The organism is Gallibacterium sp. ZY190522 (assembly GCF_054166015.1).
Genome location: NZ_CM135118.1, coordinates 115,344 through 173,014 on the forward strand (window position 1 = coordinate 115,344; position 57,671 = coordinate 173,014).

Annotated in this window: 53 protein-coding genes (2 of these 53 cut by a window edge); 32 read left to right on the top strand and 21 right to left on the bottom strand. The window is 39.4% G+C overall.

Going from position 1 to position 57,671, the window contains the following annotated elements; translation table 11 throughout:
* The 7 genes from lapB to ACXPAV_RS00560 form a co-directional block, all read right to left on the bottom strand.
* Window positions 1-1,145, bottom strand: the 5' portion of a protein-coding gene (lapB, locus tag ACXPAV_RS00530) for a lipopolysaccharide assembly protein LapB (protein ID WP_065230818.1). 28 nt of this gene lie to the left of the window's left edge; the window shows 1,145 of its 1,173 coding nt (coding positions 1-1,145); it begins with the start codon at window positions 1,143-1,145; its stop codon lies beyond the left edge, outside the window.
* A complete protein-coding gene (locus ACXPAV_RS00535; RefSeq protein ID WP_013745544.1) occupies window positions 1,145-1,441 on the bottom strand; it encodes a LapA family protein in 297 nt (98 codons plus the stop codon). Before ACXPAV_RS00535 ends, lapB begins: the two co-directional genes overlap by 1 nt.
* 109 nt (window positions 1,442-1,550) lie before the next feature.
* Window positions 1,551-2,198: a membrane protein YczE gene (yczE, locus tag ACXPAV_RS00540; protein ID WP_458003695.1), complete on the bottom strand. Its 648-nt coding sequence runs from the start codon at window positions 2,196-2,198 to the stop codon at window positions 1,551-1,553.
* Window positions 2,199-2,282: 84 nt separating this feature from the next.
* Window positions 2,283-2,594 (bottom strand): integration host factor subunit beta, encoded by a 312-nt coding sequence (locus ACXPAV_RS00545; protein WP_158305803.1) that lies wholly within the window; start codon window positions 2,592-2,594, stop codon window positions 2,283-2,285.
* Window positions 2,595-2,649: 55 nt separating this feature from the next.
* Complete coding sequence (gene rpsA / locus ACXPAV_RS00550) at window positions 2,650-4,299, bottom strand: 30S ribosomal protein S1 (protein ID WP_065230816.1); 1,650 nt, start codon at window positions 4,297-4,299, stop codon at window positions 2,650-2,652.
* Window positions 4,300-4,400: 101 nt separating this feature from the next.
* Window positions 4,401-5,081 (bottom strand): (d)CMP kinase, encoded by a 681-nt coding sequence (gene cmk, locus ACXPAV_RS00555; protein WP_065233243.1) that lies wholly within the window; start codon window positions 5,079-5,081, stop codon window positions 4,401-4,403.
* Window positions 5,082-5,179: 98 nt separating this feature from the next.
* Complete coding sequence (locus ACXPAV_RS00560) at window positions 5,180-6,508, bottom strand: cation:proton antiporter (protein ID WP_458003696.1); 1,329 nt, start codon at window positions 6,506-6,508, stop codon at window positions 5,180-5,182.
* A gap of 105 nt (window positions 6,509-6,613) precedes the next feature.
* Here ACXPAV_RS00560 and ACXPAV_RS00565 point away from each other — a divergent pair, with 105 nt between their 5' ends.
* Window positions 6,614-7,489 carry an endonuclease/exonuclease/phosphatase family protein gene (locus tag ACXPAV_RS00565; protein ID WP_039147250.1) on the top strand — a complete coding sequence of 292 codons (876 nt, stop codon included), beginning with the start codon at window positions 6,614-6,616 and terminating at the stop codon, window positions 7,487-7,489.
* Here the strand turns inward: ACXPAV_RS00565 and ACXPAV_RS00570 are convergent.
* The 3 genes from ACXPAV_RS00570 to ACXPAV_RS00580 are packed head-to-tail and all read right to left on the bottom strand — an operon-like array spanning window position 7,486 to window position 9,656.
* Window positions 7,486-8,166 carry a M15 family metallopeptidase gene (locus ACXPAV_RS00570; RefSeq protein ID WP_458004371.1) on the bottom strand — a complete coding sequence of 227 codons (681 nt, stop codon included), beginning with the start codon at window positions 8,164-8,166 and terminating at the stop codon, window positions 7,486-7,488. The two genes, ACXPAV_RS00565 and ACXPAV_RS00570, sit on opposite strands and share 4 nt — an antisense overlap.
* Window positions 8,167-8,172: 6 nt before the next feature.
* A complete protein-coding gene (gene dapE, locus ACXPAV_RS00575; protein ID WP_039138287.1) occupies window positions 8,173-9,306 on the bottom strand; it encodes a succinyl-diaminopimelate desuccinylase in 1,134 nt (377 codons plus the stop codon).
* Window positions 9,303-9,656: an ArsC family reductase gene (locus tag ACXPAV_RS00580; protein ID WP_094933377.1), complete on the bottom strand. Its 354-nt coding sequence runs from the start codon at window positions 9,654-9,656 to the stop codon at window positions 9,303-9,305. Before ACXPAV_RS00580 ends, dapE begins: the two co-directional genes overlap by 4 nt.
* A 106-nt stretch (window positions 9,657-9,762) precedes the next feature.
* Between ACXPAV_RS00580 and ACXPAV_RS00585 the strand changes: the two genes are divergently transcribed.
* Complete coding sequence (locus tag ACXPAV_RS00585) at window positions 9,763-10,161, top strand: NUDIX hydrolase (RefSeq protein WP_285096457.1); 399 nt, start codon at window positions 9,763-9,765, stop codon at window positions 10,159-10,161.
* 83 nt (window positions 10,162-10,244) lie between these two features.
* Here ACXPAV_RS00585 and ribA read toward each other — a convergent pair whose 3' ends face one another.
* Window positions 10,245-10,868 carry a GTP cyclohydrolase II gene (gene ribA, locus ACXPAV_RS00590; RefSeq protein ID WP_013745530.1) on the bottom strand — a complete coding sequence of 208 codons (624 nt, stop codon included), beginning with the start codon at window positions 10,866-10,868 and terminating at the stop codon, window positions 10,245-10,247.
* Window positions 10,869-11,076: 208 nt separating this feature from the next.
* Here ribA and nagK point away from each other — a divergent pair, with 208 nt between their 5' ends.
* Genes nagK through yfaE form a run of 5 tightly spaced genes read left to right on the top strand, consistent with a single transcriptional unit; the run spans window position 11,077 to window position 15,091 of the window.
* Window positions 11,077-11,994 (top strand): N-acetylglucosamine kinase, encoded by a 918-nt coding sequence (gene nagK / locus ACXPAV_RS00595; protein ID WP_039080876.1) that lies wholly within the window; start codon window positions 11,077-11,079, stop codon window positions 11,992-11,994.
* Between the two features lie 23 nt (window positions 11,995-12,017).
* On the top strand, window positions 12,018-12,665 hold the full coding sequence (locus ACXPAV_RS00600; protein WP_013745528.1) for a hypothetical protein: 648 nt from the start codon (window positions 12,018-12,020) through the stop codon (window positions 12,663-12,665).
* A 13-nt stretch (window positions 12,666-12,678) separates the two neighbouring features.
* A complete protein-coding gene (locus ACXPAV_RS00605) occupies window positions 12,679-14,094 on the top strand; it encodes a nicotinate phosphoribosyltransferase (RefSeq protein ID WP_458003697.1) in 1,416 nt (471 codons plus the stop codon).
* 11 nt (window positions 14,095-14,105) lie between these two features.
* Window positions 14,106-14,837, top strand: a complete 732-nt coding sequence (locus ACXPAV_RS00610; protein WP_458003698.1) for a kinase — start codon at window positions 14,106-14,108, stop codon at window positions 14,835-14,837.
* Entirely contained in the window at window positions 14,834-15,091 is a 258-nt protein-coding gene (yfaE, locus tag ACXPAV_RS00615; protein ID WP_013745525.1) for a class I ribonucleotide reductase maintenance protein YfaE, read from the top strand. Before ACXPAV_RS00610 ends, yfaE begins: the two co-directional genes overlap by 4 nt.
* A 136-nt stretch (window positions 15,092-15,227) precedes the next feature.
* Here yfaE and ACXPAV_RS00620 read toward each other — a convergent pair whose 3' ends face one another.
* Window positions 15,228-17,366: a YadA-like family protein gene (locus ACXPAV_RS00620; protein ID WP_458003699.1), complete on the bottom strand. Its 2,139-nt coding sequence runs from the start codon at window positions 17,364-17,366 to the stop codon at window positions 15,228-15,230.
* Between the two features lie 247 nt (window positions 17,367-17,613).
* Here ACXPAV_RS00620 and ACXPAV_RS00625 point away from each other — a divergent pair, with 247 nt between their 5' ends.
* Together ACXPAV_RS00625 and glmS are read left to right on the top strand one after the other, a co-directional pair.
* A complete protein-coding gene (locus tag ACXPAV_RS00625; RefSeq protein WP_039164432.1) occupies window positions 17,614-18,387 on the top strand; it encodes a DeoR/GlpR family DNA-binding transcription regulator in 774 nt (257 codons plus the stop codon).
* A 22-nt stretch (window positions 18,388-18,409) separates the two neighbouring features.
* Window positions 18,410-20,242 (top strand): glutamine--fructose-6-phosphate transaminase (isomerizing), encoded by a 1,833-nt coding sequence (gene glmS / locus ACXPAV_RS00630; protein ID WP_458003700.1) that lies wholly within the window; start codon window positions 18,410-18,412, stop codon window positions 20,240-20,242.
* 85 nt (window positions 20,243-20,327) lie between these two features.
* On the opposite strand, the gene dapB is transcribed toward glmS, so the two are convergent.
* From dapB to ACXPAV_RS00650, 4 genes are read right to left on the bottom strand one after another with little or no spacing between them, the layout of a single operon-like run.
* The gene (gene dapB / locus ACXPAV_RS00635; protein WP_039090633.1) at window positions 20,328-21,140 is read right to left on the bottom strand and encodes a 4-hydroxy-tetrahydrodipicolinate reductase; all 813 of its coding nucleotides are present in this window, start codon (window positions 21,138-21,140) and stop codon (window positions 20,328-20,330) included.
* Between the two features lie 11 nt (window positions 21,141-21,151).
* Window positions 21,152-22,243 (bottom strand): 23S rRNA (cytidine(2498)-2'-O)-methyltransferase RlmM, encoded by a 1,092-nt coding sequence (rlmM, locus tag ACXPAV_RS00640; protein ID WP_458003701.1) that lies wholly within the window; start codon window positions 22,241-22,243, stop codon window positions 21,152-21,154.
* 27 nt (window positions 22,244-22,270) lie between these two features.
* Complete coding sequence (locus ACXPAV_RS00645) at window positions 22,271-22,666, bottom strand: DUF423 domain-containing protein (protein WP_013745519.1); 396 nt, start codon at window positions 22,664-22,666, stop codon at window positions 22,271-22,273.
* Complete coding sequence (locus tag ACXPAV_RS00650) at window positions 22,666-23,553, bottom strand: transcriptional regulator GcvA (protein WP_458003702.1); 888 nt, start codon at window positions 23,551-23,553, stop codon at window positions 22,666-22,668. The genes ACXPAV_RS00645 and ACXPAV_RS00650 overlap by 1 nt, the downstream gene beginning before the upstream one ends.
* A gap of 538 nt (window positions 23,554-24,091) precedes the next feature.
* Between ACXPAV_RS00650 and argG the strand changes: the two genes are divergently transcribed.
* The 15 genes from argG to artM all read left to right on the top strand — a co-directional run bounded on the left by argG (window position 24,092) and on the right by artM (window position 41,985).
* On the top strand, window positions 24,092-25,423 hold the full coding sequence (argG, locus tag ACXPAV_RS00655) for an argininosuccinate synthase (RefSeq protein ID WP_039134568.1): 1,332 nt from the start codon (window positions 24,092-24,094) through the stop codon (window positions 25,421-25,423).
* Window positions 25,424-25,568: 145 nt separating this feature from the next.
* The gene (dnaB, locus tag ACXPAV_RS00660) at window positions 25,569-27,017 is read left to right on the top strand and encodes a replicative DNA helicase (RefSeq protein WP_458003703.1); all 1,449 of its coding nucleotides are present in this window, start codon (window positions 25,569-25,571) and stop codon (window positions 27,015-27,017) included.
* A gap of 12 nt (window positions 27,018-27,029) precedes the next feature.
* On the top strand, window positions 27,030-28,103 hold the full coding sequence (gene alr, locus ACXPAV_RS00665; RefSeq protein ID WP_458003704.1) for an alanine racemase: 1,074 nt from the start codon (window positions 27,030-27,032) through the stop codon (window positions 28,101-28,103).
* 23 nt (window positions 28,104-28,126) lie between these two features.
* Entirely contained in the window at window positions 28,127-29,773 is a 1,647-nt protein-coding gene (gene pgi / locus ACXPAV_RS00670) for a glucose-6-phosphate isomerase (protein ID WP_039157229.1), read from the top strand.
* Window positions 29,774-29,901: 128 nt separating this feature from the next.
* Window positions 29,902-31,518, top strand: coding sequence for a phosphoethanolamine transferase (locus tag ACXPAV_RS00675; protein ID WP_458003705.1), 1,617 nt, complete (start codon window positions 29,902-29,904; stop codon window positions 31,516-31,518).
* A 127-nt stretch (window positions 31,519-31,645) separates the two neighbouring features.
* Window positions 31,646-32,044: a Z-ring associated ZapG family protein gene (locus tag ACXPAV_RS00680; protein WP_039171809.1), complete on the top strand. Its 399-nt coding sequence runs from the start codon at window positions 31,646-31,648 to the stop codon at window positions 32,042-32,044.
* A gap of 142 nt (window positions 32,045-32,186) precedes the next feature.
* Entirely contained in the window at window positions 32,187-33,788 is a 1,602-nt protein-coding gene (purH, locus tag ACXPAV_RS00685) for a bifunctional phosphoribosylaminoimidazolecarboxamide formyltransferase/IMP cyclohydrolase (protein ID WP_458004372.1), read from the top strand.
* A 14-nt stretch (window positions 33,789-33,802) separates the two neighbouring features.
* Window positions 33,803-35,089, top strand: a complete 1,287-nt coding sequence (gene purD / locus ACXPAV_RS00690; protein WP_458003706.1) for a phosphoribosylamine--glycine ligase — start codon at window positions 33,803-33,805, stop codon at window positions 35,087-35,089.
* A gap of 170 nt (window positions 35,090-35,259) precedes the next feature.
* A complete protein-coding gene (glyA, locus tag ACXPAV_RS00695; protein ID WP_458003707.1) occupies window positions 35,260-36,522 on the top strand; it encodes a serine hydroxymethyltransferase in 1,263 nt (420 codons plus the stop codon).
* 207 nt (window positions 36,523-36,729) lie between these two features.
* On the top strand, window positions 36,730-37,869 hold the full coding sequence (locus tag ACXPAV_RS00700) for a hypothetical protein (RefSeq protein ID WP_458003708.1): 1,140 nt from the start codon (window positions 36,730-36,732) through the stop codon (window positions 37,867-37,869).
* The gene (locus ACXPAV_RS00705) at window positions 37,859-39,082 is read left to right on the top strand and encodes an ATP-grasp domain-containing protein (RefSeq protein WP_458003709.1); all 1,224 of its coding nucleotides are present in this window, start codon (window positions 37,859-37,861) and stop codon (window positions 39,080-39,082) included. The genes ACXPAV_RS00700 and ACXPAV_RS00705 overlap by 11 nt, the downstream gene beginning before the upstream one ends.
* Before the next feature lie 73 nt (window positions 39,083-39,155).
* Window positions 39,156-39,884 carry an arginine ABC transporter ATP-binding protein ArtP gene (artP, locus tag ACXPAV_RS00710; protein ID WP_039134742.1) on the top strand — a complete coding sequence of 243 codons (729 nt, stop codon included), beginning with the start codon at window positions 39,156-39,158 and terminating at the stop codon, window positions 39,882-39,884.
* Window positions 39,885-39,905: 21 nt separating this feature from the next.
* Complete coding sequence (locus ACXPAV_RS00715; protein ID WP_458003710.1) at window positions 39,906-40,628, top strand: arginine ABC transporter substrate-binding protein; 723 nt, start codon at window positions 39,906-39,908, stop codon at window positions 40,626-40,628.
* 5 nt (window positions 40,629-40,633) lie between these two features.
* Window positions 40,634-41,305: an arginine ABC transporter permease ArtQ gene (gene artQ, locus ACXPAV_RS00720; RefSeq protein ID WP_039171825.1), complete on the top strand. Its 672-nt coding sequence runs from the start codon at window positions 40,634-40,636 to the stop codon at window positions 41,303-41,305.
* A complete protein-coding gene (gene artM, locus ACXPAV_RS00725) occupies window positions 41,305-41,985 on the top strand; it encodes an arginine ABC transporter permease ArtM (RefSeq protein WP_039171828.1) in 681 nt (226 codons plus the stop codon). Before artQ ends, artM begins: the two co-directional genes overlap by 1 nt.
* Window positions 41,986-42,033: 48 nt before the next feature.
* Here the strand turns inward: artM and ruvX are convergent, their stop codons facing one another.
* Genes ruvX through rsmE form a run of 3 tightly spaced genes read right to left on the bottom strand, consistent with a single transcriptional unit; the run spans window position 42,034 to window position 43,785 of the window.
* A complete protein-coding gene (ruvX, locus tag ACXPAV_RS00730) occupies window positions 42,034-42,474 on the bottom strand; it encodes a Holliday junction resolvase RuvX (protein ID WP_458003711.1) in 441 nt (146 codons plus the stop codon).
* Window positions 42,474-43,034: a YqgE/AlgH family protein gene (locus tag ACXPAV_RS00735; protein WP_458003712.1), complete on the bottom strand. Its 561-nt coding sequence runs from the start codon at window positions 43,032-43,034 to the stop codon at window positions 42,474-42,476. Before ACXPAV_RS00735 ends, ruvX begins: the two co-directional genes overlap by 1 nt.
* A gap of 19 nt (window positions 43,035-43,053) precedes the next feature.
* Entirely contained in the window at window positions 43,054-43,785 is a 732-nt protein-coding gene (rsmE, locus tag ACXPAV_RS00740) for a 16S rRNA (uracil(1498)-N(3))-methyltransferase (RefSeq protein WP_458003713.1), read from the bottom strand.
* Between the two features lie 159 nt (window positions 43,786-43,944).
* Here rsmE and tpiA point away from each other — a divergent pair, with 159 nt between their 5' ends.
* Together tpiA and gshAB are read left to right on the top strand one after the other, a co-directional pair.
* Window positions 43,945-44,712: a triose-phosphate isomerase gene (tpiA, locus tag ACXPAV_RS00745; RefSeq protein ID WP_458003714.1), complete on the top strand. Its 768-nt coding sequence runs from the start codon at window positions 43,945-43,947 to the stop codon at window positions 44,710-44,712.
* Between the two features lie 193 nt (window positions 44,713-44,905).
* Complete coding sequence (gene gshAB / locus ACXPAV_RS00750) at window positions 44,906-47,179, top strand: bifunctional glutamate--cysteine ligase GshA/glutathione synthetase GshB (protein WP_458003715.1); 2,274 nt, start codon at window positions 44,906-44,908, stop codon at window positions 47,177-47,179.
* Window positions 47,180-47,386: 207 nt separating this feature from the next.
* Here gshAB and ACXPAV_RS00755 read toward each other — a convergent pair whose 3' ends face one another.
* Window positions 47,387-47,986, bottom strand: coding sequence for a protein-methionine-sulfoxide reductase heme-binding subunit MsrQ (locus tag ACXPAV_RS00755; RefSeq protein WP_458003716.1), 600 nt, complete (start codon window positions 47,984-47,986; stop codon window positions 47,387-47,389).
* A 1-nt stretch (window position 47,987) separates the two neighbouring features.
* Complete coding sequence (gene msrP / locus ACXPAV_RS00760) at window positions 47,988-48,941, bottom strand: protein-methionine-sulfoxide reductase catalytic subunit MsrP (protein ID WP_039083184.1); 954 nt, start codon at window positions 48,939-48,941, stop codon at window positions 47,988-47,990.
* 186 nt (window positions 48,942-49,127) lie between these two features.
* Between msrP and ACXPAV_RS00765 the strand changes: the two genes are divergently transcribed.
* The 6 genes from ACXPAV_RS00765 to leuC all read left to right on the top strand — a co-directional run.
* Complete coding sequence (locus tag ACXPAV_RS00765; protein WP_458003717.1) at window positions 49,128-50,216, top strand: PhoH family protein; 1,089 nt, start codon at window positions 49,128-49,130, stop codon at window positions 50,214-50,216.
* A complete protein-coding gene (gene ybeY / locus ACXPAV_RS00770; protein WP_245176416.1) occupies window positions 50,206-50,682 on the top strand; it encodes an rRNA maturation RNase YbeY in 477 nt (158 codons plus the stop codon). The genes ACXPAV_RS00765 and ybeY overlap by 11 nt, the downstream gene beginning before the upstream one ends.
* The gene (locus ACXPAV_RS00775) at window positions 50,683-52,635 is read left to right on the top strand and encodes a GNAT family N-acetyltransferase (protein WP_458003718.1); all 1,953 of its coding nucleotides are present in this window, start codon (window positions 50,683-50,685) and stop codon (window positions 52,633-52,635) included.
* A gap of 377 nt (window positions 52,636-53,012) precedes the next feature.
* Window positions 53,013-54,566, top strand: a complete 1,554-nt coding sequence (gene leuA, locus ACXPAV_RS00780; protein ID WP_039171842.1) for a 2-isopropylmalate synthase — start codon at window positions 53,013-53,015, stop codon at window positions 54,564-54,566.
* 11 nt (window positions 54,567-54,577) lie between these two features.
* Window positions 54,578-55,654 (top strand): 3-isopropylmalate dehydrogenase, encoded by a 1,077-nt coding sequence (gene leuB / locus ACXPAV_RS00785; RefSeq protein WP_458003719.1) that lies wholly within the window; start codon window positions 54,578-54,580, stop codon window positions 55,652-55,654.
* A 627-nt stretch (window positions 55,655-56,281) separates the two neighbouring features.
* On the top strand, window positions 56,282-57,671 hold the 5' portion of the coding sequence (gene leuC, locus ACXPAV_RS00790) for a 3-isopropylmalate dehydratase large subunit (RefSeq protein WP_458003720.1). Its footprint extends 23 nt past the window's final position; only the first 1,390 of its 1,413 coding nucleotides appear in the window; the start codon lies at window positions 56,282-56,284; its stop codon lies beyond the right edge, outside the window.

The following is a 57,671-nucleotide window of genomic DNA, read 5'->3' on the forward strand; positions in this document are numbered from 1 at the left end:
CATCGCCGACAGGATGGACATTGCCAAATCAGTTTATGGCTCTGAAAACCGCAATGATTACAGCGATATTCAAAGCTTTTTTTCAAACGTTCGTCAACGATATTATAGAGTAGTTTTAGACTCTCTTTGCCGTTTCCTTCATCAAGCTCATTAATTTGATATTGAATGAATCGATGAAATATTCGCATTGTCGGACGTTTCTCAAGCTGACGATAGAGATGATTTTTTGCAACTTCAGCACCTGATTTCCGTTCAATATAATCTGTTAAGGCAATAACTACGGAGCTATTAGCTTTATGCTGTTGTAATTTGATAAGAAACAGTTCCAAATCGTGGCTATTCGGCAAATGTTGATAATATTCGATAAGTGGTGGTAAGGCTTCACTGATGTAGGCAAGATTTTGCTCGGTAATTTGTTGTAATGTCTTGATGGCTTTGGGGTAATTGCCTTGTTTTGCATATTGTTCGGAAAGAATAAGCGTTGCTCTAACGCAAGTTGGTGAAACGATTAAAGCTTTTGTAAGAGCATCTATAATCTGTTGTTGCTGATTGGATTCTAAGGCAAATTCGCAATAGTAATGTGCCAATGCGATATTTTCACTGTGCTGCGTCAATTTACGATAACGCTCTCCCACCTCGATAGCTTTATCCCACTCTTTAGTACGTTGATAAATATTTGCCAGTTCGTGTAAGGCATTTTCTGCGTAGTCTGGCTCTTCACTTAATTTCTGGTAGAGTTTTTCGGCTCTATCCAAGAACCCTACAAACATAAAATCTTTGGCTAATTGCTGGCGAGTGAGCAATTTTTGTTCATAACTGTAATTAGGATTGTTATCGATATTTTGGTGGATACGTAATGCACGATCCACCTCTCCTCGAGAACGAAACAAATTACCTAAAGTCAATTCCGCTTCAAATTGGGAGTCGTTGTCAATAGCGTTTTCCGACTCCTGCTTTTCTAGCATTTTTAAGAAAAGATCAACCGCTTTTTCTTGTTGGTTAGATAAAAGAAAATTTACCCCGGTCATATAATCACGGGATAATTTATTGCTGATCTCCTCCTGATCTTTTTTAGCGCTACGATGTCCCATATACCAGCCATAGGCAGCGGCGATAGGTAACAGCAAAAAAAGCAGTTCCAGCATTATGCGTTTTTATCTCTTGCGGTCATTAATTCATTGATTTGTTGTAGCTGCTTTTTAGTTTGGCGTGTTAATGCCATATTTTTTACTTTAAGCTTGATGTAAAAAATCCCGGTTACTAACCAACCGAGTAAGAAGCCGAAGCCGAATAAAAGTGCAACTAAGCTAGAGAGTTGGATATCGCTTTTTGCGACAATATAGTTTACCGAAATAACTTGATCGTTATTGGCACCGACAGTAATGCCGACGATGATTAATGCAATAACAATAACTAAAGTTAGAATGTATTTTAATTTCACATTGCCCCCTAGTAGAAAATGAAATGATGCCCATTATGCCAAAAATAGAGCAACTATAATAGCAAAATTCCGAATCGAAAAGGAAAAATGGCGGAGACTTAGCTGTTATTTATTGGGTATTAAATTTTTTGATAATAAATCCGAGCGTGGTTTGTAATACCCACCCGATAGATAAGGCAAAAACCAATGTGCCTAGACCGACAACACCTCCCAATAGCCAGCCGACAAAACAGACACTACCTTCGATTAAGGTTCTGATCGTCCCGATTTTGAAACCTGTCGTTTGATAAAGACCGACCATTAAACCGTCACGAGGGCCTGCGCCCATATGGCAGGTAAGATAGAATGCGGAGGTAATGCCACCGATAATAACGCCGATGAGCATAAATAGAAATTGTCCGATAAAGGTTTGAGGTGCAGGAATAAAAGTAACGGTTAGGCCAAGAGAAAGTGCGATTAAAGTGATATTAAGCAATGTACCTAAACCGGGCTTTTGCCGGAAAGGTATCCAAGTCAACATTACAATGATGCTGATGATAAAACTAATAATGCCTATATTGTTCCCTGTTTTAATAGAAAGACCTTGTGCTAATACAGTCCAAGGTGTAGAACCGAGTTGAGATAAAACTAAAAAACCATCTCCAATACCAAAAGTTAGTAGTGAAATAACTAATACAGCAAGGGCAGAAGGAGTTGGTTTCCAGAGCGAATGTGATGACCAAGGTGGTCTAGTCAAACTATGTTTAGGGCAGCTCATAAAATGATAATAGGAGAAAAGTAACGTTGCTAATAAAACGAGAATAGATCAGCAACGTTAAATTGGTATGATCATATTAGTTAATTAAATGTTATCAACACGTTCACGCAATTCTTTCCCTGCTTTGAAATGCGGAACTGATTTTGCTTCAAGACTGACTTGTGTACCGGTTTTTGGGTTTCGACCAGTACGAGGTTGACGATAGCGTAATGCAAAACTACCGAAACGGCGGATTTCAATACGATCACCCTTTTCTAAGGTAAGAGAGAGATGTTCAATAATTTCTTTAACAGAAAATTCAATATGTTTAATCGACATAGTAGGATGACGATTTATCAACTTTTCAATCAATTCTGATTTTGTCATATGAGTATCCTTCTGTTTTAGGTAGAAAATCCGATATGCCGAAACATATCGGATTTATTGCAATTAAGCAAAACGATAAGGAAGATTATTCACCTTTTGCTGCTTTGAATGCTTCAGCCATTGCGTTAGGAATAACAACTTCTTCTTGTTTGTTATTTACGCTTGCTAATGCTGCAGCTTCTTCAGCTTCATCTTTTGCACGGATTGATAAGTGAACAATACGAGCTTTACGATCTACACCGGTGTATTTTGCTTCAATAACATCGCCAACATTTACTTCACCGTTAAGATCAGCGGTACGGATGTAGCCTTCAACACCATTATCCAGCTCAACTTTAGCACCTTTAGCATCAACATCAACAACTTTAGCACTTACTACACTGCCTTTTTTATTGATAGAAACGAAGTTATTGAATGGATCTTCTTCAAGTTGTTTGATACCTAAAGAGATACGCTCTTTAGCTGCATCAACTTGTAATACGATAGCTTCAACTTCATCTCCTTTCTTGTAGTTACGAACAGCTTCTTCTCCAGGAACATTCCAAGAAATATCTGATAAGTGAACTAAACCGTCAATACCGCCTTCTAAACCAATGAAGATACCGAAGTCAGTGATTGATTTGATTTTACCTGATACTTTGTCACCTTTGTTGTGAGTATCTGCAAATTGTTGCCATGGATTTGGTTTGCATTGTTTTAAACCTAAAGAAATACGACGACGTTCTTCATCGATTTCTAATACCATAACTTCAACTTCATCACCTACGCTAACTACTTTAGATGGATGGATATTTTTATTGGTCCAATCCATTTCTGAAACGTGAACAAGACCTTCGATACCGTCTAAAATTTCAACGAAGCAACCATAGTCGGTTAAGTTGGTTACTTTACCTGTTAATTTGCTGTTTACTGGATAATTTTCAGCGATAGCAGCCCAAGGATCTTGACCTAATTGTTTTAAGCCTAGTGAAACACGAGTGCGATCACGGTCAAATTTCAATACTTTAACAGTAACTTCATCACCGACATTTACGATTTCGCCTGGATGTTTAACACGTTTCCAAGCCATATCAGTGATGTGTAATAAACCATCAACACCACCTAAATCAACGAATGCACCGTAGTCAGTTAAATTCTTAACAATACCTTTAACTTCGGCACCTTCTTGTAAGGCTTCAAGTAATTGATCACGTTCTTGGCTGTTTTCAGATTCGATAACTGCACGACGAGAAACAACAACATTGTTACGTTTTTGGTCTAGTTTGATAACTTTAAATTCTAATTCTTTACCTTCTAAGTGAAGAGTATCGCGTACAGGGCGAGTATCCACTAATGAACCAGGTAAGAATGCACGAACACCATTCAACTCAACAGTGAAACCACCTTTCACTTTACCGTTAATTAAACCAACAACAGTTTCTTGATCTTCGTATGCTTTTTCTAAGGAAATCCAAGATTCGTGACGAACTGCTTTTTCACGAGAAAGTTTGGTTTCGCCGAAACCATCTTCAACAGCGTCTAACGCAACTTGAACTTGATCACCAACTTGAACAGTGATTTCACCTTGTGCATTTTGGAATTCTTCAGCAGGGATTGCAGCTTCAGATTTCAAACCTGCATCAACGAAAACGAAACCTTTGTTGATAGCAACAACAGTACCAGTAACGATTGAACCTTGACGAGTTTCAAGTTCTTTTAGTGATTCTTCAAATAGTTGAGCAAAAGATTCTGACATATAAATTAATCTTCAATAAGTTAATAACGACCGCTTAAATTCCTTATTAAACGGGGCTGATAATAAACGTCTATTCTTCCTTGAATAAACACAATATGATTCTATCCCAAATAAGGGCAACGCTGATGAATATGTTGCAATGCCAACGTGAAAACGTCATTAATAGAAAGGGAAGATGAATCTAACAGAATTGCATCATCGGCGGGTTTTAATGGAGCAACCGCACGATTTCTATCTCGGTAATCGCGTTCCTGAATTTCGGATAAAATCTGGGCAAAATTACCATTAATTCCCTTTTCCTGCAACTGTTTTAAACGTCTTTTTGCACGTTCTTCCGCTGAAGCATCCAAAAAAAACTTAATTTGAGCTTCTGGGAAAACAACTGTACCCATATCGCGACCATCTGCCACTAATCCGGGGGCTTGAGCAAAATCTCGCTGTTTTTGCAATAAAGCAGCACGTACTTGAGGGTATATTGCTATTCTGGAGGCATAATCTGCAACCTGTTGTGTACGAATAATATCGCTTACGTCTTCTTGATTTAGAAAAGTTTTTACGCCATTTTTGTCGCTTGAAAAGGAGATGTTGATCGTTTTGGCAAAAGCACTTAACGCCTTTTCATCAGAAAAATCAATATTATGTTTTGCTGCAGCTAAACCGAAAACACGATAAATAGCACCGGAGTCCAATAAATGAAAACCGAAATGTTGAGTCAATGCTTGACATAAAGTACCTTTGCCAACGCCGCTCGTGCCGTCAACAGTAATAATTGTAGTTGTCATAATTGTCTTCTGTTTCTTGATAAAAATATGCCGCACATAACGTGCGGCGAAATTGTGGTTAATTATACTCGTAATTCTTACTACAGCAAAGTTGAAACTTACTCTTGTGCGGAAGAGTGGTGTTCAAAATGTGAACTTGGAGTGAGATATTCCTCACGGTTCGGATCAACAAATTTTGATTTTTTAATCATTTTTTCAATGGTTACGCCTTGCACCAAAATTGAGAATACAACAATGGCATAAGTCATAATCAAGATAATATCTTTTACATCTGTGCCATTAACAAATACCGCTTTTGCCGGAATGGAAAGTGCCATAGCCAATGCCAAACCGCCACGTAGTCCACCCCACGTCATAATTTTTAAAGTGTAAGGGTTATAGGTGCGGAAAAAACGCAATATTGAGTATGGTATCCATAAGCTGATATAGCGTGCTGCTAAACAGACTGGAATTGCTAACAACATCATCAGAAAGCCTTGGAAGGTAAAATCAATCAGCAGTAGTGCAAAACCGATTAGAAAGAATAGTAGAGAGTTCAGGAAGTGGTCGATCATTTCCCAAAAATGATCAAGATAGCGTTGGCTTTGCTCAGAGAAACCGCGATGACGAGTCCAATTTCCTACCATAATACCAGAAACCACCATCGCTAATGCACCGGAAACTTCTAATAGATTTGCCAACATAAAACCAGCAGTTGGAATAGTTAAAGTTAATAAGATTTCTAAGCTACCATCATCAGTGGCTGAAATTAAGAGGTGAGCAACCAAGCCAAGTACAAAGCCAAAGATAATTCCGCCGATTGCCTCGTGTAGGAACAGATGTAAAATTTCGCTGGCGGACATCTGTTCACCGCTGAAAGCAACGGTAAAAATAGTAACGAAAATCACCAAACCGACACCATCATTAAACAGTGATTCGCCTTCAACCTGCATTGATAGACGTTTCGGTGCACGTAGATTTTTAATAATTGCCAATACGGCGATCGGGTCGGTAGGGGAGATTAAAGCGCCGAACAGCAAGCAGTAAATAAAATCGATCGGTAAGCCGATAAGATTAGCGATTAAGTAGATCAATGCACCGACAATAAACGTGGACGCCAGTGTTGAAAATAGTGCGAAGATCGTAATTTCCCATTTTTGATCACGCAATACCGGAATTTTTATGCCTAATGCGCCGGCAAACAGTAAGAAACCTAAAATTCCGTTAAGTAGAAAGCTTTTAAAGTCAATTTCCTGCATTACTTCAGTGGCAATGCTGTCAATTTGGAACCAACCAAGATAACCTAAGGTCAAAAGCAGCAATGAACCGATCATCGCAGCGGCGGTAATTGCAATAGTAGATTGAACTTTATCGCTGATTTTACTGGTGACAAAACCGAGTAAAATAGAAATTGCGGATAAAAAACAGATATATGTGTAAATGCCCATATAATAAGCCTTGTTGAAAAGTCATTAACGCGCGCTATTAAATCAATTAGTGAGCGATATGTAAAGTGTGCGATCGGGGTATATTGTAAAAAGTGAGCAATATTTATGAAAAAATTAATTAAATTAAGCGGTGTTTTTTTGCTGATGTTGATATTGGCGGTTATCGTATTTTTGTATCAATCATTAACCCTTTATCAGCCGCCGTTGACACAGTTTATTTCAATGAATGAAAAGCAGAGTTTTGAGCCCTTTGTTGAAATAGACAGCAAATTAAGTTGTTATCGTCCAATGTTGGACGCTGAAACAATTTCAACTACTCAACCATTGAAATTGTTGGTGTGGAATGTGCATAAAGGCGAAGATCAGGGATGGCAGTCATTATTGCTAAATTATGAAGAAAAAACAGATTTTATGTTATTGCAAGAGGCGACTTCTTTACAGAAATTACCGCAATTATTGCAACATATGCCGAATCAGCTGTTTGCCAGCGGCTTTGCTTATCGCGATATGCAATCCGGCGTGGCGATACTTTCACCGCTTTCGCCACAATATTATTGTAGTGCGGCGGTCGATGAGCCTTGGTTAGCGATTCCTAAAACCAGTGTATCTTCAGCATATCCGTTGGATAACGGCAAATTTTTATTAATGATTAATGTGCATATGGTCAATTTTGAGTGGGGAACGAGCGCATATCGCCAGCAGTTGGAACAAATTATGCAACAGCTACAGCAGCGCGTTGATGCGGTGATTATCGCCGGTGATTTTAATGCGTGGAATCAGGAACGGGCGGCGATATTACAACAGAAAATGGCACAATTCGGTTTACACGAAATCTCCTTTTCGCCGGATAATCGCTTACGTTTCAATGGCTTTCCGTTGGATCATATTTTTGTCAAAGGATTGAAAGCCGTTTCTGCGACCACGAAAAAAACAAAAGCGTCCGACCACAATCCAATGTGGGTCGAACTGACTTTTGATTAAAGAATAAATTGATCGAAAATCTCTTGCAGATGTTTAGTGAGGATCTTTTTGCCGGCGATGGTTTCATCCTTCCACGCCTCTAACAGCACATCAAGCGTGAGTAACGGCTGTAACTTTTCGGCAATCGGGCGATAGCTGATATGCCAAGGCTCAACCCCGACTTTTTTATCTTGCGGTAATTCGAGAAAAGGAAGATAAAAATCAAAGTCGCTCAGATGTTGTTGTAGAAATTCAACCAATGGCGCAAAGTAGCCGTTTTGTTGATACTCTTGCGGCTCTAATTGTAGCGATTGCCCTTTAGGCAAGAGATCCGGATCAAAAACATCAATTTCTGTGCCCCAATGATGGCGACTGGCGCCGGGCAACGCTGACCAACGCAGAATGGCTAAACATTTTTGCCATTCATTAAGCAATGAAAGATTAATGTTTTCGCCCTGATCATTGTGTACTTTTCTGATACCGTTGAATTTATTATCCCAAATCCATTTTTGGCGAGTGAAGTCGCGGAAAGAGCTTGCCGGCTGTAAATTAAAACCGGCTTTTTTCGCAGCTTGTTGCAATCCTTGAAAGGCTTTTACAACCGGCGGCTGTAAAAAATGCGCTGTGGAATAGGGTAAAGGTAATAACGCCAAATGTTGGCGAGATTTTCCGGTTAAGCAATCAAGTGAAAGCGGCAACATAATTTACGCTCCTAATAATGTGTTTAATATTTCTAAATGAGTAACCGCCAATTTTGCTAAATCTTCGCAGCTTACACATTCATCAATACGATGTATGGTTTTATTTAAAGGTCCAAGCTCAACCACTTCGGCACCCATTAAAGCGATAAAGCGACCATCGGAAGTACCTCCGCTGGTTTCTAATGTCGGCGTAATTGCCGCCACTTTTTGCAATGCGTGTACCACCGCATCGACCAATTTACCTTTAGCGGTTAAAAACGGCTGTCCTGATAGCCACCATTCAATCCGGTAATCCAGCTGGTGCTGTTTGAGGAGATTTTCAACACGTTGTTTAATCTTTTCATCACTGGTTTCGGTGTTAAAACGCAAGTTGAATTGCAGATAAAGTTCACCCGGAATAACATTGTTCGAGCCGGTGCCGGCGTGAATATTGGCAATTTGCAGACTAGTCGGTGGAAAGAAGTCATTGCCGTTATCCCATTTGATCTTCACCAGATCTTGAATAAAGCCGGCGGCTTTATGAATCGGATTATCGGCAAGATGAGGATAAGCAACGTGCCCTTGCACACCTTGAATATAAAGATTGCCGGTAATAGAGCCGCGGCGACCGTTTTTGACAATATCGCCCAATTTCGCCGTGCTGGACGGCTCACCGACCAAACAGTAATCGACTTGCTCACGGCGAGCCATTAAGGCTTGCACCACTTTGACCGTGCCGTCTTTCGCTGCCGCTTCTTCATCGGAAGTAATTAAAAAAGCGATGCGTCCTTTATGCTGCGGATGTTGCGACACAAACTGTTCCGCTGCCACCACCATTGATGCCAACGAACCTTTCATATCTGCGGCACCGCGACCATAAAGCACATCACCGACAATTTCCGCTGAAAAAGGCGGGTATTGCCACTGTTTTTCATCACCGGTCGGAACAACATCGGTATGTCCGGCAAAAACGATAGTCGGTGCGGAATCACCGTGAGTCGCCCATAAATTTAAGGTGTTACCGAACGGCATCCATTCAATGTTAAAGCCTAATTTGCTTAAACGATCGGCGATGACTTGCTGACAACCTTCATCTTTCGGACTAATAGAGGGACGACGAATTAAATCTTGTGCGAGTGTAATGACTTGCTGTTTCATTCCGCCACTCCAAAAGCCTGCGCATACTGTTTAGCATTAAAGCCGATAAGCTGCACCTTATCGCCCAACACGATCGGTCGTTTGATAAGCGTTGGCTGTTCAAGCAATAAAGAAAGTGCATTATCCTGATTAAGTTGATCTTTAACGGCTTGATCCAAATTACGCCACGTGGTGCTGCGTTTATTAATTAACGCTTCCCAACCGAACAATGCTTCAACCTGTTGTAAAAAAGCGGCATCAATGCCTTGCTGACGATAATCGTGCAGCGTTGCTTCAAGTTGATGTTGTGCCAACCAGGCAAGTGTCTTCTTGACGGTATCACAATTTTTTATTCCATAAACAGTCAACATAATGATCCTATTAAATAAAAAGGTTACGATTGTTAGAAAACTCACTATACTAGCAAACGATAGGGATGCAAGAAAAGACGCAAATAAAATTGGAGGAATAGCAAATATGCAACATATCGATAAATTAGCTTGGATTTTAATTAAAGATCGTCAACTATTAATGACACGTTCATACGGAAAAGATCAATATTATTTGCCGGGCGGCAAACGTGAAGCCGGAGAGAGCGATCAACAGGCGTTAATTCGTGAAATTAAGGAAGAGTTAAATGTTGATTTGATCCCGAACAGCTTGCAGCCGGTGGAAACATTCCAAGCTCAAGCACACGGCAAAGCGGAAGGCGTAATGGTGATTATGCGTTGTTATCAGGCGCAATATCAAGGTGAATTAATCGCAAGTGCAGAAATTGAAGAAATTCGCTGGATTACCAGTAAAGATCGAGCTATTTGCTCACAAGCCGGCTGTTTGGTGTTGGATTATTTATTGGAAAAAGGATTGATTGACTAAAAGAAAACGCTTTAAAGTGAGTTGAATCTTGAAGGAAAAGGTCGCACGATGGCGACCTTAATTATTTGAAAAATATGAAAAAATTAATGCTCTTTATCGCACTGACAGTCGTGAGAATGCACGATCATATGCCCCATTTTTTGCTCTTTAACGGTTAAATAATCGGTATTGTAACGGTTTTCGCCAACATTTAGCGGCACACGTTCCACCACATTAATACCGGCACGTTTCATTGTTTCGATTTTTTGTGGATTATTGGTTAATAAGCGAATCTCTTTTACGCCCAATAATTCAAAAATTTCCGCGCAAACAGTGAAATCACGTTCATCTTCTTTAAAGCCCAATGCCAAATTGGCTTCAATGGTGTCCATTCCCTGATCTTGCAAGGCATACGCACGGATTTTATTAATTAAACCGATGCCGCGACCTTCGGCACGATGGTAAATTAAAACGCCTCTTCCTTCGTTGCTGATCTGCTTAAGTGCTGCCTGTAATTGAAAACCGCAGTCGCATTTCAAGCTATGCAAAGCATCACCGGTTAAACATTCTGAATGAATTCTGGTAAGTACCGGTTTGCCGTTGGCGATATCTCCCATCACTAAGGCAACGTGTTCTTTGTGGGTTTGTGGATGTTCAAAACCTATAATTTGAAAAATACCAAATTCAGTAGGTAGGTTTGCTTTTGCGACAAGCTCAATTTTTGCCATATGTTCCTCACTGTTCTAATGCTTTTGCTTTCTTACATAGAGTATTTATTTGTATAACTCAAAAAATAAAAGGAAATCATTATATACATTATCAACCATTTTTGTTGCGGTTTTTAATTATTGTTGTAGTTGTTTTTATGAATGTAGCAGGTTTATTACAAAATAGGCTATAATTCCAGTAATTTTTTCAACTTACGTAGGTATAAATATGTTATATGGGATCGATATTGGTGGTACAAAAATAGAATTGGCAGCATTTAATCAGCAACTGGAGCGGCTGTACAGTGAGCGCATCAATACGCCGCAAACCAGTTATGAAGATTGGCTGAATGCGGTGGTGCAACTAGTGAAAAAAGCGGATCAAAAATTTGGCTGCAAAGGCACTGTCGGCATTGGCGTACCCGGTTTTGTGCGCCGTGATACCGGCATTGCCGAAATCACCAACATTCGCGTTGCTGATAATCAACCGATTGTGCGTGATTTGGAACAGCGTTTACAGCGTGAAGTGCGTGTTGAAAATGATGCCAACTGTTTTGCCCTTTCTGAAGCGTGGGATGAAGAGAGCAAACAGTATTCAACCGTATTAGGCTTGATTATCGGCACCGGTTTCGGTGGCGGTTTGGTTTTTAACGGCAAAGTGCATTCCGGCAAAGTGGGAATGGCGGGAGAGGTCGGTCATATCCAATTAAATTATCACGCTTTAAAACTGCTTGGCTGGGATAACGCCCCGATTTACCGTTGTGGTTGCGGCAATATCGCCTGTTTAGATACCTATTTATCCGGACGCGGATTTGAACTGTTACATCACGATTTACTGCACGAAAAATTGTCGGCAAAAGAGATCATCCAACGTTTTTATCAAAATGACGCCAAAACAGTTGAATTTGTCGAAAAATTTATTGAATTAATGGCGATCAGCATTGGTAATTTGATTACCGTACTTGATCCGGATGCTATTTTCTTAGGCGGAGGCTTATCCAACTTTGACTATATCTATGAAGCCTTGCCGAAACGTCTGCCACAACACTTAATGCGCAGTGCGGTTGTGCCGGCAATCCGTAAAGCAAAATACGGTGATTCCGGCGGTGTGCGTGGTGCGGCAGCACTATTTTTGAGTCGAGATTAATCATAAACAATGGAGAAATCATAATGATGAAAAGCAAAAATCTATCACTATTATTAAGTGTGGCGTTTGCATTTGTGTTGTCGGCGTGTAGCCAGTTGGCACTTCCCGGCAAAGAAAAGCCGGCGCCGGTAACAGAAAAAGTGGCAGAAAATGCCGAATTAAAAGCGATCAGCGACAGTGCAAAAAGTTTGCCGAGTTTTATTTATCAGACCGCTAACCAAACTTATACCACTTATTTCAGTGGTAAAAACATTGTTTATATTGATGTCAGCGGCAACAATGCAGAAAAAATCTATTTGAAAAACGGTCAAGTCATTGCGGTTGCTAACGGTGCAAAATTGTATGATTTCAAAGCTGACAATGCAGATGCACAAGCCGTCAAAGCGAAGAAAAATGCTGAAGCGTGGGTGAAAAAATTGGGTTATAACTCAGCAGATAGAAATATCGGCGCGGTTCGTACCGGCGAAGAGGCAAAACTCAATTATCTCTGTATTGCCAAAGTGCAACAGGTTGCCGGCACCAAACGTGTATTGCGTACTTCCGCTAACAGCGCCGGCAGCACTGAACGTTTAACCGCAAAAATGCGCTTGAACGGCAACCAGTTCTATCAGATGGATTGTATTTTATCAGGAGATAGAGTGGCAAAATTAAGCTTGATCGCAAATAAATAGAGGCGAAATCGCAATGGATAAAAACATTATTTTGATGAGTGATTCATACAAATACTCTCATTCACGCCAATATCCGCCGCAAATGACTTATATGCACCATTATATTGAAAGTCGTGGTGGTCGTTACGGTTATACCCAATTTTTCGGTTTACAGTATTATCTGAAAAAATACCTTTGCCAGCCGATCACACAAGCAATGATTGATGAAGCGGAACAAATTATGCGTTTGCACGGTTTGCCGTTTGATCGTGAAAATTGGCAATATATTTTGCAGCAGCATCAAGGTTATTTGCCGTTAAAAATCAGAGCAGTGCCGGAAGGCAGTTTGGTGAATAATCACAATGTATTGCTTACCGTTGAGAACACTGACCCTCGTTGTGCGTGGTTAGTGAGTTTTTTTGAAACTTTGCTGTTAAAAATTTGGTATCCGTGTACGGTTGCGACTTTATCTAACTCTTATCACCGCATTTGTCGTAAATTCTTACAGGAAACTGCCGATAGCTTGGATGCATTGCCGTTTATGTTGCACGATTTTGGTTATCGCGGTGTATCAAGTGAAGAGAGTGCGCAGCTTGGTGGTGCAGCACATCTGCTGAATTTCAAAGGTACGGATAACGTTGGGGCATTATTGATGTTGCGCCAATATTACCACGCAGAAATGGCAGGTTTCAGTGTGCCGGCAGCGGAACACAGCACCATCACCTCGTGGTCAAAAGCGCGCGAAGTAGAGGCTTACGAGCATTTATTGGACACTTATCAAAATTCTGTCATTTCCATTGTGGTTGACAGTTACGACTATTACAAAACCATTGAAGAGGTGTTCTGTGGCAAATTAGCGGAAAAAGTGAAACAGCGTAAATTTCCGCTCGTGCTTAGACCGGACAGCGGCGATGCGATTAGCAATGTGCTTTTTGCTTGTGAACGTTTGGGAAACACTTTTGGCGTTACTGTTAATAGCAAAGGTTATAAGGTATTGAATAATGTCAAAGTTTTACAGGGTGACGGCATTAATGAAAATACTACGTGGGATTTGTTGAAAGCATTAAAAGATAACCAATATTCAGTGGAAAATGTGATTTTGGGGTGTGGCGGCTCTTTGTTGCAAGGTAATTTAACCACCAGTATCAATCGTGATACACACCGTTTTGCGATGAAATGTAGTTGCGTAATTACCGAAGGTAAATTAGTGGATGTATATAAAGCACCGATAACTGATAAGGGCAAGGTGAGCAAAAAAGGGCGTTTGGATTTGATCTGGAACGGGGAAAAATATCAAACGATCAACATCGATCATCTGCCGTTAAATCAATATGCCGAAAACTCAATGATGCAGACCGTTTTTGAGAACGGAAAATTATTAGTGGATTGGTGTTTGGACGATATTCAGTATAATGCACAGAAAAATCAACCTAAAATCGAACAGCAGTAATTTGGTGGAGTATGCATTTTTCTGATTATGTGGAAAAGTTGGTAGCGGAAAACCCGAAAGAACGGGTTTTCCCTTTTCAATTTGAGGGTAAAAAATATTGGCTAAAACAGGTGGAGCGCACCAGTGGCGCAATGAGATTGTTGAAGCCTAATCCACAAGCAGCGTTGCAACGAGAGATTAAAACATTACAGTATCTTAACCACAAACAGGCAGCAGTTGCCAAACTAGTGTTAGTCAGTGAGCGTTATTTTGTGATCGAAGATGTTGGGCAGTCAGTCAAACGTTATATCTACGATCGAAATATCTCACCTGAATTTAAACAACGTTTATTGCACGATGCCGCGTTGGCGTTGGCAAATTTACATCAAAAAAAACTCTATCACGGCAGACCGGCGATTCGTGATATGGGTTGGTTGGAAGACGGCGTGCGTTTTATCGATTTTGAATCGAAAGTGTTCAGCCATAATTTAAATAAACAACAGGCACGTGATTTGCTGTTTTATATTCATAGTCTTTATGTCAGTGAAGAGATTTCCGATCAGGAAATTGAGCAAAGCATTGCGGTTTATCGCCAAAACGGCGGTGAGCAGCAGTGGCAATATACTTGTTGCTTGGTGCAGAAATACCGTTGGCTCTATTATCTGTTATTGCCGTTTACGCCAATTGCGAGAACGGATTTGATCGCCTTAATGAAACTGTTTAAATTTTTCTTGTATTATCAAAAGGATAAAAATAGACAATGAAAGTTTATCAGGTGCATTTGAAACAACGGCAACAGACATTGTTGCACGATAATCAAATCTCTTTATTGGAAAATCTGGAACAGCATCAGATTGCGCACGAATATCAATGCCGCTCCGGTTATTGCGGTGCTTGTCGAGCGAAGATGCTGCAAGGTTCGGTGCGTTATCGCCAACCGCCATTGGCTTTTTTGCAACCGGATGAAATTCTGCTCTGTTGTTGTCAGTTGGAACAGGATATTGTGTTGGATTTATAGCGGATTGCCGCTTTCAGCAAAAATTCCTCTTCATTTCGTGTAAAAAATTTATCGCATAAAATCACATAAAAAGTGCATAAAAATGGGGCGTTTGATCTACACCCCATTGTTTTAAATTATTGCAATATCGGCTGAATTAGAATTCGTAACCCACACCGGCACCGACACCATATTTACCGTTGGAGTCACTGGTTCCGGAAAGTTTCAAAATCACGTTGCCTTTTTCGTTTGTATGAGATACCCCGATTGCCACCGCAGATTCACCGCCGTAGCTGCCGCTCGCAATCGCAATCATTGATTTACCGCTGTGCATTGCGTGCGGTAAATTACCGACTGCAATAGCAGATGCTGTACCAGCGTCAGAGTGTTTTTCCATTTTCTGTTTCATTCGATGTAATTGACGCACATTAACCGCATCGGTTGGTTGTACACCATCAGCCACATTGCTAATACGATTGCCGCCGTTATCTAAGCCACGAGAAGTTAAAGAGACTGGAGCTTGGTTGTTGCTGTTTACGGTTACTCCACTGGCATTGACAGTGGTATGTTGGCTGCCGTTGTTGACGTTAACACTTTCAGCGCTGACTTTAGTAGATTGTTTGCCGTTATTAATAGTCACACTTTCGGAGTCCATTTTGGTGGATTTGCCGTTCTTACCTTTGCTTAAAGTTACACTTTCGGTGGTAATATCTTTGGCTAATCTTAACTTCAAACCGTCCTTCTCTGTTTCCACACCGATATTGGCATTGTGAGATAAACCGGTTGCACCGCCATTAATGTTTAAAGTATCACCGCTTTTCACTTGAGCAGCTTCACCGATATCACCTTTCACTTTAAAATCAGTGCCGCCACCGTTATTGGTTGCAGAGATAACATAGGTGTTATCTGCTCCCTCTTTTTTCTTGATAGAAACATTATCACCGGCTTCATATTGAATGGTAGAGGTTCCATTACCTGTATTCGTATTGGCAGCTGCCACGGTTATCGTACCATAGTCGGGTTTTGTCGGATCATCCTGTTTTGTAATCGTTACACCATCGCCGGCCTTAATGCCGTTAAAGAGTACACCTCGCAACTGACGCAGATTCACCGCATCCGTTTCATCGGTCCCATCGGCAAGATGTTTAATCTGACGAACGTAATTGCCTTCTCGTACCACCTCTAGCCTCAAATTTATAAGTTTGTCTACATAGCGAGGACCGCCGATAGAAATAGCACCGGTTAGATATTCTCCATTTGCGTTACCATCGCTACCTAAGTTACCGCTCTGTCTAAGGGTAATACCGGAGAACAGTGCCGGTTTACTCAAGGTCCCTGTAGTTTCATCCATATCGTCTTTTGTAACAGCGGAATAGGCACCTAAGGCAACGCTGTTATCAGATAAAGCCTTTGACCATCTCCCGATAGCAACTGGCGCAGATACATTATCTCTTGTTAATGCATACTGCCATCCTAATGCAGTTAAAATACTATCATGGGATGCAGCACTATCTCTTGCTAAGTCATCCAAACTGTTAATTCCGTAGGTATAAAATAACCCGACATATTTATCGAAAATATTTTGTCGTACTTTATTCAGACCTTCTTCCGTACCATCATACGCGCCGAAAAGATCCGGGTACTGCGTCTGCAACTGTTGATAGTAAGGCTGTTGATCATAATCTATCTCATTAAAAAAGAAATCCCATGCCCTGTCCGTTCCTGCCACCGCCTGGCTACCAATAGCAATTGCGTCATCTCCTGTAGACACTGTTTTTAGCCCAATCCCGATACTTGTTCCATTTACAAAATTATCCCAACCGATAGCAACGGCATTAGAAAAGACAGGATTTCTAAAATTTCCCGCTGTATTACGTGCCCCAATCGCAACACCATTGCGTCCCATAACTTTATTTGCTTCACCAACAGCAGTGCCAAAATATCCTACGGCTCTATTATTATTCCCGATAACAACAGAATTTTTGGTCTTCGCATAACGATAATTATCGTTACCACCCACTACTAAATTATCGTCTCCATTAGCGCCTCCGGGAATAAGAGCCATAGCGTTTACATTACTGTCATACCTGAATTTGCTGAATGTATCAATGAACCACGTTTGTTCTTCATCTGTCAGAGCCTCTCCGGCAGCTATTTTTTTTATGACCGCTGCCTGATCTACAGCCGCATTTGCTGTTAACGGTAAAAGACTAATACCCCCCCCCAAGAGAATTCCAGTTAAAACAATAAATTGCGAACGTTTACGATAATAAGCGGCAACCTGATTTAATTTCATTTTTAGCTCCTTATTTTCAACGAATTTAATAAATAGACACTTCATTTGACATCATAAAACTACACCGCTTTCTTGTTAAATTTTTAATTAGAGATCTGTTAACCAAATCACAAATTTTCCTTAAATTTACATTTAATCTTTTGCAAAAAGTGAAGAAATTTGCTGCTAAAACGAAATAGCATTTGTCAGCGTTTTTTTATTTTGCTATATTTCGCTTCGAAATTTAAAAGGAGCGATTCAAAACATAATGGCTACTAAAAGAAACACTAAACAACGCCGTCACGCTATTCTTAAATGCCTTGAAGAACAAGGCGAAGTGACAGTTGAACAGCTTGTCAATCAATTTGAAACATCAGAAGTTACGATTCGTAAGGATCTGTCCGCATTGGAACAAAACGGCTTATTACTGCGCCGTTATGGCGGTGCAGTATTAATGCCTGCCGACGTGTTGGCGGAAGAGGAGATTGAAGCGCTTTCACCGCAGAAAGTGGCTATTGCCAAAATTGCCGCCGCCCAAATTCGTGATCACAACCGCATTATTATCGACACCGGTAGCACCACTTCCGCATTAATCAGCCAGCTGAATAAAAAACAGGGCTTGGTGGTGATGACCAATTCGTTAAGCGTTGCCGCTGAATTGCGCCAGTTGGAGAATGAACCGACTTTATTAATGACCGGCGGCACTTGGGATGCCTCGTCCGATTCATTTCAGGGCAAAGTGGCGGAGCAGGTGCTTCGTTCCTATGATTTTGACCAATTATTTATCGGTGCGGACGGCATTGATTTGCAGCGTGGCACGACAACCTTTAATGAATTGGTCGGTTTGAGCCGTGTTATGGCGGAGGTTTCACGAGAAGTGATTGTGATGGTGGAATCGCAAAAAATCGGACGCAAAATGCCAAATCTGGAACTGACTTGGCAACAGATTAACTGTTTGATCACCGATGATCATATTGATGCGGCGATTAAACAACAGATTGAAAATCTTGGTGTAGACGTGCTTATTGCCGCTACAAACTAACTTATTGAAAAAGGAAAAAATTATGTGTGGAATTGTTGGTGCAGTCGCACAACGTGATGTTGCAGAAATTTTAATTCAGGGCTTACACCGTTTAGAGTATCGTGGTTACGATTCCGCCGGTGTGGCAGTGGTGGATGCTAACCATAACTTACAACGTGTTCGCCGAGTCGGTAAAGTGAAAGCGTTGGATGAAGCGGTGGAAAAACAGCCGTTAATCGGTGGTACAGGGATTGCACATACACGTTGGGCAACGCACGGTGAACCGTCCGAAACCAATGCGCATCCGCATATGTCGGGCGATATTGCGGTGGTGCATAACGGTATTATCGAAAATTATCAAGAGCTTAAAGCAGAGTTACAACAACGTGGTTATCAATTTGTTTCTCAAACTGATACTGAAGTGATTGCGCATTTGGTGCATTGGGAGTTTGAACATTGTCACGACTTATTAAAAGCAGTGCAACAAGCGGTGACACAATTAACAGGGGCTTATGGGATGGTTGTGATGCATCGTCAACAACCGGAGCATTTAATTGCTGCTCGTTCTGGCAGCCCATTGGTTATCGGTTATGGTGTTGGTGAAAACTTCCTTGCTTCCGACCAGTTAGCGTTATTGAACGTGACGCGCCGTTTCAGTTTCTTGGAAGAGGGGGATGTGGCGGAAATTACGCGCCGCAGCGTCACCATTTATAACCGTTTAGGCGAAAAAGTGGAACGTCCGATTTCAGAATCAAATTTAGAACAGGATGCAGCGGATAAAGGGCAATTCCGTCACTTTATGCAGAAAGAGATTTTTGAACAGCCGACCGCGATTATTAATACGTTGGAAGGTCGTATTGCGCACGACAGCGTGATTGTCGAAAGTATCGGCAGCAAAGCCAAATCTATTTTGGAAAATGTCAAACACGTGCAGATTGTGGCGTGCGGTACCTCCTACAATTCAGGAATGGTGGCGCGTTACTGGTTTGAAGCATTGGCAGGTGTGAGTTGTGATGTGGAAATTGCTTCCGAATTCCGTTATCGCAAATTTGTTACACGTCCGAACAGCCTGTTATTAACGCTTTCTCAATCCGGGGAAACCGCTGATACTTTGGCAGCATTACGTTTGGCAAAAGAGAAAGGTTATATGGCGGCGATGACCATTTGTAATGTTGCCGGTTCATCGTTGGTGCGTGAGTCCGATTTAGCGTTTATGACGCGTGCCGGTGTGGAAATTGGTGTGGCTTCAACCAAAGCCTTTACCACACAATTGGTGTCAATGTTGATGTTGGTGGTGGCGATTGGTAAATTGAACGGCAGCATTTCACCGGAAAAAGAGAAAGAGATTGTGCAAGCGTTGCACACTGTGCCGACCGACATTGAAAAAGCGTTGGTGTTCGATAAACAGATCGAAAAATTGGCAGAAGATTTTGCAGAAAAACACAACGCGTTGTTCTTAGGGCGTGGTGAATTTTATCCAATCGCAATGGAAGCGGCATTGAAATTAAAAGAAATTTCTTATATTCACGCAGAAGCCTATGCCGCCGGTGAATTGAAACACGGGCCGTTGGCATTGATTGATGCCGATATGCCGGTGATTGTGGTTGCACCGAATAACGATTTATTGGAAAAAGTGAAATCTAATATTGAAGAGGTGCGCGCCAGAGGCGGTCAATTATATGTGTTTGCTGATGCGGAAGCCGGTTTCCAAGACAGCGATAATATGAAAATTATCACAATGCCGAAAGTGAATGAAATCACCGCACCGATTTATTACACCGTGCCGATGCAGTTGCTCTCCTATTATGTGGCGATTATTAAAGGTACGGATGTTGACCAACCTAGAAATTTAGCGAAAGCGGTAACGGTTGAGTAAGTTAAAAGCAAATTGGAGCAAAATAAGAATGGTGAATAGCGTTTGCTTTTCACCATTTTTTATTTCAAGATTTGGGTTTCGTAGATTAAAGATTATTCAAGTCAAGAACATCGGTCATATCGAACAGACCTTTGTCGTGATTAGCCAACCATTTGGCAGCACGCACCGCACCGTTGGCGAAAGTCATCCGGCTGGAGGCTTTGTGTGCAATTTCAACACGTTCACCTTCATCGGCAAACCAAACGGTATGTTCACCGACAACATCACCGGCACGAATAGTGGCAAAACCGATTTGATCCTGTTTACGTTCGCCGGTAATGCCTTCACGAGCATAAACGGCGTGATCTTTTAAGTTTTTTCCCATTGCTTTGGCAATGTGTTCACCCATTGATAATGCTGTGCCGGAAGGTGCATCCACTTTATGGCGGTGGTGAGCTTCGATAATTTCGATATCGCAATAATCGCCCATCACTTTGGCTGCTTTTTCCAACAGTTTGAACACAAGGTTTACGCCGACACTGTAATTTGAAGCAAAGACAATGCCGATTTTTTCGGCAGCTTGTTTAATTGCCTGTTTTCCCTGTTCATCAAAACCGGTAGTGCCAATAACCATTTTTTTATTATTGGCACTACAGAAGGCTAAATGCGCCAATGTGCCTTCCGGACGAGTGAAATCGATTAAAACATCAAAATTATCTGCCTGCTGTGCCAAATTATCGGAAACGGTAATGCCGTTATGTCCGATACCGGCAAGCTCGCCGGCATCGCTGCCGACCAAGCTTGAACCTTCTCTTTCAAATGCGGCAGTGAGCTGCACTCCGTCCGCTTTGCTGATGGCTTGAATTAGTTGGCGCCCCATACGACCGCCGGCGCCGACAACGGCAATTCTTAAACTCATAAACTCCTCAATTAATTGTTGGTTAAATAGATATGTACTGTGATCTCCTCACGATCGTGATATAGATGTTTCGCGTGAAGTTTGTAATCCAAGCCTTCATCCAGCAATTTTTGCTCAATCAGGAAGATACATTTTTGTACTTCTTCATAGCGTTTTTTCATCGGTAATTTGAGGTTAAAAATAGTTTCACTGCACCAGCCTCTGGTTAGCCATTTAGCGATAAGCTCGGCAATACGAATCGGTTGTTCGACCATATCACAAACCAACCAGTCAATATGGTGATCGACAGGTGGTTCAAATTTGAAGCCGTCTTCCGAGCAGTGTTCAACACGACCGCTTTCCATTAAACTTTCATCAATTTTACCGTGATCAACCGCGTAGACGAAAAGCCCACGGCGCACAAGCTGATAGGTCCAACCACCCGGGCAAGCGCCTAAATCAACCGCATAATGATGTTCGGTTAAACGTGCAGATTGCTCCTTTGGAGAGAGAAATGTCTTAATTGCTTCTTCCAATTTTAAGGTAGAACGACTAGGTGCAGAATGTGGGAAGCGTAAGCGTTTAATACCCATAAAATCAGGAGAGTGGTTGTTGTTATAAGAGTAACCGAGATAACAATTTTCTGAATCTGTAAAGAAGAGATGAAGCGTAATATTTTCCCAACGTTTGGTGGTGTCGATATTGAAATAGCCTAGTGTTTTCATTTTTTGTCGTAGCGGTACGGTAAATTTGCGGCAGAATGTGAGCAATTCTTTTGCTTTATTGGTGTCCGCTGTTTCCACCCAAAGATCAGTAAATTGTTCCAATTTCAACGAAGACTCTTTCAATGTTTTGATAATCGGTGTGATTCGATCTGAATTCTCCGCGAAATTCATCTTCTGAACAACCGCGAACCATTGACGACAGAAAATCAACGAATGGAACGGAAGTTCGGTTATTAATGCTTGTACATCTTCTTTGCTGTTACATTCAAAGATAACAAACGCACTCTTATCTTCTGTTTTGGCAAAGCCATAAACCCCCAAATTAGCTGCTTTATCAGTGATTTCCGCAGCCAATTCTTTTTCAAAACCGGCACGGCAATAGAGGATGATTTGATTCATAGCACTTTCCTGTAAGTTAGAACGATGTTATTTACTAAAAGGATAACGTATCCCGGTATAGATTAAATTACCCCATCCCAATAAAAAGCAGAGACCGCCGAACGGCGTAAGATGCGCTAAACTTTTATTACCAGTAATAGCTAAACAATATAAGCTAAAACAGAATAATACAATACCACAAAGCCAACAATAACCGCTAAAAGCAATTTTTTTAGTTAATTTTTTATCATTAGACGGCAATAATGAGAATATAGCAATGCAGAACAATGCTAATGTATGAAAAACTTGGTAATTCCAACCGGTTTGTAACCAATGTTGAGCCTGTTCGGAAAGTTGTTCACTTAATACGTGAGATGAAAATGCACCGAAAGCGACACAAAAAAAGCCGTTGAGTGCGGTGAAAATTAAAAAACGTTTAAACATTATTTTTCTTGCCCCATTACTGAAATCAACCAATCACGAAATGCTGTTACTTTATCATCATTTTCACGATCCGGGTGATAAACCACATAAAATGATTTCGGATCTTGAAGTTGTAAATGCAACACTTCCTGAAGATTGCCTTGCTGAAGTTCTTGCTCCGCTAATAGTTCATTGGCTAAAACAACACCTTGTTCGTGAATCGCCGCCTGCAATGCCATAAAGGTGTGGCTGAATACCGGATTATGTTGCAGATCGATATTTTCTAATTTTAATGCTTTCAAAGCCATCTGCCAGTTATCGCGGTTATGTACGTGCAGCAATGTGTGCTGTCGCAAGTCTTCGGCGTGATGAATCGGATGAGAGTGGAGCAGTTCCGGCGAGGCGAGAATCAGTAGTCGAGCCTCTTTCAAGCGTTTTACGGTTAAGCTGTTCCAATCACCTTTACCGTAATAAACGGCAATATCGACTTCCTGCGTCAATAAACCTTCATCCTGATCAACACCGTTAATGCGGACATCAATATTAGGATAGCGTTGATTAAATTCGCTAAGACGAGGAACCAACCATTGCATCCCGAATGTTTGCGGAATATTGATCGAGATCACGTTTTGTTCTTTATTTCGGGTAAGGCGTTCGGTCGCGTCTATTAATTTTTTTAATATGTTGGCAACGTCAAAAAAATAAATTTTGCCTGCTTCAGTGAGTTCAAGTGTACGATTTTTGCGCAAAAAAAGAGCAGTACCTAAAAAATCTTCTAAAATTTTTATTTGGTGACTAATGGCGGCTTGAGTAACAAATAGCTCTTCTGCAGCTTTGGTGAAACTTAAATGTCTAGCAGCGGCATCAAAGGCTTTCAGGGCATTTAAGGGAGGCAAACGTTTAACCATAATTTCCAATCCATTATAAAAATTTTTCGTTAGTATTTATTTTATTTGTTATTAGTTTTTTTTATGCTAAAGATAAAAAAAAATTGTTTGTCTATTGTTAGGTTGACCCCTAGAATGGCGTCATACTTAATGATTGGTCATTCCTTACTAGTTAATGAGTTTCAGATTCTTAAGTATGATGTTGTGTTTGCATATTAGTCTAGATTTTCTAGACTGAGTAACTGAGAAGTTACTCATTTCACTTCCTGTATATTTTTATAAACTCTATTTAGTTTATATGCCACTTAATCTTTTAAGTGGCATTTTTTTCGTTCGGATTTTAGCATAGCCGGATCATCTTCTCTATAATGTTTTTCTTGAATCGCACGGCTTTCGTTTAAAAAGATATTTTTATGCAAATAAATGAATTTTTATGCATATTTACTGCATTTTTATTTTTAAATTTTATAGACAGTTGTCTGATTTTAGGGAATAATAGCGACTCGGTAAATGTTCGTTTTATCACACTATCAAACACATCTCATTAATAGGAATTAATATGTCAACAACAATTCTCGAATCACTTCCAGTAGGTCAAAAGGTTGGTATTGCTTTCTCTGGCGGATTAGATACTAGCGCAGCATTGCTTTGGATGCGTCAAAAAGGTGCGGTTCCTTATGCTTATACCGCAAATTTAGGACAACCTGATGAAGATGACTACGATGCTATTCCGCGTAAAGCGAAAGAATACGGTGCGGAAAATGCTCGTTTAATTGACTGTCGTAGCCAATTAGCAAATGAAGGTATTGCGGCAATTCAATGTGGCGCATTCCATATTAGCACGGGTGGAGTGACTTATTTCAACACTACTCCGCTTGGACGTGCGGTAACAGGTACAATGTTAGTTACTGCAATGAAAGAGGATGATGTCAATATTTGGGGTGACGGCAGTACCTTTAAAGGCAATGACATTGAACGTTTCTACCGTTATGGTTTATTGACTAATCCAAAATTGAAAATTTATAAACCGTGGTTAGATCAACAATTTATTAATGAACTTGGCGGTCGTCACGAGATGTCCGAATTCTTAATTGCAAATGGCTTTAATTATAAAATGTCGGTAGAAAAAGCTTACTCTACTGATTCAAATATGCTTGGGGCAACTCACGAAGCAAAAGATCTGGAGTTTTTAAACAGTGGAATTCGTATCGTAAATCCTATTATGGGTGTTGCTTTCTGGAAAGATGACGTGGCAATTAAAGCGGAAGAAGTTACTATTCGTTTTGAAGAGGGGATTCCGGTAGCGTTAAACGGCAAAACTTTTGCTAATGCAGTTGATCTTTTCTTAGAAGCGAATCGTATCGGTGGACGCCACGGCTTAGGAATGTCTGATCAAATTGAAAACCGTATCATCGAAGCGAAAAGTCGCGGTATTTATGAAGCACCGGGAATGGCATTGTTGCATATCGCTTATGAACGTTTGGTCACAGGAATCCATAATGAAGATACTATTGAACAATATCGTATCAATGGTTTACGTTTAGGTCGCTTGCTTTATCAAGGTCGTTGGTTCGATCCACAGGCATTAATGTTGAGAGAAACTGCTCAGCGTTGGGTTGCTCGTGCTATTACTGGTGAAGTGACACTTGAATTACGTCGTGGTAATGATTATTCAATCCTTAACACTGAATCACCAAACTTAACTTATCAGCCGGAACGCTTAAGTATGGAAAAAATTGAAAATGCACCGTTTGATCCGAAAGACCGTATTGGGCAATTAACAATGCGTAATTTGGATATTACCGATACTCGTGACAAGCTAGGCATTTACACCGAAACAGGTTTGTTATTGAACAATTCTGCATTTCCTCAATTAGGTAAAAAAGAGTAATTTTTTAATCCCTACCAATCGCTAAAAATCGTTAAGGTTTTTAGCGATTTATTTCTTTAATCACGCTTTTGCGCTATTTTTGATCCACGTTTTATCGTTATTTTTGCTATACTTCTGCGCTTAGTACAGTTAAATGGTGAATAGTATGGCGTGGACTCCGACTCGAACATCTCAGCTTAAAAACTCAACGACAACATTGGCAAAAAATAACAAAGATTTAGAACAATTTACGCCACCACACTCATTGGAAGCGGAACAGTCAGTGTTAGGAGCACTATTGTTGGATAACTCTTTATGGGACAGTGTTGCTGAAGCCGTGATAGCACAAGATTTTTACACTTATGCTCATCGTATTATTTTCCAAGAGATTGAAGCCTTATTAAGTTACGGCAAACCAGCAGATTTAATTACTTTAGAGCAGTCATTAAATAGTAAAGATTTAAGTGATTCAGTCGGTGGTTTTTCCTATTTGGTTGAGTTATCGCAGAAGACTCCGAATAGCGCTAATGCCTTAGCATATGCCAATATTATTCGAGAAAAAGCGATTTTGCGTGAGTTAATCGCTGCTAGCAATACCATATCTGAAAACTGTTATTCCACTAATGGGCAGGCTGTGAAAGATATTTTAGACACTGCTGAAAGTAAAATTTTGCAGATTTCTGAACAACGAATGGTAGGCACAGAAAGTGGACCGCAAAATGTGAATAAAATTCTTAAAGATACGGTCAATAAAATTGAGCTGTTGGCACAAAATCCGAATGGCGGTGTGACCGGAATTTCCACTGGCTTTACCGATTTGGATAAAAAAACGGCAGGTTTGCAACCAGGTGATTTGATTATTGTGGCTGCACGACCTTCAATGGGGAAAACTACCTTTGCAATGAATTTGTGTGAAAATGCGGCATTACCGGCGGATCAGGATAAAGCGGTGTTGATCTTTAGCTTGGAAATGCCGGCGGAACAGTTAATGATGAGAATGCTGTCTTCATTGGCAAGGGTGGATCAAACCAAATTGCGTACCGGTCAGATCGAATCTGACGGTGCGGAATGGGATGCGCTGGCAAGTTGTATCGGGATGCTGAAACAGAAGCAGAATATTTATATTGATGACACTTCCGGTTTGACACCGACGGAACTACGTTCGCGTGCCAGACGTATTCATCGAGAAAGTCCGAACGGTTTGGCATTAATTATGGTCGATTATTTGCAGTTAATGCGAGTGCCAGGTTATGCTGAAAACAGAACATTAGAAATTGCAGAAATTTCACGTTCATTAAAGGCATTGGCTAAAGAGTTGAAAGTGCCAGTGATCGCACTGTCACAGCTAAACCGAAGTTTGGAACAACGTGCCGATAAACGTCCGGTCAATTCGGATTTGCGTGAATCAGGTGCGATTGAGCAGGATGCGGACTTGATTATGTTTATTTATCGAGATGAGGTTTATAATCCTAATTCTGAATTTAAAGGTACGGCAGAGATTATTATCGGTAAACAGCGTAATGGGCCGATTGGTAGTGTTCGTTTGGCTTTCCAAGGTAATTTCTCTAAATTTACCAATCTTCAATATGATTCAGGATATGAAGATCATTATTAATAAGGCAGTTATATGAAAGCAGCAACGGCAAAGATTAGTTCTCTTGCCCTTAAACATAATATAGAAAAAATTCATTCGCTTGCGCCGAACAGTAAAATTATTGCAGTGGTGAAAGCAAATGCTTACGGACACGGTGTTGAGTTTGTTTCTCAGACTGTACAAGACAATGTAGATTGTTTCGGTGTCGCTCGCTTAGGTGAAGCATTACGTTTGCGCTCCAATGGAATTACCAAGCCTATCTTATTATTAGAAGGCTTTTTTTCCGCCTCCGATTTACCGATTTTGTCGGTAAATAATTTGGAAACAGTGGTACATTGTGATGAGCAGTTGGAGGCGTTATTAGCGGCAAAATTGCCAAACCCGATCAATGTCTGGATTAAAATTGACACGGGAATGCATCGTTTAGGGGTGCAGTTGGATGAAGTCGAGCGTTATTATCAAGCGTTATCCGCTTCGCAAAATGTTAATCAAATCCGTTTTATCAGTCATTTCAGTCGTGCGGATGAATTGGATAGTGATTATACTTTAAAACAGTTAGATCGTTTCTTAACGGCTTGTTCCGGTAAAAAGGGTGAAAAAAGTATTGCCGCGTCAGGTGGTATCTTGTTCTGGAAAGATTCTCATCTGGATTGGATTCGTCCGGGCATTATTATGTACGGCATTTCCGCCAATAACACACCGAGCAGTGCTTATGATTTAATTCCGGTGATGACTTTAACATCATCATTGATTGCCGTGCGTAATCATAAAAAAGGTGAGCCGGTAGGGTATGGTGGTCGTTGGGTAAGTGAAAGAGATACTAAAATCGGTGTGGTGGCAATCGGGTATGGAGATGGTTATCCACGTGATGTGCCGACAGGAACGCCTGTTTATATTAATGGTAGGCGTGTGCCTATCGTTGGAAAAGTTTCGATGGATATGTTGACAGTTGATCTTGGCGCAGACGCACAGGACAAGGTCGGTGATGAAGTGATTTTATGGGGTAAAGAATTGCCGATAGAAGAAATAGCTGAAATTATTGGCGTAATCAGTTATGAATTAGTAACGAAACTTACTCCTCGAGTATTAGTAGAGTATATTGATTAATTTTTAATTAAGGAAAATTGCATATGAAAAATATTAATCCAACTTCAACAAAAGCGTGGCAAGCATTGTTGCAACATCAAAAAGCTCAAAAAGATGTCACTATTCAACAATTGTTTGCACAGCAACCTGATCGTTTTGATCGTTATTCATTAAAATTCAATGATGATATTTTAGTCGATTTTTCTAAGAACCGTTTCACTGATGAAACTTTAACTTTATTGCGCCAACTTATTGATGAAACTGCTGTTAAAGAGGCGATTGAAAGTATGTTCAGCGGTGAAAAGATCAACCGTACTGAAAATCGTGCGGTGTTGCATACTGCATTGCGTAATCGCAGCAATACCCCGGTTTATGTGGATGGCAAAGATGTGATGCCGGAAGTGAATGCAGTATTGGCAAAAATGAAATCTTTCTGTGAGCGTGTTATTTCAGGAGAATGGAAAGGTTATAGCGGTAAAGCGATCACTGATGTGATTAATATCGGGATCGGCGGTTCAGATTTAGGGCCTTATATGGTTACTGAAGCGTTAAGACCATATAAAAATCACCTTACAATGCACTTTGTTTCCAATGTTGACGGCACTCATATTGCTGAAACATTGAAGAAAGTTGATCCGGAAACCACGTTAGTGTTGGTGGCATCAAAAACCTTTACCACACAGGAAACAATGACCAACGCACATTCGGCGCGTGAATGGTTTTTGGCAAAGGCGAAAGATGAAGCACATATCGCAAAACATTTCGCAGCATTATCGACCAATGCAAAAGCAGTAGCGGAATTTGGTATTGATACCGACAATATGTTTGAGTTCTGGGATTGGGTTGGCGGACGTTATTCTCTCTGGTCTGCCATCGGTTTATCGATCGCACTTTCTATCGGTTTTGATAATTTTGAAGCGTTATTAAGCGGCGCACACGAAATGGATAAACATTTCAGAAATACAGCGGTAGAGAAAAATATTCCAATGACATTAGCGTTAATCGGTTTATGGAATACTAATTTCTTAGGCGCGCAGACAGAGGCGATCTTGCCATATGATCAGTATATGCACCGCTTTGCTGCCTATTTCCAACAAGGCAATATGGAATCTAACGGTAAATATGTCGATCGCAACGGCAATCCGGTCGATTATCAAACTGGTCCGATTATTTGGGGTGAACCGGGTACCAACGGACAACACGCGTTTTATCAATTAATTCATCAAGGAACAACCTTGATTCCTTGTGATTTTATTGCACCGGCAAAAACACATAATCCGTTAGGCGATCATCATCTTAAACTGCTTTCTAACTTCTTTGCACAAACCGAAGCATTGGCTTTTGGTAAAACAAAAGAAGAAGTGGAAGCGGAATTTGTGAAAGCGGGTAAAAACCTTGCAGATGTACAGCACATCGTGCCGTTTAAAGTCTTTACCGGCAACAAACCGACAAACTCTATTTTGGTGAGTGAAATTACACCATTTACATTAGGTGCATTGATTGCGATGTATGAACACAAAATCTTTGTACAAGGTGTTATCTTTAATATCTTCACTTTCGACCAATGGGGTGTGGAATTGGGTAAACAGTTGGCAAACCGTATTCTTCCGGAATTAGTAGGCGATGAAAAAGTGTCTTCCCACGACAGTTCAACCAACGGCTTAATTAATCAATACAAAGCGTGGCGTTAATGTAGTGAGATAGATTGAAGATTCGGAACAGGCTTCGTCAATTTGGCGAAGCTTTTTTGTTTCTATTAACAGTCGTTTCTGATACACTTCGGCAATTTATAATAAAGATTAGAATGAGCCGGGCTAATATGAACTTATCTGTTAAGAACAATTTAAAAAATTTTTTATTAATTGGAATATATAGTGTTATTTTACTTTTTAGCGAAATTTTATATAGAAAGATATTTTCTATTCCCTCATTAACACGCTATTTTGAAAGTTATATTATTATATTTATTTTAGTATCTCTATTTTTCTTTTCTAAATATAGAATAACAAAGTTCTTAATCGCTTTTTTCTATTTTTTATGTGTTGTTGTTAATAATGTCCATTTTCAAATATATCAAAGTTGGATCAATGGAACTAATTATTTTTTAATGCTAAAAGAACTTTCTGAAGTCACTCATGCAGGTATGGGGATGTATGAGAAATGGTTTGGAAGTATGATCTGGGGAGTGGTTGATGTTTCTATATTTATCTCAATTTCCTATTTTAGAAAGAATAAGAGTAAATATGCAATTACTGATATTTTATTTTTGTTATCGATGATTTATATTTTTATTCGTTCTTTCTATACTAGTCAGGAACTGGGGATTTCTCCAAGCTCTAATTATTCAAGGATTAAAGCAAATTACTTTTCATTTAGCTATTTTATAGGTAGGGTATTACCGTATAATGTTCTTAAATTATCAGATATTCCGGAATATATTTACCCACAACCACCTATTAGCACAGAACCTAAAATTAAAAATATTGTTTTTATTATGGGAGAAAGTGAAGCCGCTTCTCACCTCTCTTATTTTGGTTATGATAGGGATACCACGCCATTTTTGAAAGAGTTGTCAAAACAACATCCAGATGCGGTTATTATGAAAACTTATTCAGCTGCATTTATGACAGCAGTTTCATTGCCAATATTATTTAATGCAATTCCTCATCCAAACGGAATGAATCAAATTATGAGAGGAGATACCAATTTATTTAATTTAGCCAAACAACAAAATTATCAAACTTATTTTTATTCTAGTCAGCCTGAGAATCAGATGATGATTATGAATTTAATTGGCAGAAAATGGATTGATATATTACGTTTCCCTACAGATGAAGGTTATAAAATCTCTGAATTAATGCCTGATAAAAATTTATTACCTCATTTATTTTCCTTAAATTTAGATAAAGGTAATAATTTTGTAGTATTACACCAGCGAGGTTCTCACAGTGTATACGGTGAAGCATTAACAGAAGATGAAAAAATATTTAAGGGAAAAACTCAGTTAGATGAGTATGATAATACAATTTTTAATACTGATAAAATTATTCAACAAACATATCATTATTTAAGTCAACGTGAAAAAGATGATTGGATATTAATTTATACTTCCGATCATGGACAAAATGTTACATCAAAAATACAAAATCAAGGAACACAAGCGACAGATAATTATGTTGTTCCATTGGTGATTTATTCTCCAAATAGAGAGATACAACAAAAGGTAAAAACAGTTTTCCAAAAATGTGAAATTGCTTTCCATCAACAGTTAGCTACCTTATTGATAGATTTGATGGGATATGATATGCCGATAGCCGGTTGTTCTTATGGCACAGTGACCGGAAACTTTATCACTGGGGATGTGGGGTATTTAAATATTAATGCGGATGGTCGTTCAGAGTATGTTTATCCTAAGCGAGGAGGGATTAAAAATTAAGCAATTCTTCTTTTTTAACAAAATTTTGTGAACTACAACAAATAATTGAAGATTGCTACAAGACAAATTATGTCGAAGACATTATGATTAGGGAATTGTTAATCATTGCTGCTATTAAGGAGTTTGTATGCAAAATTGGAGTGAAGAAATGTGGCACATTTTGTTGATTGGTTTGATTGCCGGCTTTTTTATTGGCTATTTAGTGGCTCGTTTTACTAACGGTAGTGTACGAAAACAAAAACAAGTTGAGCAACAGCTGCAACAAGCTAAAGAAACAATTTCTGAACAAAAACAGCAACTTGAGCAGCATTTCACTGAAGCATCTGATTTAATGAAAACTTTAGCTCAAGACTACCACAAGTTGTATCAACATTTTGCTTCGACTTCTACCACTTTATTGCCAAATTTAGATAAGGCAGTATTTACAGCGATTGAAGACGATTCTTCAGCAAAAACGCTCAATATCAAGCAACAACCGAAAGATTACTCTGAAGGTTCATCTGGTCTTTTTAAGCAAGAAAGTTAAATTTTTGCTTTAGTCATTTTAAAGTTTAGGTTTGCTTTTTTTAAGGAAAACCTAAACTTTTAATTTATAAAAGCAAACGTTTGCTTTATACTTATGCCCTCAAAATTTCTCATCTTTTTAATCACTAACAAAGGAAAAAATGATGCAATTACAACGTCCTATTCAACGTGCGTTAATTAGTGTTTCGGATAAAACCGGTATTGTCGAATTTGCTAAAGGTTTGATTGATCGTGGCGTACAAATTTTATCAACAGGCGGTACAGCAAAATTATTAGAAAAAAACGGTTTGATAGTGACGGAAGTTTCCGATTATACACAGTTTCCTGAAATGATGGATGGGCGTGTTAAAACGTTACATCCAAAGGTTCACGGAGGTATTTTAGGGCGACGTGGTATTGATGATGAAGTGATGGCGCAACATCAAATTGATCCGATTGATATGGTGGTGGTTAATTTATATCCATTTGCACAAACTGTTGCCAGAGCGGACTGCACTTTAGAATTAGCAGTAGAAAATATTGATATTGGTGGGCCTACAATGGTGCGTTCTGCCGCGAAGAATCATAAAGATGTTGCGATAGTTGTGAATAATAGCGATTTTGATGCGATTTTGGCAGAAATGGATCAAAATCAAAATAGTTTAACGTTTGAAACTCGTTTTGATTTAGCGATTAAAGCATTTGAACATACCGCACAATATGATGCGATGATTGCAAATTATTTTGGTCGTTTAGTCAAACCTTACCAAGCTGCAGATGAACAGGAATTAGCAGAACCTTGTGGACAGTTTCCTCGCACATTAAATCTTAACTTTATTCGTAAGCAAACAATGCGCTACGGCGAAAATTCGCATCAAAACGCCGCTTTTTATGTGGAAAAAGAGTTGAAAGAGGCAAGTGTTTCGACAGCAACGCAATTACAAGGAAAAGCGCTTTCTTATAATAATATTGCAGATACTGATGCGGCATTGGAATGTGTAAAAGAGTTTTCAGAACCAGCCTGTGTTATTGTAAAACACGCTAACCCATGTGGCGTGGCTTTAGGCAAAGATTTATTAGAAGCCTATAATCGTGCGTATCAAACCGATCCAACTTCTGCTTTTGGAGGCATTATTGCATTTAATCGCGAGTTAGATGCAGAAACTGCGAAAGCGATTATTGATCGTCAATTTGTAGAAGTTATTATTGCGCCGTCTGTTTCTGAAGAAGCGAAAGCGGTGGTTCACGCTAAGAAAAATGTACGTGTGCTTGAATGTGGTCAATGGCAACAGCGTCAACCACGTTTGGATTTCAAACGAGTGAATGGCGGCTTATTGGTGCAAGAAGCCGATCTTGGAATGGTTGGTTTGGATGATTTGAAAGTGGTCAGCAAACGTCAACCAACAAAAGAAGAGCTACAGGATCTCTTATTCTGTTGGAAAGTGGCAAAATATGTGAAATCGAACGCGATTGTTTATGCGAAAAATAACCAAACAATCGGGATTGGTGCCGGTCAGATGAGCCGTGTCTATTCAGCGAAAATTGCCGGTATTAAAGCCGAAGATGAAGGGTTGGAAGTGAAAGGCACAGTAATGGCTTCTGATGCGTTCTTCCCATTCCGTGATGGCATCGATGCGGCAGCGAAAGTAGGTGTGACTTGTGTTATTCATCCGGGCGGTTCAATCCGTGATCAGGAAGTCATTGATGCAGCGGATGAACACAATATGGTGATGGTGTTAACAGGTATGCGTCATTTCAGACACTAATTCGGAGGGAGCAAATGAAAGTTTTAATTATTGGTAATGGCGGTCGCGAACACGCATTAACGTGGAAAGTGGCACAATCACCATTAGCGGATAAGGTCTATGTTGCTCCCGGCAATGCCGGTACGGCGCAAGAAGCTAAAGCGGAAAATGTGAATATTTCTGCAACGGATATTCCGGCATTAGTCAATTTTGCTAAAGAAAATGCAGTGGATTTAACCATTGTTGGACCTGAAGCACCATTGGTTTTGGGCGTGGTTGATGCGTTCCGTGCCGAAGGGTTGAAAATTTTTGGGCCAACTAAAGCAGCAGCACAGTTGGAAGGCTCAAAAGCATTTACCAAAGACTTTTTAGCCAGACACCACATTCCGACAGCGGAATATCGCAACTTTACTGAAATTGAACCGGCATTGGCATATGTGCGTGAAAAAGGTGCACCGATAGTGATTAAAGCGGACGGCTTGGCTGCCGGTAAAGGGGTGATTGTCGCAATGACGCTTGCCGAAGCGGAAAATGCGGTGAAAGATATGTTGGCAGGCAATGCTTTCGGTGAAGCCGGACATCGGGTCGTCATCGAGGAATTTTTGGATGGTGAAGAGGCGAGTTTTATCGTTATGGTAGACGGTAAAAATGTTGAACCAATGGCAACTAGTCAGGATCACAAACGGGTCGGTGAAGGTGATACCGGTTTGAATACTGGCGGTATGGGGGCATATTCTCCAGCACCAGTGGTAACGCCAGAAATACATCAACGCATTATGCAGGAAGTGATCTATCCTACGGTAAATGGAATGGCATCTGAAAATAATGTCTACACCGGTTTTCTTTATGCCGGTTTGATGATTATGCCTAATGGTCAACCTAAAGTGATCGAGTTTAATTGCCGTTTTGGTGATCCGGAAACGCAACCGATTATGATGCGTTTGCAATCAGATCTAGTAGAACTATGTTTGGCAGCGTGTGATGGAAAATTAGATCAAGTGAAATCACAATGGTGTGAACAAGTGGCGCTAGGTATTGTGCTGGCAGCGGAGGGCTATCCTAGTACACCAAGAAAAGGAGATGTGATTCGTGGTTTGGATGTGCCAACAGAATCGGACAAAAAAGTTTTCTATGCTGGCGTTGCTAAACAGGAGAATGAAATTGTTACTAATGGAGGCCGTGTTTTATGTGTGACTGCATTGGGTGATACAGTGCTTGAATCACAGCAAAAAGCAGTATGTTTAGCGGAATCTATTCATTGGAGTGGGCGTTTTTATCGCCATGATATTGGTTGGCGTGCTATTAAACGAGAACAGGTCTAATGTATTGGTTAAATGATCAAATTTAACCATATTTTATTTTTCGCTTGTCAATATGAATAAAATTCATCAAAGAAATGAAAAAATTAATTTTAGATTTTTATGACAATAGTATGGATAAAAAGCTAAACTAAACGGGATTAGACCACCATTTAATTTAAGAGGAAATTTAAATGCTTAAAAGAAGTATGAACATCGCAGATTATGATAAAGAGTTATGGGACGCTATTTGTAACGAAGATCGTCGTCAGGAAGAACATATTGAATTAATTGCTTCCGAAAACTATGCGAGTCCACGTGTGATGCAAGCGCAAGGTTCGCAACTTACTAACAAATATGCAGAAGGTTATCCGGGTAAACGTTATTATGGTGGTTGTGAGTATGTTGATATTGTTGAACAATTAGCAATTGATCGTGCTAAAGCATTATTTGGTGCGGATTATGCCAACGTGCAGCCACACTCAGGTTCACAGGCAAATGCTGCGGTTTATATGGCATTGGCTGAACCGGGTGATACTATTTTAGGAATGAGCTTGGCTCATGGTGGTCACTTAACTCACGGTGCGGCGGTGAGCTTTTCAGGTAAGATTTATCACGCAGAACAATACGGTATTACCGATGACGGTGTAATTGATTATGACGCATTACGTGAACAAGCATTGCGCGTTAAACCGAAAGTGATTGTTGGCGGTTTTTCAGCCTATTCTCAAGTTGTTGATTGGAAAAAAATGCGTGAAATCGCCGATGAAGTCGGTGCTTATCTTTTTGTTGATATGGCACACGTTGCCGGATTAATTGCTGCTGGTGTCTATCCAAATCCATTGGAATATGCACACGTTGTTACTACTACTACTCATAAAACATTGGCAGGTCCACGTGGAGGTTTGATTTTAGCTAAAGGCGGTAACGAAGAGTTATATAAAAAATTAAACAGTGCTGTATTTCCAGCAGGGCAAGGTGGTCCATTAATGCACGTAATTGCAGCGAAAGCTGTTTGTTTTAAAGAGGCAATGGAACCCGAATTTAAAGCTTATCAACAACAAGTGGTGAAAAATGCGCAAGCAATGGTGGAAGTGTTTAAACAACGTGGCTACAACATTGTTTCCAACGGCACACAAAATCACCTTTTCCTTGTTGATTTAGTCAATAAAGGTTTAACCGGTAAGGCTGCCGATGCTGCATTAGGCAAAGCCAATATTACTGTTAATAAAAATGCAGTGCCAAATGATCCTAAGAGTCCATTTGTGACCTCTGGTATTCGCGTTGGTACGCCATCAGTAACTCGTCGTGGTTTCAAAGAAGAGGAAGTGAAAGAACTGGCGGGTTGGATGTGTGATGTACTTGATGCCGTAGGCAAAGAAAACGAAGAAGAAGTTATTGCTGCAACAAAAGAAAAAGTGCTGGAAATCTGTAAACGTTTACCGGTTTATGCATAAGTCTTAGAAAATCTAGTATTAAAAAATCCTTTTTCTTTATGAAAAAGGATTTTTTATTAACGTTTTGTTTTATTTTTGTTTAATTTTTGATATTTTATAGGTGAACAATAGTTAATAGGAGAGTTTATGTTAATTTTTTAAGATTTTCTCCTAATATAAAGTCCGCTTTTCTTTGTATTTCGTTGCAATGTACCTTGAGGTTCAAAAATGATAAATAAAACTTTATTATTATTTTATAGCAACCTTATTTTTTTCTATTTCAGTGATATGGCGTTGCTTATGATTATTTTGTGGTTTTCTTATCAAGTAACGCAATCTTCTTTATTATTGGCAGTTATTTTAGCGATCAGTGCAATTTTCCCATTGATCATTAGAAAGTTCATTAAAAAATGGGATTTATTGCATCTTTCATTGAGATCATTACTTAAACTTCGTATTCTGGTTTATTTTGCGATTGCACTTATTGTACCATTTTTTAGTCAACATATTTTTACTTTTCTTCTTATTTCTTTATGTTTTGGGCTGCTTAGCTTGACGTTATTAAGTACTTATGAGAGTGAAAATACAAAATTGGTTTTACGGGGAACGTTGAGTGCGGCTTTAGCAGCCAGATTAATGCAGACTGTTATTCAGGTCGGGGCATTTGCCGGAGCAATGATAGGCACAGTTTTATTAGATAAATTTTCTTTTGTGTCAACGATGTTATTAATTGCCATTCTGGATATTTCAATATGTTCCATTTATTATTTTTTAGTAAAACCTACTAACGGAAATATAGAAAAAAACTTACTGATACATAGTGAAAAAATAACTGCTAAACAAATTGTTTTGATTTGTATTACTTTGGGGTTTATCGGTTTACATATTTCAACGTTTAATCTTACTACGCCGATATTTTTTCAGGAAGTTCATCATTGGCTGGCAGGCGATTTCGGTAGAGCAAGCGGTTTTGCCGGTATAGGGGCTTTTCTGGCAGTTTTTGTTCCTACCATAAGACAAAGATGGATTTTGCCTATTGGATTAATCTTTTTTGACCTTTTGTTCGTAATGAATACGACACTTTATTTAATGCCGATTTTCTGTTTTTTGCTAGGATTTCATATTAATAGTTTACGTATTTTTCTGCGTGAGAAATTAATTCTTTTAGCAGAGAATGATCAGCAAGCATCTTATTTAGGTGGATTAAGTGCGTCTTATTATACTTTATTTCAATCAATTGGTAGTTTAATTATCGGTATTGTCATCAGTAAACAATTTGGTTTGGTGAGCTTGGCACAATGGGGGTTACCGTTTGTAGCGGTATTACTGTTAATTTCTTTTTTAATAATGGGAGCTTATGATGAATAATGTCATTTTAATTGTTGATCCATTTTCTACTGGGAAATTATACGCCCCTATTTTTAAGCAGAAAGGATTTGACTGTTATGCGGTCTTTTCCGGTGAAAATATTGCTTCATTTTATTTATCCTCTTTCAATATGAGAGATTTTAGTAATCAACAGCCACTTACACCACAACAGGCAAAACAGCAGTTTTCTCCATCGCAAATTCGAGCAGTGGTGATTGGATCTGAAAGTGGTGTAATTGTCGGCGAAGCGTTGGCAGACTATTTTGGTGTGAATAGCAATGATATATCCAGTTCAGAGCTGAGAAGAAATAAATTTAAAATGCAACAGGCGTTATCTCAAGCAAATTTAAATGCAATAAAAACAATAAAAATAACCGAAAATAATAAAAATGTATCATTATTTGACAGTGAAAAAGGATATATTGTTAAACCTTTAAATTCGGCTGGCTCTGAAGATGTCGTATATTTAGTCAATAAAAATAAGGTTTTATCTGAAATCACGACTTTGAATTGGCATAAAAGAAATATTACTGGTGAAGTGAATAGTCACTATTTAATTCAAGAATATTTGGAAGGTATTGAATTTGTGGTGGATATGGTTGCATATCAAGGCAGTTACTTTGTTCTTTCATTATGTAGATATAAAAAGGGAATACACAATGGTAGTCGTTTTGTATATGAAAATATGACAATGTTAGATTCGCAAGAAGGGGTATATCAAAATATTATTCAATATGCTAAAGCTGCCGCTGAGGCATTAGATTTTAAATTTGGACCTATTCATATGGAAATTATGTTGACAGCACGAGGTCCTGTTATGATTGAAGTAGGGGCAAGGTTACACGGAGGAATGGCCCCACAAATTTTTTCTCGTTGTTATCAACCACATTTGTTGGAAAGTGCTGTTTCAGCTTATTTAAATCATCCAATATTGGAAGATGGTCATTTAATAAAACAGGCAAGAATCGTTTTTTTGATTAATGAAAAAATAAATTATAGGTTAGATAATGAAAAGTTTTTGCAAAAAATTTCGTTATGTCCCTCCTTTGTTGATGCCATATTTCCATACAAATCAGCTTCACCATTACCATTAACCGTTGATCTATTAAGTTGTGTCGGCTATATCAGTTTGGTTTCGGATAATTTATTACAAATCGAACGAGACGAGCATTTAATTCGTCAGTTATTCAATGAGTTATTATATATAGAGTAAAACTTTATTGCATAAATATGCAGAAAATATTAATATATTTGCATTTTTAGCGTATCAAGTAGAGTTTAGCTCAATGACCATCAGCATTAAAAATGTAAACTTTTTTTATGGTTCCACCCAAGCATTATTCGATATCAATTTAACCGCAGAACAGGGCGACATTGTGGTATTGTTAGGTCCTAGTGGCGCAGGAAAAAGTACTTTTATTCGTACATTAAATTTATTGGAAGTTCCTAAAAGCGGTGAGTTGGTGATTGCCAATAATCGATTTGATCTTTCCACTAACAATGATCCTAAACAGATTCGTCAGTTACGGCAGGATGTTGGAATGGTATTTCAACAATACAATTTGTGGCCACATATGACAGTAATGCAGAATCTAATTGAAGCCCCGATGAAAGTGCTTAATCTGAATGAAGCAGAGGCAAAAGAGCAAGCATTTGGGTTGTTAAAGCGTTTACGTTTAGAGGCTCAAGCAGATCGCTTTCCACTTCATTTGTCTGGTGGACAGCAACAACGTGTTGCTATTGCCAGAGCGTTAATGATGAAGCCACAGGTTTTATTATTTGATGAACCAACAGCAGCATTGGATCCGGAAATTACCGCTCAAGTAGTTTCAATTATTCAAGAATTGCAACAAACTGGCATTACCCAGTTTATTGTGACTCATGAAGTAAATGTGGCGCGTAAAACCGCGACTAAAGTCGTGTATATGGAGCAAGGACACATTATTGAAGTTGGTGATGCCTCTTGTTTTGAAAATCCGAAAACACAACAATTTAAACAATATTTATCACACTAAATCCCATACAGGAGAAACAGAATGAAAAAAGTTTTATTAGCCAGTTTATTATTTGGTACAGCAGTAGCAGCAAATGCACAAACCATTACTTTTGCGATGGAACCGACTTATCCACCGTTTGAAAATACCAATGAAAAAGGTGAGATTGTTGGTTTTGATGTTGATGTTGCCAATGCGATTTGTAAAGAGATCAAGGCGGATTGCAAATTCAGCAGCCAATCTTTTGATAGTTTAATTGCAGGTCTAAAATTTAAACGTTTTGATGCTGCTATTTCGGCAATAGACATTACACCAGAACGTGCAAAACAGGTGAGTTTTTCTGAACCGTACTATGATAGTTCTGCTAGCTTTGTGGCAGCAAAAGAGGGCATTACTTTAGAAAATGCGAAAAACGTAGGTGTACAGAATGGAACAACATTCCAACAATATATTGCTGCAAAAGCAAAACAGTACGATAGTAAACCGTATTCCACCTTGCAAAATGCGATTCTTGATTTAAAAAATGGCCGTATTGATATTATCTTCGGTGATACTGCAGTATTGGCTGAATGGATTAAAAGTGATAAAGCGGTGCATTTTGTAGGTGATAAAGTGACTGATCCGGAATATTTCGGTACAGGCTTAGGAATCGCCGTTAATAAGAAAAATACCGAACTATTGGGTCAACTTAATCAAGGCTTGAAAGAGATTAAAGCAAATGGCGAATACCAAAAAATTTATGACAAATGGATGTCTGGTAAATAATTAATATGTTTTCAGATTTTATCAATTTAATGTTTTCCGCTACCTTAGTTACACTGGGGTTAGCGGTTTGTTCTTTGATACTTGGATTGATTTTAGCCATCATTTTTGTGGTATTGGAAACTAGTAAAGTCCGCTGTATCAGTCGACCTACCTCAATAATCGTAACATTATTGCGTGGATTACCTGAAATACTGGTTGTATTGTTGATTTTCTTTGGTTCAACGCAAGTGTTGTTTTTATTAACAGAAGAGTACATTGAATTCAGTGCATTTTGGTGTGGTGCAGTAGCGTTAGCGATTATTTTTGCAGCATATGCTTCTCAGTCATTGCGAGGTGCTATTCAGGCTATCCCATTGGGACAATGGGAATCCAGTGTAGCATTGGGATTAAGTCGTCCTCAAACTTTTATCCGCATTATTATGCCTCAAGTGTGGAGACACGCATTACCGGGATTGAGTAATCAGTGGCTGGTTTTATTGAAAGATACGGCGCTGGTTTCATTAATCGGTGTCGATGATTTAATGCGTCAGGCGGAATTGGTTAACGCCAGTACACATCAACCTTTTACTTGGTACGGTATTGCGGCATTGCTTTATTTGGTGATCACATTAATCAGCCAAGCGGGTATAAGAAAATTGGATCTCTATTTTACGCGTTTTGAACGGGAGAAAAGCTAATGGTTCAAGAGTATTTTGTAACTATTGCTCAAGGGATTCCTACCAGTTTATTGCTAACCGTAGTTGCACTGGTTATAGCTTTCTTTTTAGCAATTTTATTTACTTTCCTATTGGCATTGGGAAATCCAATTATTAAAAAACTTGTCGGTATTTATCTCACTTTATTTACCGGTACGCCGTTATTAGTACAAATTTTCTTAATTTATAGTGGCCCAGGGCAATTTCAATGGGTTGTGAATAGCCCATTATGGTCGCTGTTATCAAATGCTTGGTTCTGTGCAATGTTAGCACTGGCATTAAATAGTGCAGCCTATTCGACACAGCTTTTTTATGGGGCAGTTAAAGCGATTTCCAAAGGGCAGTGGGAAAGTTGTGCCGCCTTGGGGTTATCGCGCGCGCAAACGTTGAAGATCTTGATTCCATATGCCCTTAAACGTGCATTGCCATCTTATACTAATGAAATTATTTTAGTTTTCAAAGGTACTTCGTTGGCATCCACTATTACCATTATGGATATTATGGGATATGCTCGTCAGCTATACGGTACAGAATATAATGCACTGTTAATTTATGGTTTGGCAGGTGTGATATATTTAGTGATTACCGGTGTTGCCACCTATTTCTTGCGTAAGCTAGAAAAACGAGTGTTGGTTTTTGAGCGCTTAGAAGTAGCGAAATAGAATGTTTGTAGAAAGCGTGATAAAAAACTTGGGCTATACCCAAGTTTTTTATTGTCTATCATTGTGTTTGAAAAGTTGATTTTCAAACCAGCTTTCTAGAATAAGACAAGCTGAAATAGAATCTATTTTTCCTTTGTTTAAGGCTCGGTAACCGCCACGAGAAAAAATTTCGGCACGCGCTTCAGTGGTGGTTAATCGTTCATCTTGTAAAGCGATTTTAACACCGAAACGACCATTTAAACGATTAGCAAATTTTCTTGCTCTTTGTGTTATTTCTTGTTCCGTCCCATCCATATTCAGTGGTAAGCCAACAACTACCAAATTAGGTTTCCATTCATCAAGGCATTTTTTGATAGCATTCCAATTAGGAATGCCGTCTTGTGCTTTGAAAGCGGGCAAAGCTTGAGCAGTTTGTGTAATGCTTTGTCCTACGGCACAACCAATACTTTGTGTACCGAAATCAAAAGCAATAATGGTTAAATTTTGCATTATGCTCTCCCCATTTCGTGGCTTAATTCATAGCTTTGATTAATACCTAAAAGTTTATTTGCAGCTTGCCAACGTTGATCAAAAGGGAGCTTAAACAAAATATTGTAATCTGCCGGTACGGTTAACCAGTCGTTATTCTTGATTTCATCAGCAAGTTGTTCCGGTTGCCATAAAGCACAACCAAGAGCAATAAAATAATTTTTCGGTGCGTCTTCACTGTTTAATGACAATAAAATATCGGACGATGTTGTCAACATTAAATCATCATTGATGGCAAACGAGTAGCGATAGTTTTTATTAGTGATGGTATGTAGTACAAACCCTTGTTCAATATTGACTGGACCGCCGGCGAAGATTATCTTTTCCGGATATTGAGGCTCGGTTGGCATTAGATGATTCATTTTTGCCATCATTTCCGCCAGACTTAAATCGGTCGGCTGATTAATCACTAATCCCATTGAACCCTGCTCGTTATCTTCACAGATATAAACCACAGAGCGTTGGAAAAAAGGATCGTCTAAATCGGGCATTGCTACAAGAAATTGATTTTGTAATGTCATACTGTTCCTTAAAACTAAACTACAAATCACCAAAACAGATCTGTAATGCACTGATTGCAACGAGCGAAGCAGTTTCGGTACGCAAAACACGTTTGCCGAGTAACACTTCGGTGAAACCTTGTTGAACAGTTTGTTCAATCTCCTGTTCAGATAAGCCACCCTCTGAGCCGATTAATAAACGCACACCAGCTGCAGGTGGTGGAAGCAGTTGCTTAATTGATTGTGAGGCACGCGGATGGAGATTTAATTTCAACATTCCATCATTTTCTGCGCACCAATCTTGCAATTTCATCAATGGGCGAATTTCCGGAATGATATTACGTCCGCACTGTTCACACGCAGCAATGGCAATTTTTCTCCACTGTTGTATTTTTTTCTCCATTCTCTCTGCATCTAATTTTACACAGCAGCGTTCAGACCATAATGGTGTAATTGTTTTTACGCCCAGTTCTACTGATTTTTGAATGGTAAATTCCATCCGTTCGCCACGTGAGATAACTTGCCCGAGATGAATATTTAATGGTGATTCGCGATCATCAAAGATTGCATTTTGTAGTGCAACCGTAATCTGTTTTTTGTTAATTTCCATAATTATGGCAGGGTAAATATGATTACTGCCATCAAATAATTCAAGGGCTTCACCCACTTTCATTCTTAAAACGCGCCCTACGTGGTGCATCGCCTCTTCAGTTAATTGGCATTGAGAGAGATGAGCTAAGAATGTCGGATGATAGATGCGTGGTATTCTCATAATCTGTTTTGATTTGTTGTTATTAAAAATCGGGTTAATCATTAAATTAGCGGTTATTGTAAAAAATTATCGCTTTTTTTGATATATCTCTAATGATTTTTAGTGATTTTTGCTATAGTAAGCGCCGTTATTTTTTTGAATATAATCAAGGAGAAAATTATGGCTCGTCGTCCTTTAGTTATGGGCAATTGGAAGTTAAATGGTAGTAAGGCATTTACCAAAGAATTGATCAATGGTTTGAAAGCTGAATTAGCTGGCGTTGAAGGTTGTGATGTAGCAATTGCCCCACCAGTAATGTATTTAGCAGAAGCGGAGGCTGCATTAGCTGGTAGTAAAATTGCACTAGGTTCACAAAATGTTGACCTTAAACAGTCTGGTGCGTTTACTGGTGATATTTCAGCAACAATGTTAAAAGATTTTGGTGCAAAATATATCATTATCGGTCACTCCGAACGTCGTGCTTATCACCACGAGAGCGATGAATTTATTGCTCAAAAATTTGCAGTATTAAAAGAGCAAGGGTTGGTGCCTGTACTTTGTATTGGTGAAAGCGAAGCTGAGAATGAAGCAGGTAAAACAGAAGAAGTTTGTGCAAGACAAATCGATGCAGTGTTAAATACACTAGGTGCGCAAGCATTTTTAGATGCTGTAATTGCATATGAGCCAATTTGGGCGATTGGTACAGGAAAATCTGCCACTCCGGCACAGGCTCAAGCAGTACACGCATTTATTCGTAGCCATATTGCGAAAAAAGACGCAAAAGTTGCAGAACAAGTGATTCTACAATACGGCGGTTCTGTTAATGATAGCAATGCGGCAGAATTATTTGCAATGCCTGATATTGATGGTGCATTGGTCGGTGGTGCATCATTAAAAGCGCCTGCATTTGCTACTATTGTTAAAGCAGCGGCAAAAGCAAAAAATTAATTGATTTTAGTATAAAAATTTGAATAGACCCTTTCACCAAGTAGAAGGGTCTTTTTGTTGCCTGTTTTTCATAACAAAAGATAACTTTCAAATACTGAATCTATATAACATATAGTTAAAAGTTATTTGCATTTCTTGATGAAATTTCATATTAATGCTCGGTTAATTTAGAACTCGAGAAAGGCTAATAAATATGAATATTCAGCAACTGATTACACAAAACCACCTTGAACTGTTATTCCAACAGGGTACGTTTGGCATTGAGAAAGAGAGTCAACGTATTGATGAAAAAGGAAAAATTGTTACTACACCGCATCCGAAAGTTTTTGGAAACCGTTCTTATCACCCTTATATTCAGACCGATTTTGCAGAAAGCCAGCTGGAGTTAATTACTCCGCCACAGCAGAGTGTTAAAGATGCTTATCGTTGGTTGTCTGCGATTCACGAAGTGGTGTTGCGATCTTTGCCGGAAAATGAATATCTTTCACCGTTCAGTATGCCGTTGGCATTACCGCCGGAAAGTGAAATTAAAGTGGCACAGCTGGATAATGTAGAAGATGTCGCTTATCGTGAGCATTTGGTCGAGAGTTACGGTAAATATAAACAGATGATCAGCGGTATTCACTACAATTTCCAACTGGCGGATGATCTGATCGAAAAATTGTTCCAATTACAAAAAACATATCAGGATCCAATCGCATTTCGTAACGATCTCTATTTGAAATTGGGCAGAAACTTCTTACGTTATCAATGGCTGTTGCTCTATTTATTTGCTGCCTCACCAAGTGTCGAGAATGCGTTTTTCAGAAAAGGGCAGCAAATTCCACAACAGTTTGTACGCAGCTTACGTTCCAGCCATTATGGTTATGTTAATCACGCAGAAATAAAAGTTTCTTATGAAAATTTGCAGCAATATGTAGAAACATTGGAACATTGGGTGCGTAGTGGAAAGTTGATTGCAGAAAAAGAGTTCTATTCCAATATCCGTTTCCGTGGTGCAAAAAAACAGGTGAGAGAATTATTGGAAAAAGGTATTCGTTACCTAGAATTCCGTTTATTTGATCTTAATCCTTTTGCTCAATATGGCATTGAATTGGAAGACGCGGAATTTATTCACTATTTTATATTATTAATGTTATGGCTGGAAAATACAGCAGATCAACGTGATGTTGAAAAAGGACGGGAAATGCTAGCGGAAGTGGCATTGGAACATCCTCTATCAATTACAGCTTATCAACAAGAAGGATTGGCTTTACTTGATCAATTTGAGCAGATGTTAGCACAGTTAAACGCACCTGAATCGGTGAAACAAACTTTAAAACAAAAACAGCAGCAATTATTATCGCCAGAAATGACACTTTGTGGACGCCTAGTGCAAAATATGCAAAAACCGACAGACTATCATCAGTTAGGATTGGCATTAGCAAAACAGAATAAGGCAGCAGCGACAGCACGTTATTATGCATTAACTGCTTTTGACAATATGGAACTTTCAACGCAAGCACTGATATTTGACCTAATCCAACAGGGTATTAAAACTGAGATCTTAGATGAAAATGATCAGTTCCTCTGTTTACAAGTCGGTGATCATATTGAATATGTGAAAAACGGCAATATGACCTCAAAAGATAGCTATATTTCACCATTAATTATGGAAAATAAAGTGGTGACGAAAAAGGTGTTGGCGAAAGCCGGTTTTAATGTGCCACAAAGCCTTGAGTTTAGAAATGTTGAAGATGCGGTGCGTGCCTATCCGTTATTTGAACATCGTGCGGTGGTGATTAAACCAAAATCAACCAATTTCGGTTTGGGAATTACCATTTTTAAACAAGGCGTAGAAAATCGGGAAGATTTCCGCCAAGCGGTAGAAATCGCTTTCCGAGAAGATAAAGAGGTTATGATTGAAGATTATTTAGTCGGTACCGAATATCGTTTCTTTGTATTAGGCGATGAAACTTTAGCGGTATTGTTGCGTGAACCGGCAAATGTGCTTGGTGATGGACAACATACCGTTGCTGAATTGGTTGCAGCAAAAAATGAACACCCATTGCGCGGTGACGGCAGCCGTACGCCATTGAAGAAGATTGCATTAGGCGATATTGAAAAATTACAGTTAAAAGAGCAGGGATTAACGGTTGATTCAGTACCGGAAAAGGGAAGAAAAGTGCAATTACGGGCGAACTCCAATATCAGCACCGGCGGTGACTCAATCGATATGACCGACTTAATGCATCCAAGTTATAAAGCGTTGGCGGTAGGCATTACCAAAGCAATGGGCGCAGCGGTTTGCGGCGTGGATTTGATTGTGCCTGATTACACTAAACCGGCAGAGCCTAAATTAAGTTCTTGGGGCGTGATTGAAGCCAATTTTAACCCAATGATGATGATGCACATTTTCCCCTATCAAGGGACTTCAAGACGCGTCACAAAAAATGTGATTAAGATGTTATTTCCAGAGTTGTTTTAATTGAGAATTAGGAATTGGGCATCAAGGCAAGATTGCAGATTGGTCTCAATTTGGTCACAAATTTAATAAATGCTTAATCTATTCCCTCTCACACTTGTAAAAAATCTTATTAGAATGAGGATTAGCAAGTGTGCGAGGGGCGTGAAGCCTAAATAACTGTTAACAGAAAAATACGCTAACAAAATCTAAAATTAGGCTCACTTAATATTAACGGTAACACCAAGCCAAAACCCGCCTTGCAAAGGTTTTCCATAACACAAATACTCCACAAAGCGCTAAAAACAGTAACGAATCAATGTTATAGGCTTTTAGTGATAGGTAATAATGAATTGCTGCTAAAACAACGACCAATAAGGATAATTGGTGTAGCGAAAACCAACGCTTACCTAATCTTCTTTTGATATAAGGAATTGAAGATAAGGCAATCAAAACCAACAGAATCATTGCAATAAAGCCAATTTGTAGATAGGTTCTACTCACGATTTCGCTAATAAAAAGTTGGAAATCAAAGCCTAGTTCTAACGCAAGATAACCAACAATGTGCAACGATAACCAAAATAATCCCCATAGCCCCAAACTGCGGTGTAGTGGGAGTAATATTGGTTGCCGTAAGCACTGCGTAATAATCCTAAAACTAAATAAGATTAATAAAAATAATAAGGCGGTATAGCCTAGAAAATGAATAATCTCTTTAATTGGATCAGTACCAAAGCTACTTACCAAATTAAAATTGATCTCATAGATAAGCCAAAGGAGAGGGATAACTCCTCCCAAATGAATACAATAACGCAAAATTTTAAATAACATCTTAGTAATTCTTGCTTAAATCCAGGTGAGAATATAAGTGAGCAACTTGTTCTTCATAACCATTAAACATTAATGTTGGCTGTCTTTTAATATCAAATAATCCACCAGACCCAATTACGCGTTCGGAGGCTTGTGACCAACGAGGATGATCTACTTTTGGATTGACATTGGCATAAAAACCATATTCATGTGGAGCGAGTTTTACCCAAGTGGTTAATGGGCGAGTTTCACTTAAGGTAATTTTGACAATGGATTTAATACTCTTAAACCCGTATTTCCAAGGTACAACTAAGCGAATCGGCGCGCCACTTTGTGGTGCTAAGGTTTTACCATATAGCCCGACAGACATCAGCGTTAGTGGATTCATTGCTTCTTCAATCGTCAATCCCTCGATATAAGGGTAATCAATATTACCACCGAAGAAAGGATTTTTTTGCCCTGGCATCTGCTCTGGATCATACAGCGTTTCGAAGACAACATATTTTGCTTTACTAGTAGGAGCAACAGCTTTTAATAAAGAGGAGAGTGGGAAACCAATCCAAGGAATAACCATTGACCAAGCCTCGACACAACGGAAACGGTAGATTCGCTCTTCTAATGGAAATTTAGTGAGGAGATCTTGGTGATCTAAGATAAGTGGTTTCTCAACTTCACCACCAATTTCTAATTGCCAAGGATCCGTTTTGAAATCTTTTGCGTAGTGTGCGGGCGATCCTTTTTCAACACCAAATTCATAAAAATTATTATAACCAATCACTTTTTCTTCAGGCGTTAATGGCAATGTATTTTCTGCTTGGGTAGAAAAATCTAATGCGATACGGCGATCGATTTTATCTTCTGCATAACTTAGTTTAGGCAGTAATGGCGTAATACTTGCTCCCCCTAATAAAGCAATTAGTTGGCGACGTTTTTTAAAAATATGTTCAGGAGTAACATCGTGTTCAGTGAGTTTCATATACTATCCTTAATAATAAATAAAAGTAATTAATTAACCGATATTCAGATTGGCATTTTTAGTAGAAGTTCCTGATGAATTGGAAAAGTTTATAGATTGCTGTAATAGGTAAGATAAAAGGGAATTTATTGCTCACCAGAAAAACGCTATACTACCAACACTTTTATGTAACCACTGAGGTGGAACTTGACCACAACAATTTCAGAAGTTTTTACGTTAGAACCACAAGATAATGCACGATTGCAATCACTTTGTGGACCATTTGATGAACATATTTCATTAATTGAAAAGCAGTTTAACCTAATTATCTCTCGCCGTAATTTTACGTTTACCTTAGAGTCAGCAGACGAAGAAAGTAAACCTCATCACGCACAGTTGTTGAAAAATGTGGCAAAGCTCATTCAACGTTTATATGTCGAAACGGCAATGGTAAAAGGTAAAGTGAATGAACTCGATCTTGAGCAAATTCATTTAGCAATCCAGGAAAGCAGAATGTTGCTGCAACAGGTTGATACCGTTGAAGATGATGAAGCTAAAGTCTTTAGTACCACGATCAAAACTAAGCGTGGTGTGATCAAACCACGTGGCAAAAATCAGATACAATATTTACATAATATTTTGCGTCATGATATTAGCTTTGGGATTGGACCTGCGGGAACGGGGAAAACCTTTTTAGCGGTGGCTGCAGCAGTTGAAGCACTAGAAAAACAGCAAGTACGCCGTTTATTATTAACTCGTCCAGCGGTGGAAGCAGGGGAAAAATTAGGTTTCTTACCTGGTGATTTAGCCCAAAAAATCGATCCTTATTTGCGACCATTATATGATGCACTTTTTGAAATGCTTGGTTTTGAAAAAGTGCAGAAGTTGATGGAACGTAATGTGATTGAAATCGCACCGTTGGCATATATGCGTGGTCGTACTTTGAATGACGCTTTTATTATTTTGGATGAAAGTCAAAACACGACCATTGAACAGATGAAAATGTTTTTGACTCGTATCGGGTTTAATTCTAAAGCGGTGATCACCGGCGATATTACTCAGGTTGATTTACCTCGTGGACAAAAATCCGGTTTACGGCACGCTATTGAAGTGTTAAGCAATGTAGACGATTTAAGTTTTAATTATTTTAAGAGTGAAGATATTGTGCGTCATCCAGTGGTGGCAAAAGTAGTACAGGCGTATGAAAAATGGGATGAGGAGGAACAATTACGCCGTAAAGAGATTGCGGAACAACGTCGTCAGGCAAAATTAGAGGAACAACAAAATGACGAATAATGCTGAAATGCTAGTAGATCTACAAATTGCCAGTGAAGATCAAAGCAATTTACCGACATTACAACAATTCACTTATTGGGCAACACAGGCGGTTAAACCGCAGCAAAATAATGTAGAAATAACAATTCGGATCGTGGATGAGGAAGAAAGCCATCATTTGAATTTTACTTATCGAAACAAAGATCGTCCGACTAATGTGCTTTCGTTCCCGTTTGAAGTGCCAGAAGGCATTGAGTTGCCGTTATTGGGAGATTTGGTGATTTGTCGTCAAGTGGTTGAAAAAGAAGCACAGGAACAGCAAATTTCTTTAGAAGCTCATTATGCACATTTGACCGTACACGGCTGTTTACACCTGTTGGGCTATGATCATATTGAAGATGATGAAGCTGAAGAAATGGAAAATTTGGAAACAGAGATTATGCTGTCAATGGGATATGCTGATCCTTATGTAAGTGAGAAAATCTAAGTGCAAGATTTTTCTCGTCAAATTATTATTTTTTCCGGGTCATCACACTGGAAAATAGAACAACAGCTCAAGATTATTCAACATTATCAACATTATCACGGTGTATATTGCGGTTATCAGCTACCGCAATATACTCAGGATTCTCTTTCTTGTTATGCTTTTCAACAAAGTCGCAATATATTAGGACAAGAATTTCAATTTGCTATTTTTGATGCGACAGTGGAAAAAGATATTGCATTCCATTTGGATAGTTTATTGATCTTATCAGCAACATTACAGGCTGGCGGTGCTTTATTTCTTTTCATACCTGAATGGCACAAGCTGGATGAATGTATCGATTTTGATAGTGAACGTTGGAACAACGGTCAACGACCGCATACCGTGCCACATTTTATGAATTGGTTTAAACAAACTGTTGCTTGGCAACAAATTGTTGTTTATCAAGAAAATGGAAGTGAAATCATACTTCCACAGCTGACTTCCGCTAATTGGCATATACCACCTTCTGCTATAAAGCATCAACAAGCAGTATTGATGCAGCTAGCTCAACAACCCAATGGCATTCTATTATTATCTGCTCGCCGTGGACGAGGTAAATCAGCTTTGCTTGGTCAATTAATTCAGCAACAGTCACAAACAGCAAATATTTTAATTACTGCTGCGAATAAAAAAGCAGTAACAACTGTTGCCAAATTTGCTTTACCTCAGAAATTGAATTTTATTGCACCAGATGAACTACTACAAAAAATTAAACAAAAACAGTTCAATAATAACGAATTTTTAATTGTTGACGAGGCTGCAATGTTGCCATTGTCAAGTCTTGCATTATTTTCCAATGCCTTCAGCAAAGTGCTGTTGACAAGCACCAGTGAAGGTTATGAGGGATCAGGCAAAGGCTTTATCTTGAAGCTACAAGGATATTTAAAGCGAAAAATTCACTTTTTTGATTTAGACATTCCGTTACGCTGGCAGCAGAATGATCGACTTGAACAATGGATGGATCAATTAGCATTAGTAGCTCAAAACATCTCCAATATCCCTTATCAAAATAGTAAACCGAAATTTAATGTTTATAATACTTTGCCGATCAATTTTCCCTTTGCTGAACTATATCAATTACTCAACTTGTCTCATTACCGCACTTCACCTACTGATTTACGTCGTTTAATGGATGGTACTAATCAATATTTTATAACGGTAGAAATAGCGGAACGTATTATTGGTGTAGTATGGTGTTTAGAAGAGGGGGGTTTTTGTGATGAAAAACTAGTTGAACAAATTCGGTTAGGTTATCGTCGTCCAAAAGGAAATTTGGTTGCTCAAGCTTTGTGTTTTCAAACCAATTTATCACAAGCCTTAACATTACGTTCAGTACGTATTTCGCGGATTGCTGTGCTCCCTCAATATCAACATCAAACCTTAGGAACACAGTTAATTCAGCAATGTATACAAAAGTATCAGCATCACGTTGATTATCTTTCAGTCAGTTTTGGCTTTGAAACCTCATTATTTCGATTTTGGAAAGAATTAGGTTTTCAATTAAGTGCTGTTAGTGTTAAGCCGGAAGCAAGCAGTGGCAATTACAGCGTAATGATGATTTATCCGTTATCTACTGCTGGTACAGTTTTTTGTCAACAGGCAGTGAATCGTTTCCAACGCGATTTTATATTAAGTGAACATCCATTATTAACAAAACTTGATTCACAAGTAGAAACAGATTGGCATTTAAATTCAGAAGATTGGCAGTTTATTGATGAATTTATTCAATATCAACGCACTTTAGCAGTAAGTTATGCTGCTTTACGTCGATTATTTCACTATTATCCAAATGACAATCTAGAAAAACAGTTGAAACAATTTAAAGGCTTATTTTTTACACAAAAAAAACTAAAAACAACAATTTTTAAACAACAACTTGAGCATTTTTTAGCTAATAAAAATAAAAAAATTTAGTTTTATATTAAGAAGAAAAGCTAGAGAATAAAATTAATCTTTTTATATTTATTAGTTAAAAATAGCTGTTTTTTATATTTGTTTAGGCTTTAACACTATATTCTGTATTTTAAAAAAGCAAAATAAGCCATTATTTAGCATAAAATGCTATTGACTTAAAATACTCTTTTCGGCAAAATCGATCACGTTTTTCAGTTTTATAAGGTTTTGAACAATGTTTTCTCCTATTTCTTTATCTCTGATTCTGTTACTCACAAATTAACAATTTGTGCGGTAAGGCGTGGATAAAGAAAAAATTGAATTTAAGCAAACACACATCTGCCCGCACTTAGCGGGCTTTTTTTTTTAACTCTTTTTTATGTTGACGACGGTGGAGTATGAGTAATCAAGTTATTATTTTTGATACAACCTTAAGAGATGGTGAACAAGCGTTAAAAGCCAGTTTAACAGTAAAAGAAAAGTTGCAAATCGCACTTGCCCTTGAGCGTCTTGGCGTTGATGTGATGGAAGTGGGCTTCCCTGTTTCTTCGGCGGGGGATTTTGAATCTGTCCGAACCATTGCACAACAGGTTAAAAATAGTCGCGTTTGTGCCTTATCTCGTGCGGTGGATAAAGACATTGATGTGGCTGCGGAAGCCTTGAAAGTGGCTGAAGCCTTTCGTATTCATACCTTTATCGCCACCTCCGCCTTGCACGTTGAAGCTAAATTACGCCGCACTTTTGACGATGTGGTAGAAATGGCGATCAACGCGGTGAAACGTGCCAGACGTTATACCGATGATGTGGAATTTTCTTGCGAGGACGCAGGGCGCACGGGGATTGACAATATTTGCCGTATCGTAGAAGCGGCGATTAATGCGGGGGCAACCACCGTGAATATTCCCGACACCGTGGGCTATTGCTTACCGATGGAATACGGCAACATTATCGCCAATGTGATGAACCGCGTGCCAAACATTGATAAAGCCATTATTTCCGTGCATTGTCATAACGATTTGGGTATGGCGACAGCCAATTCTTTAACCGCCGTGCAAAATGGGGCAAGACAGATTGAATGTACCATCAACGGTATCGGCGAGCGTGCGGGCAACACCGCATTAGAAGAAGTGGTGATGGCGATCAAAACCCGCCAAGCCTTGTTCGGCGTGGACACTCGCATTAATACGCAAGAAATTCATCGCGTTAGTCAAATGGTTAGCCAATTATGCAATATGCCAATTCAGCCAAATAAAGCCATTGTGGGATCAAACGCCTTCGCCCATTCTTCGGGTATTCACCAAGACGGTATGGTGAAAAATAAAAACACCTATGAAATTATGTCGCCAGAAACCATCGGCTTGAAAAAAGAAAAATTGAATTTGACTGCACGTTCTGGCCGTGCGGCGGTGAAAAATCATATGGATTCAATGGGTTACCAAGAGAATGAATATGATTTGGATAAATTATACGAAGCCTTTTTGAAATTAGCGGACAAAAAAGGGCAAGTCTTTGACTACGATTTAGAAGCCCTTGCCTTTATTGATATGCAACAGGGTGATGAAGATCGCTTAACCCTTGATGTGATCACCTCGCAAATGATTAGTCATTTGCCTGCTTCCGCTTTCGTGCAAGTGGAATTGGACGGTGAGAAATTAAGTCAAGTGTCGAGTGGTGGGAATGGACCTGTTGATGCGGTGTTCAATGCCATTTTGAAAATCACAGGCATTGAGTTAAAAATGCTGAACTACAACTTAACTGCCAAAGGCGAGGGGGCGGAAGCACTCGGGCAAGTGGATATTGTGGTGGAGCATAAAGGTCGCCGCTTCCACGGTGTGGGCTTGGCAACAGATATTGTGGAATCCTCTGCACGGGCGTTAATCCACGCAATCAATGCAATCTACCGTTCGCATAAAGTAGAAAATTTAAAATTACATAAAAATTCGGTGAATTAAGGAGTGTTGAGATGAAAAATTATAATGTTGCCGTGTTGAGCGGCGATGGCATCGGCCCTGAAGTGATGGCAGAAGCCTTGAAAGTATTAAGTGCGGTGCAAAAAAAGTATGATTTTCAATTAACTTATCGTCATTTTGATATTGGCGGCATTGCTATTGACAATCACGGCACGCCTCTGCCAGCGGAAACCTTAAAAGGTTGCGAAGAAAGCGATGCGATTTTGTTCGGCTCTGTGGGTGGGCCAAAATGGGAGCATTTACCGCCAAATCAACAGCCTGAACGTGGGGCATTGTTGCCTTTGCGTAAACATTTTTCCTTGTTCTGCAATCTTCGCCCCGCGACCCTGTATAAAGGGTTAGAAAAATTCTGTCCACTGCGTGCGGACATCGCAGCGAAAGGCTTCGACATCGTTACCGTGCGTGAATTAACGGGCGGCATTTATTTCGGACAGCCGAAAGGACGTGAGGGCGAAGGAGCGAGCGAAAAAGCCTTTGATACCGAAGTGTATCACTGCTATGAAATTGAACGCATTGCCAAAGTGGCTTTTGAAACGGCGATGAAACGCAAAAAACATCTCACTTCGGTGGATAAAGCCAATGTGTTGATGAGTTCTGTGCTATGGCGTGAAGTGGTGGAAGAAATGGCGAAAGCCTACCCTGAAGTCAAGGTGGATCATATTTATATCGACAATGCCACAATGCAGCTGATCAAACAACCTGAGTTTTTTGATGTGTTGCTTTGCTCAAATATTTTTGGCGATATTATTTCTGATGAATGTGCGATGATCACAGGTTCAATGGGAATGTTGCCGTCTGCCAGCCTTAACGAACAAGGCTTCGGTTTATACGAACCCGCTGGCGGCTCAGCCCCAGACATTGCGGGCAAAGGCATTGCTAACCCAATCGCCCAAATTTTATCAGCGGCAATGATGTTGCGTTACAGCTTCAACCTCAACGAGGCTGCCCGTGAAATTGAAAGTGCGGTGCAAAAAGTACTTGAAAATGGCTACCGTACGGCAGATTTAGTCGATGAAAATAAACCTGTTTCGACTAAGGAAATGGGGGATCTTATCGCAAAAGCGATTTAAATCTCCCCCTATCCCCCTCTTTGTTAAAGAGGGGGGATTGATTAGTAGGAAAAATAGTAGAGCTGCCTTATTTCCCTATCTTTCTCAAAAAAGGGGAAATGGAATAGTAGAAATAACGAAGTTTCTTTCTTATTCCTCCTCTTTATTAAAGAGGGGGAAATTGATAAGTGAAATAACTTAGTTAGTTTCTATCAATAAGGAGTAAATAAGAGAAACTGATAATGAAATCTCTCACAAAATCCCCCCTCTTTAATAAAGAGGGGGAATTGATAAGTGAAATAACTTAGTTAGTTTCTATCAATAAGGGATAAATAAGAGAAACTGATAATGAAATCTCTCACAAAATCCCCTCTTTGTTAAAGAGGGGGATTGATTAGTAGGAAAAATAGTAGAGCTGCCTTATTTCCCTATCTTTCTCAAAAAAGGGGAAATGGAATAGTAGAAATAACGAAGTCTCTTTCTTATTCCTCCTCTTTATTAAAGAGGTGGGCTTGATAAGTGAAATAGCTTAGTTATTTTCTATCAATAAGGGATAAATAAGAGAAACTGATAATGAAATCTCTCACAAAATTCCCCCTCTTTAACAAAGAGGGGGTTAGGGGGAGATTCTAAACAAGAGATTATAAAATGACGAAAAAAACTCTATACGATAAATTATTTGACGCCCACGTCGTCTATGAAGCAGCAGGCGAAACGCCGATTTTGTATATCAACCGCCATTTGATTCACGAAGTAACCAGCCCGCAAGCCTTTGACGGATTGCGTGTCGCCAATCGCCAAGTGCGCCAAGTGGGAAAAACTTTCGGCACAATGGATCACAGCATTTCAACACAAGTGCGCGATGTCAATAAATTAGAAGGGCAAGCCAAAATCCAAGTGCTGGAACTTGCCAAAAACTGCGCCAATACCGGCATTAAGTTATTTGATATGAGCACTAAACAACAAGGGATTGTGCACGTTGTCGGACCTGAACAGGGTTTAACCTTGCCGGGAATGACCATCGTCTGTGGTGACTCCCACACCGCAACGCACGGTGCATTTGGCGCATTAGCGTTTGGGATTGGTACATCAGAAGTGGAACACGTTCTTGCCACTCAAACCTTAAAACAGAGCCGTGCTAAAAATATGAAAATTGAAGTGCGAGGCAAAGTCGCCCCAGGAATTACGGCAAAAGACATTGTGCTTGCTATTATCGGCAAAACCACAATGGCAGGCGGCACGGGACACGTTGTGGAATTTTGCGGTGAAGCCATTCGTGATCTTTCAATGGAAGGGCGTATGACCGTGTGCAATATGGCGATCGAACTCGGTGCGAAAGCAGGATTAATCGCCCCTGACGAAACGACTTTCGAATATTTGAAAGGTCGTCCTTATGCCCCGAAAGGCAAAGATTGGGACGATGCAGTGGCTTATTGGAAAACCTTAAAAACCGATGATGATGCCCATTTTGATACCGTAGTGGTGTTAGACGCGAAAGAGATTTCGCCGCAAGTAACTTGGGGAACGAATCCAGGACAGGTGATTGGTATTGATCAAACCGTGCCAAATCCTGGGGAAATAAGCGATCCGGTGGTGCGAGCTTCCGCTGAAAAAGCACTGGCTTATATTGGCTTAGCCGCCAACACCGATTTAACCCAAGTACCTGTAGATCAAGTGTTTATCGGCTCTTGTACCAACTCCCGCATTGAAGATTTGCGTGCGGCAGCAGCGGTAATGAAAGGACGTAAAGTTGCCGATAACGTAAAACGCGTATTGGTCGTTCCGGGGTCAGGTCTTGTTAAAGAGCAAGCAGAAAGAGAGGGCTTAGATAAAATCTTTATCGAAGCAGGAGCGGAATGGCGTAACCCAGGTTGTTCAATGTGTTTAGGAATGAATGATGACCAATTAGGCGAATGGGAACGTTGTGCTTCCACCAGTAACCGTAACTTTGAAGGTCGCCAAGGACGTAACGGACGCACGCATTTAGTCAGCCCAGCAATGGCGGCAGCGGCAGCAGTGTTCGGCAAATTTGTTGATA

Bases quoted from the DNA above. Each gene is read 5' to 3' on its own strand.
- yczE (WP_458003695.1), bottom strand. From the start codon at position 2,198: ATGAGCTGCCCTAAACATAGTTTGACTAGACCACCTTGGTCATCACAT.
- rpsA (WP_065230816.1), bottom strand. From the start codon at position 4,299: ATGTCAGAATCTTTTGCTCAACTATTTGAAGAATCACTAAAAGAACTT.
- cmk (WP_065233243.1), bottom strand. From the start codon at position 5,081: ATGACAACTACAATTATTACTGTTGACGGCACGAGCGGCGTTGGCAAA.
- ACXPAV_RS00560 (WP_458003696.1), bottom strand. From the start codon at position 6,508: ATGGGCATTTACACATATATCTGTTTTTTATCCGCAATTTCTATTTTA.
- ACXPAV_RS00565 (WP_039147250.1), top strand. From the start codon at position 6,614: ATGAAAAAATTAATTAAATTAAGCGGTGTTTTTTTGCTGATGTTGATA.
- dapE (WP_039138287.1), bottom strand. From the start codon at position 9,306: ATGAAACAGCAAGTCATTACACTCGCACAAGATTTAATTCGTCGTCCC.
- ACXPAV_RS00580 (WP_094933377.1), bottom strand. From the start codon at position 9,656: ATGTTGACTGTTTATGGAATAAAAAATTGTGATACCGTCAAGAAGACA.
- ACXPAV_RS00585 (WP_285096457.1), top strand. From the start codon at position 9,763: ATGCAACATATCGATAAATTAGCTTGGATTTTAATTAAAGATCGTCAA.
- ribA (WP_013745530.1), bottom strand. From the start codon at position 10,868: ATGGCAAAAATTGAGCTTGTCGCAAAAGCAAACCTACCTACTGAATTT.
- nagK (WP_039080876.1), top strand. From the start codon at position 11,077: ATGTTATATGGGATCGATATTGGTGGTACAAAAATAGAATTGGCAGCA.
- ACXPAV_RS00600 (WP_013745528.1), top strand. From the start codon at position 12,018: ATGATGAAAAGCAAAAATCTATCACTATTATTAAGTGTGGCGTTTGCA.
- ACXPAV_RS00605 (WP_458003697.1), top strand. From the start codon at position 12,679: ATGGATAAAAACATTATTTTGATGAGTGATTCATACAAATACTCTCAT.
- ACXPAV_RS00610 (WP_458003698.1), top strand. From the start codon at position 14,106: ATGCATTTTTCTGATTATGTGGAAAAGTTGGTAGCGGAAAACCCGAAA.
- yfaE (WP_013745525.1), top strand. From the start codon at position 14,834: ATGAAAGTTTATCAGGTGCATTTGAAACAACGGCAACAGACATTGTTG.
- ACXPAV_RS00620 (WP_458003699.1), bottom strand. From the start codon at position 17,366: ATGAAATTAAATCAGGTTGCCGCTTATTATCGTAAACGTTCGCAATTT.
- ACXPAV_RS00625 (WP_039164432.1), top strand. From the start codon at position 17,614: ATGGCTACTAAAAGAAACACTAAACAACGCCGTCACGCTATTCTTAAA.
- glmS (WP_458003700.1), top strand. From the start codon at position 18,410: ATGTGTGGAATTGTTGGTGCAGTCGCACAACGTGATGTTGCAGAAATT.
- dapB (WP_039090633.1), bottom strand. From the start codon at position 21,140: ATGAGTTTAAGAATTGCCGTTGTCGGCGCCGGCGGTCGTATGGGGCGC.
- rlmM (WP_458003701.1), bottom strand. From the start codon at position 22,243: ATGAATCAAATCATCCTCTATTGCCGTGCCGGTTTTGAAAAAGAATTG.
- ACXPAV_RS00645 (WP_013745519.1), bottom strand. From the start codon at position 22,666: ATGTTTAAACGTTTTTTAATTTTCACCGCACTCAACGGCTTTTTTTGT.
- ACXPAV_RS00650 (WP_458003702.1), bottom strand. From the start codon at position 23,553: ATGGTTAAACGTTTGCCTCCCTTAAATGCCCTGAAAGCCTTTGATGCC.
- argG (WP_039134568.1), top strand. From the start codon at position 24,092: ATGTCAACAACAATTCTCGAATCACTTCCAGTAGGTCAAAAGGTTGGT.
- dnaB (WP_458003703.1), top strand. From the start codon at position 25,569: ATGGCGTGGACTCCGACTCGAACATCTCAGCTTAAAAACTCAACGACA.
- alr (WP_458003704.1), top strand. From the start codon at position 27,030: ATGAAAGCAGCAACGGCAAAGATTAGTTCTCTTGCCCTTAAACATAAT.
- pgi (WP_039157229.1), top strand. From the start codon at position 28,127: ATGAAAAATATTAATCCAACTTCAACAAAAGCGTGGCAAGCATTGTTG.
- ACXPAV_RS00675 (WP_458003705.1), top strand. From the start codon at position 29,902: ATGAACTTATCTGTTAAGAACAATTTAAAAAATTTTTTATTAATTGGA.
- ACXPAV_RS00680 (WP_039171809.1), top strand. From the start codon at position 31,646: ATGCAAAATTGGAGTGAAGAAATGTGGCACATTTTGTTGATTGGTTTG.
- purH (WP_458004372.1), top strand. From the start codon at position 32,187: ATGCAATTACAACGTCCTATTCAACGTGCGTTAATTAGTGTTTCGGAT.
- purD (WP_458003706.1), top strand. From the start codon at position 33,803: ATGAAAGTTTTAATTATTGGTAATGGCGGTCGCGAACACGCATTAACG.
- glyA (WP_458003707.1), top strand. From the start codon at position 35,260: ATGCTTAAAAGAAGTATGAACATCGCAGATTATGATAAAGAGTTATGG.
- ACXPAV_RS00700 (WP_458003708.1), top strand. From the start codon at position 36,730: ATGATAAATAAAACTTTATTATTATTTTATAGCAACCTTATTTTTTTC.
- ACXPAV_RS00705 (WP_458003709.1), top strand. From the start codon at position 37,859: ATGATGAATAATGTCATTTTAATTGTTGATCCATTTTCTACTGGGAAA.
- artP (WP_039134742.1), top strand. From the start codon at position 39,156: ATGACCATCAGCATTAAAAATGTAAACTTTTTTTATGGTTCCACCCAA.
- ACXPAV_RS00715 (WP_458003710.1), top strand. From the start codon at position 39,906: ATGAAAAAAGTTTTATTAGCCAGTTTATTATTTGGTACAGCAGTAGCA.
- artQ (WP_039171825.1), top strand. From the start codon at position 40,634: ATGTTTTCAGATTTTATCAATTTAATGTTTTCCGCTACCTTAGTTACA.
- artM (WP_039171828.1), top strand. From the start codon at position 41,305: ATGGTTCAAGAGTATTTTGTAACTATTGCTCAAGGGATTCCTACCAGT.
- ruvX (WP_458003711.1), bottom strand. From the start codon at position 42,474: ATGCAAAATTTAACCATTATTGCTTTTGATTTCGGTACACAAAGTATT.
- ACXPAV_RS00735 (WP_458003712.1), bottom strand. From the start codon at position 43,034: ATGACATTACAAAATCAATTTCTTGTAGCAATGCCCGATTTAGACGAT.
- rsmE (WP_458003713.1), bottom strand. From the start codon at position 43,785: ATGAGAATACCACGCATCTATCATCCGACATTCTTAGCTCATCTCTCT.
- tpiA (WP_458003714.1), top strand. From the start codon at position 43,945: ATGGCTCGTCGTCCTTTAGTTATGGGCAATTGGAAGTTAAATGGTAGT.
- gshAB (WP_458003715.1), top strand. From the start codon at position 44,906: ATGAATATTCAGCAACTGATTACACAAAACCACCTTGAACTGTTATTC.
- ACXPAV_RS00755 (WP_458003716.1), bottom strand. From the start codon at position 47,986: ATGTTATTTAAAATTTTGCGTTATTGTATTCATTTGGGAGGAGTTATC.
- msrP (WP_039083184.1), bottom strand. From the start codon at position 48,941: ATGAAACTCACTGAACACGATGTTACTCCTGAACATATTTTTAAAAAA.
- ybeY (WP_245176416.1), top strand. From the start codon at position 50,206: ATGACGAATAATGCTGAAATGCTAGTAGATCTACAAATTGCCAGTGAA.
- leuA (WP_039171842.1), top strand. From the start codon at position 53,013: ATGAGTAATCAAGTTATTATTTTTGATACAACCTTAAGAGATGGTGAA.
- leuB (WP_458003719.1), top strand. From the start codon at position 54,578: ATGAAAAATTATAATGTTGCCGTGTTGAGCGGCGATGGCATCGGCCCT.